Origin of the sequence: Paenibacillus vulneris (assembly GCF_039543185.1) — a bacterium.
Taxonomy (GTDB): Bacteria; Bacillota; Bacilli; order Paenibacillales; family NBRC-103111; genus Paenibacillus_S; species Paenibacillus_S vulneris.
This window is the reverse complement of record NZ_BAABJG010000047.1, coordinates 57,672-115,342: the sequence shown is the minus strand read 5'-3', so window position 1 is coordinate 115,342 and position 57,671 is coordinate 57,672. Positions and strand designations below refer to the sequence as shown.

56 protein-coding genes and 1 riboswitch (2 of these 57 cut by a window edge) are annotated in these 57,671 nt (G+C 49.0%); of the genes, 54 read left to right on the top strand and 2 right to left on the bottom strand.

Going from position 1 to position 57,671, the window contains the following annotated elements; genetic code table 11:
• Positions 1 to 31: the 3' portion of a LiaF transmembrane domain-containing protein gene (locus ABEA66_RS31360; RefSeq protein ID WP_192705966.1), read on the top strand. The gene continues 632 nt to the left of window position 1, outside the view; 31 of the gene's 663 nt are visible here — the last part of the coding sequence; its start codon lies off the left edge, out of view; its stop codon occupies positions 29 to 31.
• Between the two features lie 137 nt (positions 32 to 168).
• Here ABEA66_RS31360 and tadA read toward each other — a convergent pair whose 3' ends face one another.
• Entirely contained in the window at positions 169 to 627 is a 459-nt protein-coding gene (gene tadA / locus ABEA66_RS31355; RefSeq protein WP_256865585.1) for a tRNA adenosine(34) deaminase TadA, read from the bottom strand.
• A gap of 214 nt (positions 628 to 841) precedes the next feature.
• Positions 842 to 1,279, bottom strand: a complete 438-nt coding sequence (locus ABEA66_RS31350) for a thiol-disulfide oxidoreductase DCC family protein (RefSeq protein ID WP_345593789.1) — start codon at positions 1,277 to 1,279, stop codon at positions 842 to 844.
• Between the two features lie 236 nt (positions 1,280 to 1,515).
• On the opposite strand from ABEA66_RS31350, the gene ychF reads away from it, so the two are divergent.
• From ychF to ABEA66_RS31085, 53 genes are all read left to right on the top strand, one after another.
• Positions 1,516 to 2,616: a redox-regulated ATPase YchF gene (gene ychF, locus ABEA66_RS31345; RefSeq protein ID WP_079914197.1), complete on the top strand. Its 1,101-nt coding sequence runs from the start codon at positions 1,516 to 1,518 to the stop codon at positions 2,614 to 2,616.
• Between the two features lie 39 nt (positions 2,617 to 2,655).
• Positions 2,656 to 3,729, top strand: a complete 1,074-nt coding sequence (gene prfA / locus ABEA66_RS31340) for a peptide chain release factor 1 (RefSeq protein ID WP_079914319.1) — start codon at positions 2,656 to 2,658, stop codon at positions 3,727 to 3,729.
• A gap of 4 nt (positions 3,730 to 3,733) precedes the next feature.
• Positions 3,734 to 4,624, top strand: coding sequence for a peptide chain release factor N(5)-glutamine methyltransferase (prmC, locus tag ABEA66_RS31335; RefSeq protein WP_345593786.1), 891 nt, complete (start codon positions 3,734 to 3,736; stop codon positions 4,622 to 4,624).
• Between the two features lie 156 nt (positions 4,625 to 4,780).
• Entirely contained in the window at positions 4,781 to 5,578 is a 798-nt protein-coding gene (spoIIR, locus tag ABEA66_RS31330; RefSeq protein WP_345593784.1) for a stage II sporulation protein R, read from the top strand.
• A gap of 109 nt (positions 5,579 to 5,687) precedes the next feature.
• A complete protein-coding gene (locus tag ABEA66_RS31325) occupies positions 5,688 to 6,761 on the top strand; it encodes an L-threonylcarbamoyladenylate synthase (RefSeq protein WP_345593781.1) in 1,074 nt (357 codons plus the stop codon).
• A gap of 259 nt (positions 6,762 to 7,020) precedes the next feature.
• On the top strand, positions 7,021 to 7,584 hold the full coding sequence (locus ABEA66_RS31320) for a manganese efflux pump MntP (protein ID WP_079914201.1): 564 nt from the start codon (positions 7,021 to 7,023) through the stop codon (positions 7,582 to 7,584).
• Between the two features lie 118 nt (positions 7,585 to 7,702).
• Positions 7,703 to 8,287, top strand: coding sequence for a low molecular weight protein arginine phosphatase (locus ABEA66_RS31315; RefSeq protein WP_345593778.1), 585 nt, complete (start codon positions 7,703 to 7,705; stop codon positions 8,285 to 8,287).
• 102 nt (positions 8,288 to 8,389) lie between these two features.
• Positions 8,390 to 8,470: riboswitch (ZMP/ZTP riboswitch) on the top strand.
• A 99-nt stretch (positions 8,471 to 8,569) separates the two neighbouring features.
• Positions 8,570 to 9,028 carry a ribose 5-phosphate isomerase B gene (rpiB, locus tag ABEA66_RS31310; RefSeq protein WP_079914203.1) on the top strand — a complete coding sequence of 153 codons (459 nt, stop codon included), beginning with the start codon at positions 8,570 to 8,572 and terminating at the stop codon, positions 9,026 to 9,028.
• Positions 9,029 to 9,059: 31 nt separating this feature from the next.
• Positions 9,060 to 9,689: a TIGR01440 family protein gene (locus tag ABEA66_RS31305; RefSeq protein ID WP_345593806.1), complete on the top strand. Its 630-nt coding sequence runs from the start codon at positions 9,060 to 9,062 to the stop codon at positions 9,687 to 9,689.
• 85 nt (positions 9,690 to 9,774) lie between these two features.
• Positions 9,775 to 11,022 carry a serine hydroxymethyltransferase gene (gene glyA, locus ABEA66_RS31300; protein WP_079914204.1) on the top strand — a complete coding sequence of 416 codons (1,248 nt, stop codon included), beginning with the start codon at positions 9,775 to 9,777 and terminating at the stop codon, positions 11,020 to 11,022.
• Between the two features lie 181 nt (positions 11,023 to 11,203).
• On the top strand, positions 11,204 to 12,367 hold the full coding sequence (gene trpB, locus ABEA66_RS31295) for a tryptophan synthase subunit beta (RefSeq protein WP_079914205.1): 1,164 nt from the start codon (positions 11,204 to 11,206) through the stop codon (positions 12,365 to 12,367).
• Positions 12,368 to 12,680: 313 nt separating this feature from the next.
• Complete coding sequence (gene upp / locus ABEA66_RS31290) at positions 12,681 to 13,310, top strand: uracil phosphoribosyltransferase (protein ID WP_079914206.1); 630 nt, start codon at positions 12,681 to 12,683, stop codon at positions 13,308 to 13,310.
• Between the two features lie 48 nt (positions 13,311 to 13,358).
• The gene (wecB, locus tag ABEA66_RS31285; protein ID WP_079914207.1) at positions 13,359 to 14,501 is read left to right on the top strand and encodes a non-hydrolyzing UDP-N-acetylglucosamine 2-epimerase; all 1,143 of its coding nucleotides are present in this window, start codon (positions 13,359 to 13,361) and stop codon (positions 14,499 to 14,501) included.
• 174 nt (positions 14,502 to 14,675) lie between these two features.
• Complete coding sequence (locus ABEA66_RS31280) at positions 14,676 to 14,897, top strand: AtpZ/AtpI family protein (protein ID WP_079914208.1); 222 nt, start codon at positions 14,676 to 14,678, stop codon at positions 14,895 to 14,897.
• A complete protein-coding gene (locus ABEA66_RS31275; RefSeq protein WP_079914209.1) occupies positions 14,897 to 15,292 on the top strand; it encodes an ATP synthase subunit I in 396 nt (131 codons plus the stop codon). The genes ABEA66_RS31280 and ABEA66_RS31275 overlap by 1 nt, the downstream gene beginning before the upstream one ends.
• Before the next feature lie 33 nt (positions 15,293 to 15,325).
• Positions 15,326 to 16,027 carry a F0F1 ATP synthase subunit A gene (gene atpB, locus ABEA66_RS31270; RefSeq protein WP_079914321.1) on the top strand — a complete coding sequence of 234 codons (702 nt, stop codon included), beginning with the start codon at positions 15,326 to 15,328 and terminating at the stop codon, positions 16,025 to 16,027.
• Between the two features lie 73 nt (positions 16,028 to 16,100).
• Complete coding sequence (gene atpE / locus ABEA66_RS31265) at positions 16,101 to 16,325, top strand: F0F1 ATP synthase subunit C (RefSeq protein WP_079914210.1); 225 nt, start codon at positions 16,101 to 16,103, stop codon at positions 16,323 to 16,325.
• Between the two features lie 77 nt (positions 16,326 to 16,402).
• Positions 16,403 to 16,888, top strand: coding sequence for a F0F1 ATP synthase subunit B (atpF, locus tag ABEA66_RS31260; protein ID WP_079914211.1), 486 nt, complete (start codon positions 16,403 to 16,405; stop codon positions 16,886 to 16,888).
• Positions 16,885 to 17,418 carry a F0F1 ATP synthase subunit delta gene (locus tag ABEA66_RS31255; RefSeq protein WP_079914212.1) on the top strand — a complete coding sequence of 178 codons (534 nt, stop codon included), beginning with the start codon at positions 16,885 to 16,887 and terminating at the stop codon, positions 17,416 to 17,418. The genes atpF and ABEA66_RS31255 overlap by 4 nt, the downstream gene beginning before the upstream one ends.
• A gap of 33 nt (positions 17,419 to 17,451) precedes the next feature.
• Positions 17,452 to 18,969, top strand: a complete 1,518-nt coding sequence (gene atpA, locus ABEA66_RS31250) for a F0F1 ATP synthase subunit alpha (protein ID WP_079914213.1) — start codon at positions 17,452 to 17,454, stop codon at positions 18,967 to 18,969.
• A gap of 120 nt (positions 18,970 to 19,089) precedes the next feature.
• Positions 19,090 to 19,947 carry an ATP synthase F1 subunit gamma gene (gene atpG, locus ABEA66_RS31245; protein WP_079914214.1) on the top strand — a complete coding sequence of 286 codons (858 nt, stop codon included), beginning with the start codon at positions 19,090 to 19,092 and terminating at the stop codon, positions 19,945 to 19,947.
• Positions 19,948 to 20,074: 127 nt separating this feature from the next.
• Positions 20,075 to 21,481 (top strand): F0F1 ATP synthase subunit beta, encoded by a 1,407-nt coding sequence (atpD, locus tag ABEA66_RS31240; protein ID WP_079914215.1) that lies wholly within the window; start codon positions 20,075 to 20,077, stop codon positions 21,479 to 21,481.
• A gap of 146 nt (positions 21,482 to 21,627) precedes the next feature.
• Positions 21,628 to 22,026 carry a F0F1 ATP synthase subunit epsilon gene (locus ABEA66_RS31235; RefSeq protein ID WP_079914216.1) on the top strand — a complete coding sequence of 133 codons (399 nt, stop codon included), beginning with the start codon at positions 21,628 to 21,630 and terminating at the stop codon, positions 22,024 to 22,026.
• A 442-nt stretch (positions 22,027 to 22,468) separates the two neighbouring features.
• Positions 22,469 to 22,834: an NADH-quinone oxidoreductase subunit A gene (locus ABEA66_RS31230; protein ID WP_079914217.1), complete on the top strand. Its 366-nt coding sequence runs from the start codon at positions 22,469 to 22,471 to the stop codon at positions 22,832 to 22,834.
• Positions 22,819 to 23,337 carry a NuoB/complex I 20 kDa subunit family protein gene (locus ABEA66_RS31225; protein WP_028550962.1) on the top strand — a complete coding sequence of 173 codons (519 nt, stop codon included), beginning with the start codon at positions 22,819 to 22,821 and terminating at the stop codon, positions 23,335 to 23,337. Before ABEA66_RS31230 ends, ABEA66_RS31225 begins: the two co-directional genes overlap by 16 nt.
• On the top strand, positions 23,334 to 24,239 hold the full coding sequence (locus ABEA66_RS31220; RefSeq protein WP_345593762.1) for an NADH-quinone oxidoreductase subunit C: 906 nt from the start codon (positions 23,334 to 23,336) through the stop codon (positions 24,237 to 24,239). The genes ABEA66_RS31225 and ABEA66_RS31220 overlap by 4 nt, the downstream gene beginning before the upstream one ends.
• Before the next feature lie 6 nt (positions 24,240 to 24,245).
• Positions 24,246 to 25,346 carry an NADH-quinone oxidoreductase subunit D gene (locus ABEA66_RS31215; RefSeq protein WP_079914219.1) on the top strand — a complete coding sequence of 367 codons (1,101 nt, stop codon included), beginning with the start codon at positions 24,246 to 24,248 and terminating at the stop codon, positions 25,344 to 25,346.
• Positions 25,346 to 26,353 carry an NADH-quinone oxidoreductase subunit NuoH gene (gene nuoH / locus ABEA66_RS31210; protein ID WP_079914220.1) on the top strand — a complete coding sequence of 336 codons (1,008 nt, stop codon included), beginning with the start codon at positions 25,346 to 25,348 and terminating at the stop codon, positions 26,351 to 26,353. The genes ABEA66_RS31215 and nuoH overlap by 1 nt, the downstream gene beginning before the upstream one ends.
• A gap of 48 nt (positions 26,354 to 26,401) precedes the next feature.
• Positions 26,402 to 26,845: an NADH-quinone oxidoreductase subunit NuoI gene (gene nuoI, locus ABEA66_RS31205; RefSeq protein ID WP_079914221.1), complete on the top strand. Its 444-nt coding sequence runs from the start codon at positions 26,402 to 26,404 to the stop codon at positions 26,843 to 26,845.
• Positions 26,846 to 27,370 carry an NADH-quinone oxidoreductase subunit J gene (locus ABEA66_RS31200; protein WP_079914222.1) on the top strand — a complete coding sequence of 175 codons (525 nt, stop codon included), beginning with the start codon at positions 26,846 to 26,848 and terminating at the stop codon, positions 27,368 to 27,370.
• 3 nt (positions 27,371 to 27,373) lie between these two features.
• Positions 27,374 to 27,685, top strand: coding sequence for an NADH-quinone oxidoreductase subunit NuoK (gene nuoK / locus ABEA66_RS31195; protein ID WP_079914223.1), 312 nt, complete (start codon positions 27,374 to 27,376; stop codon positions 27,683 to 27,685).
• Positions 27,686 to 27,759: 74 nt separating this feature from the next.
• Positions 27,760 to 29,643: an NADH-quinone oxidoreductase subunit L gene (nuoL, locus tag ABEA66_RS31190; RefSeq protein ID WP_079914224.1), complete on the top strand. Its 1,884-nt coding sequence runs from the start codon at positions 27,760 to 27,762 to the stop codon at positions 29,641 to 29,643.
• Positions 29,633 to 31,252: a complex I subunit 4 family protein gene (locus ABEA66_RS31185; RefSeq protein ID WP_345593751.1), complete on the top strand. Its 1,620-nt coding sequence runs from the start codon at positions 29,633 to 29,635 to the stop codon at positions 31,250 to 31,252. The genes nuoL and ABEA66_RS31185 overlap by 11 nt, the downstream gene beginning before the upstream one ends.
• Before the next feature lie 4 nt (positions 31,253 to 31,256).
• The gene (locus ABEA66_RS31180; RefSeq protein WP_345593749.1) at positions 31,257 to 32,771 is read left to right on the top strand and encodes an NADH-quinone oxidoreductase subunit N; all 1,515 of its coding nucleotides are present in this window, start codon (positions 31,257 to 31,259) and stop codon (positions 32,769 to 32,771) included.
• Positions 32,772 to 33,028: 257 nt separating this feature from the next.
• Positions 33,029 to 35,563 (top strand): S8 family serine peptidase, encoded by a 2,535-nt coding sequence (locus ABEA66_RS31175; RefSeq protein WP_345593747.1) that lies wholly within the window; start codon positions 33,029 to 33,031, stop codon positions 35,561 to 35,563.
• Positions 35,564 to 35,583: 20 nt separating this feature from the next.
• Positions 35,584 to 35,835 (top strand): DUF1146 family protein, encoded by a 252-nt coding sequence (locus tag ABEA66_RS31170; protein ID WP_079914228.1) that lies wholly within the window; start codon positions 35,584 to 35,586, stop codon positions 35,833 to 35,835.
• Between the two features lie 327 nt (positions 35,836 to 36,162).
• Complete coding sequence (murA, locus tag ABEA66_RS31165) at positions 36,163 to 37,482, top strand: UDP-N-acetylglucosamine 1-carboxyvinyltransferase (protein WP_079914229.1); 1,320 nt, start codon at positions 36,163 to 36,165, stop codon at positions 37,480 to 37,482.
• A gap of 154 nt (positions 37,483 to 37,636) precedes the next feature.
• Entirely contained in the window at positions 37,637 to 38,695 is a 1,059-nt protein-coding gene (spoIID, locus tag ABEA66_RS31160; RefSeq protein ID WP_345593744.1) for a stage II sporulation protein D, read from the top strand.
• Positions 38,696 to 38,762: 67 nt separating this feature from the next.
• Positions 38,763 to 39,497, top strand: coding sequence for a M23 family metallopeptidase (locus ABEA66_RS31155; RefSeq protein WP_079914231.1), 735 nt, complete (start codon positions 38,763 to 38,765; stop codon positions 39,495 to 39,497).
• Between the two features lie 189 nt (positions 39,498 to 39,686).
• Complete coding sequence (gene spoIIID / locus ABEA66_RS31150; protein WP_028550977.1) at positions 39,687 to 39,974, top strand: sporulation transcriptional regulator SpoIIID; 288 nt, start codon at positions 39,687 to 39,689, stop codon at positions 39,972 to 39,974.
• 188 nt (positions 39,975 to 40,162) lie between these two features.
• On the top strand, positions 40,163 to 41,161 hold the full coding sequence (mreB, locus tag ABEA66_RS31145; protein WP_079914232.1) for a rod shape-determining protein: 999 nt from the start codon (positions 40,163 to 40,165) through the stop codon (positions 41,159 to 41,161).
• A gap of 45 nt (positions 41,162 to 41,206) precedes the next feature.
• Positions 41,207 to 42,121 carry a flagellar hook-basal body protein gene (locus ABEA66_RS31140; RefSeq protein WP_345593739.1) on the top strand — a complete coding sequence of 305 codons (915 nt, stop codon included), beginning with the start codon at positions 41,207 to 41,209 and terminating at the stop codon, positions 42,119 to 42,121.
• 133 nt (positions 42,122 to 42,254) lie between these two features.
• Positions 42,255 to 43,121: a flagellar hook-basal body protein gene (locus ABEA66_RS31135; RefSeq protein ID WP_345593737.1), complete on the top strand. Its 867-nt coding sequence runs from the start codon at positions 42,255 to 42,257 to the stop codon at positions 43,119 to 43,121.
• Positions 43,122 to 43,147: 26 nt separating this feature from the next.
• The gene (locus tag ABEA66_RS31130; RefSeq protein ID WP_079914235.1) at positions 43,148 to 43,393 is read left to right on the top strand and encodes a DNA-directed RNA polymerase subunit beta; all 246 of its coding nucleotides are present in this window, start codon (positions 43,148 to 43,150) and stop codon (positions 43,391 to 43,393) included.
• Positions 43,394 to 43,507: 114 nt separating this feature from the next.
• Positions 43,508 to 44,056 carry a CDP-alcohol phosphatidyltransferase family protein gene (locus ABEA66_RS31125; protein WP_192705852.1) on the top strand — a complete coding sequence of 183 codons (549 nt, stop codon included), beginning with the start codon at positions 43,508 to 43,510 and terminating at the stop codon, positions 44,054 to 44,056.
• Positions 44,057 to 44,271: 215 nt separating this feature from the next.
• Positions 44,272 to 44,709: a 3-hydroxyacyl-ACP dehydratase FabZ gene (gene fabZ, locus ABEA66_RS31120; RefSeq protein ID WP_079914236.1), complete on the top strand. Its 438-nt coding sequence runs from the start codon at positions 44,272 to 44,274 to the stop codon at positions 44,707 to 44,709.
• A gap of 46 nt (positions 44,710 to 44,755) precedes the next feature.
• Complete coding sequence (locus ABEA66_RS31115) at positions 44,756 to 46,462, top strand: phospho-sugar mutase (RefSeq protein ID WP_345593733.1); 1,707 nt, start codon at positions 44,756 to 44,758, stop codon at positions 46,460 to 46,462.
• 19 nt (positions 46,463 to 46,481) lie between these two features.
• Positions 46,482 to 48,539, top strand: coding sequence for a DUF5693 family protein (locus ABEA66_RS31110; protein ID WP_079914238.1), 2,058 nt, complete (start codon positions 46,482 to 46,484; stop codon positions 48,537 to 48,539).
• Positions 48,512 to 49,636, top strand: coding sequence for a polysaccharide pyruvyl transferase CsaB (gene csaB / locus ABEA66_RS31105; RefSeq protein ID WP_345593730.1), 1,125 nt, complete (start codon positions 48,512 to 48,514; stop codon positions 49,634 to 49,636). The genes ABEA66_RS31110 and csaB overlap by 28 nt, the downstream gene beginning before the upstream one ends.
• Positions 49,637 to 49,683: 47 nt before the next feature.
• Positions 49,684 to 50,376, top strand: a complete 693-nt coding sequence (locus ABEA66_RS31100; RefSeq protein ID WP_345593803.1) for a WecB/TagA/CpsF family glycosyltransferase — start codon at positions 49,684 to 49,686, stop codon at positions 50,374 to 50,376.
• Positions 50,377 to 50,504: 128 nt separating this feature from the next.
• Positions 50,505 to 51,614 (top strand): MraY family glycosyltransferase, encoded by a 1,110-nt coding sequence (locus ABEA66_RS31095; protein ID WP_345593728.1) that lies wholly within the window; start codon positions 50,505 to 50,507, stop codon positions 51,612 to 51,614.
• Positions 51,615 to 51,853: 239 nt separating this feature from the next.
• Positions 51,854 to 55,720, top strand: coding sequence for an S-layer homology domain-containing protein (locus ABEA66_RS31090; RefSeq protein WP_345593726.1), 3,867 nt, complete (start codon positions 51,854 to 51,856; stop codon positions 55,718 to 55,720).
• A 469-nt stretch (positions 55,721 to 56,189) separates the two neighbouring features.
• Positions 56,190 to 57,671, top strand: the beginning of a protein-coding gene (locus ABEA66_RS31085; RefSeq protein ID WP_179136270.1) for an S-layer homology domain-containing protein. It continues 1,887 nt past the right edge of the window; the window shows 1,482 of its 3,369 coding nt (coding positions 1-1,482); it begins with the start codon at positions 56,190 to 56,192; its stop codon lies off the right edge, out of view.

The following is a 57,671-nucleotide window of genomic DNA, read 5'->3' as shown; positions in this document are numbered from 1 at the left end:
GAGAGGATTGGACAACAGTATCATATCTTGATAGAACAAGCAGGAGTCGGGAGCATCCGAATCTCCTGCTTTTTTTCTTGTACAGCGTTTTTAGGCTGTGTAATGTGGCGACTCTTGGCGCAACAGGAAGTCCATTATGGGAATAGTAGCCTGATGGACTTGTCCTCCTTATGCCTTCCCTCTTAAACGGCGGAAAAACTGGGTCAGCATGCTGCTGCATTCCTCCTGAAGGACACCGGAAATCACCTCGACGCGATGATTAAACCGTTCTTCCTGCAGCAGGTTCATCAAGGTCCCTGCGCAGCCGGCCTTGGGATCAGTTGTTCCGTAAATGACCTGCGGAATTCTGGCTTGAACTATGGCACCTGCGCACATGGGGCAGGGCTCCAAAGTCACATATAATCGGCAATCGAGAAGCCGCCATGCCTCCAAATACTCGCTGGCTTGCTTGATGGCTATGAGCTCAGCATGTGCCAGTGGATCCTTGGTTGTCTCGCGGAGATTGTGGCCGCGGCCGATAATGGTGTCATTCCACACGACCACGGCACCGATCGGGACTTCGAGCAGTGCCTCGGCTTTGCGGGCTTCATCAATTGCAGCGTTCATAAAAGGGATATGTTGTTGCACACAGGCACCTCGTTTCTATGATCAACTTATTCACAGGCCAATGCTGACGAACAAGTATTCGATTTGTTAACATGCTGTGGATAACCTTGTGGATAACCGGGTTGTTATGCACATTTTATTGTAGAAAATTGGGGATAGTTCCGCAAGTTCCCTCGATTTATTCAAATCACTATCCCCAGATGGGGATAAGGAGCCTGTAGCCGGGAAGGCGGTCTCATATAAATTTACGGCGGATTTCAGCAGTCGGAATCATGCAGTGCTCCTGCTTGCCGAACAGCTTATACCGTCTTTTGGCCACCCAACGGTACAGAAAGTCCCGCAAGGAAACCGGAACATACTTTAATACAGAAAGTAACGCCCAACCGCGCCCTAAGCGTCTGCAAATTTGCAATATAGCGTCGGAATGCGTATAGACGAAGCCTTGGTCGAGCAAAATGACGGAATCCATCGACGGATCGTTCTTGATTTCCGGTGGAAGCAGGGATTGGGCCGTGTCGGATTGCAGCTGCGCAAAGCGAAAAACGTCCCTTTGATCCAGCCGGATAAGGAGCTGAACCGAGCGGCTGCAAAAACGGCATTCCCCATCGAATAGCATAATAGGGTGCTTAAATGTATCGGAATCATGACTTAAATCCTGGCATCGGGTTTTCATTGCGCTCACCTGGTTTCAATAGAGGATACTCCTATTATACTGTGATCTGCTCGCCTCGTTAATGCCATAGCGACAACGAAATAAAGATTGGACGATATAGGTTCCTGTGGGAGGCGTCTGCACATTCCATGATTTTTGCTGGAAATAGAAGAGGCAAGGTGACAGGGACCCTATATGTGCGATATAATAACTATTTAGGGATATTGAATAACGATGATTAAGGAGTTGTCCTATACATGGCTTTGAAAGCTGGGATCGTGGGCCTGCCGAACGTTGGCAAATCCACTTTATTTAATGCGATTACGCAAGCGGGCGCTGAGTCGGCGAACTATCCTTTCTGTACGATTGATCCGAACGTAGGGGTAGTAGAGGTTCCCGATGAGCGGCTGGTCAAGTTGACGGAGATGGTTGTTCCTAAAAATGTCGTTCCTACGGCATTTGAATTTGTAGATATTGCAGGACTTGTTAAGGGCGCTAGCCGCGGCGAAGGACTGGGCAACAAGTTCCTTGCCCACATCCGGGAAGTGGACGCTATCGTTCACGTTGTCCGCTGCTTCCAGGATGAGAACATTACACACGTGTCCGGTACGGTCAATCCTATCAGCGATATCGAAACGATCAACCTGGAGCTGATCCTGGCTGACGTAGAATCAGTTGAGAAGCGGATTGAACGTTCCCGTAAAAATATGAAAAGCGGCGACAAAAAATACGCGGCTGAAGTGGAGTGTCTGGAGCGGGTGAAAGAGGCGCTGTATAACGATAAGCCGGCCCGCAGCGTAGATTTGAGCGATGACGAGAAGCTGCTGATCCGCGATCTTCACCTGCTGACGATGAAGCCGATGCTCTATGCGGCTAATGTGAGCGAAGAAGAAGTAGCTAATGCGGATGATAATCCTTTGGTACAAAAGGTGCGTGAATACGCTGCTCTGGAAGGAGCAGAGGTTGTTCCCATCAGCGCCAAGGTAGAATCCGAAATTGCCGAGCTTGAAGGCGAAGACAAAGAGATGTTCCTGGAGGAGCTCGGGCTGCAGGAATCCGGTTTGAATCGTCTGATCAAGGCTGCCTACAAGCTGCTTGGCTTGTATACTTATTTCACCGCTGGAGTTCAGGAGGTTCGTGCATGGACCATCCGCAAGGGCATGAAGGCTCCGCAAGCGGCTGGAGTCATCCATACCGATTTCGAACGCGGGTTTATCCGTGCAGAGGTTGTCAGCTATGATGATTTGGTCAATGCGGGCTCGATGAACGCAGCGAAAGAAAAAGGACAGCTTCGCCTGGAAGGGAAAGATTACGTGGTGCAGGACGGCGATGTTATGCACTTCCGTTTCAACGTCTAAACTATATACTATCTGAAGAGACATAAGGGGTGAATGATGATGCTAGACAGACTGCAATCACTTGCGGACCGTTATGAAAAACTAAGCGAGCTGCTGTGTGATCCGGATGTAACGAGCGATACGAAAAAGCTGCGGGAGTACTCCAAGGAGCAATCCGACCTTCAAGAGTCTTACGAGGCTTATACGGAATATAAAGGTGTTGTAGAGCAGTACGAGGCGGCACGGGCCATGCAGAATGAGAAGCTGGACGATGAAATGCGCGAGCTCGTCAAAATGGAGCTGGAGGAGCTGTCCCAGCGCAAGGAGGAGCTCGAGGAGCGCATCAAAATTTTGATGCTTCCGAAGGACCCTAACGACGACAAAAACGTTATCGTCGAAATCCGCGGCGCCGCAGGCGGCGATGAAGCGGCGTTATTTGCAGCCGATCTATACCGGATGTACACGAAGTACGCCGATACACAAGGCTGGAGAACGGAAATTATGGATGTCAGCATGAATGATCTCGGCGGCTTCAAAGAGATTATTTTCATGGTAAACGGCAAGGGAGCCTACAGCAAGCTGAAATTCGAGAGCGGCGCCCACCGGGTTCAACGTATTCCGACGACAGAGTCGGGCGGACGGATTCATACATCGACTTCTACCGTTGCGGTGCTGCCGGAAATGGAAGATATCGATATCGAAATTAACGATAACGATATCCGCGTCGACACGTTCTGTTCCAGCGGTGCCGGTGGACAGTCCGTTAACACGACGAAATCGGCGGTTCGGGTAACCCACGTACCGACGGGCATTGTTGCGACATGTCAGGACGGAAAGTCGCAGAACTCCAATAAAGAAAAAGCACTTCAGGTGCTTCGTGCCCGGATTTTCGATAAGCTGCAGCAGGAAGAAATGTCCAAGTATGCTGGTGAGCGGAAAAGCAAAGTGGGTACAGGAGATCGAAGCGAACGCATTAGAACCTATAACTTCCCACAAAGCCGTGTGACCGACCATCGTATTGGTTTGACGCTCCATCGTTTGGATGCTGTATTGAACGGCGATATGGATGAGATCATCTCTTCCTTGACGATTGCTGCCCAATCGGAGCTTATGGATAAAGGGGAACAAGTGTAAACCAATGACCGTCGAACGGAAGTTGACGATTCGTGAAGCCTATGTTGAGGCTTCTTCTTTTTTACAGGGGCATGAAGTGAGTGAAGCATCCAATTGCGCCGAGCTGCTGCTGCAGCATCTGCTGGGCTGGAGCCGCAGTGAAATGCTGCTTCGCTGGCAGGAAATGTTCCCCGTGGAACTTGAAGGGCAATGGTGCGAGCTGTTGAAGCGTAAAGCGGCAGGAGAGCCGGTCCAATATATTATCGGAGAACAGGATTTCTACGGGCGTACCTTCAAGGTGACGCCGGCCGTGCTTATCCCGCGTCCGGAAACCGAGCTGCTGGTGGAACAGGTGGTTATGCTCGGAACCGAGCTGTGGCCTTCACAAGAGGCATCTCCGCTTGTTGCTGACATAGGAGCGGGAAGCGGAGCGATAGCCGTAAGTCTTGCCGCGGAGCGTCCATCCTGGCGTCTGATGAGCTCGGATATATCGTCTGCTGCGCTTGCGGTTGCAAAGGCAAATGCAGAACGCCTGGGAGTGGCAGGAAGGATCTCGTTCCTGGAGGGGGATCTGCTGGCACCCTATATCCAACAAGGGCTGCGCCTTGATGCGGTTGTATCCAATCCTCCCTATATACCCGAGGAGGATGAGGGGGGATTGATGCCTGAGGTGCGCTTGTTCGAGCCGGCTTCCGCATTGTATGGCGGGAAGGATGGTCTCGTGCTGTATCGGCGTCTCATTGCTCAGCTGAAGGAGCTGACCTCGATGCCCTTCCTTGTCGGACTGGAAGTCGGCATGGGGCAAGCAAAGGCGGTGTCGGACATGCTCGCCGCAGTAGAGGCTTGGGACGGGATTCGGTTGGTTCCCGACTTGGCGGGAATTGACCGGCATGTTATAGCTTGGAAGCGGAGATAAGGGACGTAGTGCCCGGATCAGCATAAAAGCCAGATGGTCGGGCAAGGAGAGGCACAATCTATTCTCTCTAGTAAAAATTGATAGATTGCTAGGTTTAAAACCTCTCGGATCGGTTCATACTAATGCTATGAAGCGATACGAGAGGGGCGACAAGCCATGGTGAGAAGAACTCCCCGGGTTCGATATTTTTATATAGCTTTTGCACTTATTCTATTAATGTTTTGTTGGGAAGCTCAAAAGGAAAATACGGTTGTATTTGCTTCCAAGGCGGAGAGTGCTTCCGCCAGTACAGAGGGGGTAATCCCTCAAGAATCGATACGACTTCGTATATTGGCTAATTCGGATTCACCGTCCGATCAATGGATAAAAAGAGAAGTTCGTGATGCTATCGTGGAACAAGTGCAGCAGTGGGTTACCGGTCCACAAACGATTGAGGAAGCGAGACGAACGGTCCGCAGCCATTTGCCTGAGCTGAGTGAATTGGTGGGGCAGACGCTTCGCAAAAACGGATTTGACTATGCTTATCAGGTTGAGCTTGGCGTTGTTCCGTTCCCAACCAAAATGTACGGAAACCAAGTATACCCTGCGGGCGATTATGAGGCGCTTCGCGTCTCCATCGGTAATGCAGAAGGACAAAACTGGTGGTGTGTCCTGTTTCCTCCGCTGTGCTTCGTAGATTCGGAGGTCATTGCCAAAAATCCGAATGAGGTCCGCGCAGAAGCGGTGCCTGAGGCGGAGAAGGAATCTGCGAATAAAGCGAAGGATCATCAAGAGGAGAAAACAGGTAAAGACGCGAAAACGGCCAAAACGGCTAATAAGGCAGCCGAGACAAAAGGCGCAGCGCCAGCCGCAGGCAAGACTGCAGTGGCTAAGGCTGATGTACAACCGGAGCAGCCGGAAGTTCGTTTCTTTCTTTGGGATTTGATGAAGAAGCTAGGCTCGCTGTTTGCGTAGTCCTAGGTAGTGGGTATAGACTTGCAGGAATAATGGGTAGTCCTCGCAAGAAATCGAGGACTGAACGAATTAAGAGACGCATGGAAAATGGATTAAGGGTGGAGTAAGGATGACAGCATACTGGAAGGTCTCGCCCGAGCAGCCGCAGCCGGAATCGTTGGCGGAAGCTGCACAGACCCTGAAGCAGGGAGGGCTTGTAGCGTTTCCTACGGAAACGGTATACGGCTTGGGGGCTGACGCCCGCCAAACGAGAGCCGTTGAACAAATTTTCAAGGCCAAAGGAAGGCCTTCGGATAATCCGCTTATCGTCCATATCGCAGACCGGTCTCAAGTAGAGGCGCTCGCCGCTTCTCCGGATGAGGCCGTTTCGCGTTTGCTGGACGCCTTCTGGCCGGGGCCGCTCACGGTCGTGCTTCCCGTCCGGCCAGGCGTTCTGTCCCCGCTTGTCACCGCGGGGCTGGATTCGGTCGGGCTGCGGATGCCCGACCATCCGGTGGCGCTGCAGCTGATTGCCGCTGCAGGCTGCCCTGTGGCCGCGCCGAGCGCTAACCGCTCGGGCAGGCCCAGCCCAACACAAGCGCAGCATGTGTTGGAGGATCTCGCTGGCCGCATCGACGGCATCGTGGACGGGGGGCCGACCGGAGTCGGCGTCGAGTCCACGGTGGTGGAGTACACTCCAGCCGCAGGCGAAGCCGGCGGGGGTGTGCTCCACATTCTGCGGCCCGGCGGCATTACGGCAGCGCAGCTTCGCGAGGCGCTGCCCGGCATCACGGTGCGCGAAGCCTCAGCGCACCAAGAGCCCTCCGCGGCACCCCGCGCGCCGGGGATGAAGTACACGCATTACGCCCCGCGCGGCGTAATGACCCTCGTTCAGGGCGATGCTCCTGAACGGGTGCTCGCTCGCATCCAGCGCGAGCTCGACGAAGCGCACGCGCGCGGGGAACGCACAGGCGTTCTCACGTACCGTGAGCACGCCCCGCTGCTGCGCGCGGACCATATCGTCGCCTGCGGAAGCGTCGGCGACCTGGAATCGCTGGCGCACGGGCTGTACGCCGCGCTGCGGGAATTCGATGAAGCGGGGATCCACTTCATCATGGGGGAAACATGCCCCGAGGAGGGCATCGGGGCCGCGATTATGAACCGGCTGCGCAAGGCGGCCGGGGACCGTATCATTCATGTCTGATGATTACACCGGCATTTCGCCTGAAGGGCGTTGCCGGTGTATTTTTTAACATACATATAATGCAGAACCGCTTCACATCTATCCAGCCCTCGCTAGGATATATATGAATAAATCCGGCCGTTATTGCGAAAAATGGCAGTGAATTGCGAGTTTGTCCGTATACTCCGAATTGGAACCGATCCGTTAGCTCTCGCCCAGTCATGATTCTGGACTCGTCCGCATATGTTGATTAGGGACGGGGACAAGGGGTGAGTATAGAATGGATTGGACATCTCCGCTAATGGTGGGGCAGTTTATCGCTATATTGATCATGGCTATCGCTTTGGGACTGGATGCTCTATCGCTCGGCATTGGCATAGGGATGAAGGGCATACGCAAGCTGGACATTGCTAAGCTCAGCTTTGTCATTGCTGTATTTCATATGGTTATGCCGCTGATGGGCATGTTTACGGGCAGCTACGTCAGCTCTTTGATGGGCGGCATTGCCACCAAGGTCGGAGGGGCGCTGCTGCTGCTTCTCGGCATTCATATGGTGTACAGCTCCTTGAAAGGGGAAGAAGTAAAATCCATCGATCACCGTACGCTGGGAGGCTTGCTTCTTTTTGCGCTCAGCGTCAGCATCGATTCCTTTTCTGTCGGCGTCTCTCTTGGCATGTTTGCCGGGGATATGGCGTTGACCGTGATCATGTTCGGAACCGTTGGAGGGATCATGTCCATTATCGGCCTTTTGCTGGGCAGCAAGATGGGACGATGGATCGGTGAGTATGGCGAAGCGATGGGCGGAGTTATTTTATTGGCCTTCGGCGTGCATTTTTTATTATAAAACCGGCCCAATTGATGAAAACCATGGCTCGACCGTTCCCTATTTTCAAACATTTGAGGTACAATAAAAGGGAAGGCTGAGTACAGCCTATATTGAATAGTAAAGGCAGGGATCCCAGATGAATCGAATCTTATTCGTTTGTACCGGCAACACCTGCCGCAGTCCGATGGCTGAAGGCTTGCTCCGGAAGCTGCTGGCGGAACATGATTTGCACCATCTTGAAGTCCGCTCGGCGGGGGTTGCAGCTTATGACGGCACACCGGTATCCCATCATGCGGCAGCCGTATTAAAGGAGCATGGATCGGATTGCAGCATGACCTCCAGCGCATTATCGAGCGATTTGATTAAATGGGCTGATGTGGTGCTGACGATGACGTCGGGACATAAGCAGCACGCGATAGGCAAATATCCGGAGTTCGTCGATAAAATATATACGCTGAAAGAGTACGTGGAGGACGATCCGGAAGCCGCCGGTCGCATCGCGGAGATGGAACGGCTGATTGCCGATTTGCAGGTGAAGCGGGCATTGTCCCAGCAGGTAACCGATGAGGAGAGGGCACGAATCTTGACGCTGGAGCGCACGCTTCCGGATTACGATATTGCCGATCCGTTCGGGGGCTCCTTAGCTCAATATCGAGCGTGCGCAGCGGAGATTGAGGCCGCGCTGCTGAAGCTGATCCATAAGCTGAAAGCGGCAAGGTAACGGATTTTCCTGATTCACTGGCTATCCGTGTGTTCGGGAATTGGACTCACTTTTTAGGCTTTACACAAGACGCTATTTCCGCTATGATAAAGGTACAATGTAGGGCCTTGATGTAACTGGCGACGAGTGGGTTTAACCACAGTGGAGCATCGAGGTACACGGCCGGTCGCCTGGGCAAAGAGCATCGTTGTGCTGGATACAGCACGCTGCATGCTCTTTTTTCGTGTTTCGGCTATCTATCGGTTATAATGGAGCTAACTATGTTAGGAGGCGAAGGACAATATGAAAATTGCTATTGGTGCAGATCATGCAGGATTTCGTTTGAAGGACGAATTGGTGGGCTATATTGAATCATTGGGTCATCAGGTGGCGGATATGGGCTACAACAGCACAGATTCCGTCGACTACCCGGATTATGCCATTGCCGTCTGTGATCAAGTGGTTTCGGGTCAAGCCGACAAAGGGATTCTGGTTTGCGGCACAGGGATCGGCATGACGATTGCCGCCAACAAAGTGCCTGGCATCCGCTGTGCATTGGTGCATGACTTGTTCTCGGCTAAGGCGACACGCGAGCATAACGATACGAATGTGCTTGCCATGGGAGAGAGAGTTATTGGCCCGGGCGTTGCGCAGGAGATCGTGAAAGTCTGGCTGGAAACCGAGTTCTCGCAAGGGGAACGCCACCAAAATCGCATTAACAAAGTCAAGGCGTTGGAAGACAAGTACTCGCTTCATCCGTAAGCGGAAAGCCTGACGAAAGAGGCGATTCATGATGGACAACGCAGAACAATTCCGGCAGGCTGCAGCGGAACCAGCATCATTGGACATAAGCGCCATTCGCGGCCATTTGGAACAGGCGCTTCGCGAGCTGATACAGGCGGGACATATTGAAGCAGGGCAGATTATCGTCTTCGGAACCAGCACAAGCGAGGTGCTCGGCAAGCATATCGGAACGTCCGGTACGGAGGAAGTGGCGGAACAGCTGTTTGCAGCCATGCAGGCCATGAGGAAGGAAGTCCGCTTTTATCCGGCTTATCAATGCTGCGAGCATTTGAACCGGGCTCTGGTAGTTGAACGAGAAGCGATGAAGGAGTACCGGCTCGATCCGGTTTCCGTTATTCCGGTGCCCAGAGCAGGCGGCTCCATGGCTTCCTATGCGTTTAAAAACTTGCCGCAGGCTTGTGTCGTTGAGACCATCGAGGCTCACGCCGGCATCGATATCGGAGGCACGCTCATCGGGATGCATCTGAAGAGAGTGGCGGTTCCGTTCAAACCGTCGATCCGAATGATTGGACATGCGTCCATTCTTGCTGCCTATACCCGTCCGAAGCTTATCGGAGGCGCACGCGCGGTTTATGATATGGACAGCGCTGAACCGCAAGGGGCTGGCTCGTGTACTTGACGAACGAGTAACTCATGATTTTGTTTAAGCAGGGAATTTTTCTCTTTATTTAAAAATATAAGCTCATCCCGAGGAGGAACTTACTGTGGAACAATTACGCAAGCAAGACCCGAAAATCGTTGAGGCTATGAATCTGGAGATCGGCCGTCAGCGCGACAAAATCGAATTGATCGCATCCGAGAATTTTGTCAGTGAAGCGGTTATGCAGGCTATGGGTACGGTCCTTACGAACAAATATGCGGAAGGCTATCCAGGACGCCGCTATTATGGCGGCTGCGAGTACGTTGATATCGTGGAGGACATCGCCCGCGACCGTGCCAAAGAATTGTTCGGCGCAGAGCACGCGAACGTTCAGCCTCACTCCGGAGCTCAAGCGAATATGGCGGTTTATCTGGCAGCTCTGCAGCCTGGCGATACCGTATTGGGTATGAACCTGGCTCACGGCGGTCACTTGACTCACGGCAGCCCGGTTAACGCATCCGGTCTGTTGTACAACTTCGTCGCTTACGGTGTAAGAGAATCCGATTCCCGCATCGACTATGATGAAGTGCGCAAAGCCGCTTTCAAACATAAGCCTCGTATGATCGTTGCCGGTGCTAGCGCGTATCCGCGTATCATCGACTTCGAAGCTTTGAGCCAAATCGCTAACGATGTCGGCGCCTTGCTCATGGTAGACATGGCTCATATCGCAGGCTTGGTTGCAGCGGGACTGCATCCAAACCCAGTGCCATACGCTCATTTTGTTACAACAACTACACATAAAACGCTTCGCGGTCCTCGCGGCGGTATGATCCTGTGCCGCAAGTCTTGGGCAGCAGCTATCGATAAAGCCGTGTTCCCTGGAACTCAAGGCGGTCCTTTGATGCATACGATTGCCGCTAAAGCCGTATCCTTCGGAGAAGCGTTGCAGCCTGAATTCAAAACGTATGCGCAAAACGTAGTCAACAATGCCAAAGCATTGGCTGAAGCTTTAGTCGCAGAGGGCGTTGATCTGGTATCCGGCGGTACGGATAACCACTTGATGCTGATCGACCTGCGCAGCTTGAACATCTCCGGTAAAGATGCGGAGCATCTGCTGGACGAAGTTGGCGTTACGGTTAACAAAAATGCCATTCCATTCGACCCTGCGAAGCCTATGATTACAAGCGGTATTCGCGTCGGTACACCTGCAGCAACTTCCCGCGGCATGAACGAAGAAGCGATGAAGACGATCGCCAAAATCATTGCTTTGACTTTGAAAAACCCTACGGATACAGCCGTACACGAGAAAGTGCGCGGTATGGTAAAGGATTTGACCGCTCAATTCCCTCTTTATCCTGGATTGTCTTACTAATCAGATTGAACTCAAGTCGGCGCTGCCCAGCAGTGGCCGGCTTTTTTTATGAAATAAGAGCGATTAACGAATGATTACTGCCGCTGTAAAGAAATAGCAGGCGCACTACTTGTATAATCCAAGGGGTTTAGTACAATAAAAACAGTGCTTAGTTATGATTATTGGAGGAGGACTGGAATTTATGAGTACGGAGCAAGCCGCAGGCTATTTTGGTTCCTTCGGGGGCAGCTACATTCCGCCGGAGCTTCAAGAGGTAATGGATTATTTGGCACAGCAGTTCGAAACATATAAGAATGATCCCGAATTTGTTGAGGAATTTCAATATTATCTGAGAGAGTACGTCGGACGTGAAAATCCGTTAACGTACGCCAAGCATTTGACCGATAAGCTGGGCGGAGCCAAAATCTATTTAAAACGCGAGGACCTCAACCATACCGGGTCCCATAAGATCAATAACGTATTGGGTCAAATCCTGCTGGCCAAACGGATGGGAGCCAAGCGCATTATCGCGGAAACGGGAGCGGGACAGCATGGTGTGGCCACTGCAACGGTCTGCGCGATGTTCGATATGGACTGCACCATCTATATGGGAGCGGAAGATACCCGCCGTCAAGCATTGAACGTATTCCGCATGGAGCTTCTCGGCGCTAAAGTCGTAGCGGTTGAAAAAGGCCAAGGCAGGCTGAAGGACGCGGTGGATGAAGCGCTCGGCGATCTGGTGCAAAACTATCGCAACACCTTTTACCTGCTGGGGTCGGCTGTAGGACCGCATCCGTTCCCTACGATGGTCAAGCACTTCCAATCCATTATCAGCGAAGAATCCAAGCGCCAAATCTTGGAGAAGGAAGGGCGTCTGCCCACGGCCGTTCTGGCATGTGTAGGAGGGGGAAGCAATGCGATCGGAGCCTTCGCTCATTATATTGACGAGCCGTCCGTTCGTCTGATCGGCGTGGAGCCGGACCAAGCGCCATCCCTGACGCAAGGGGTGCCGGCCGTACTGCACGGCTTTAAATGCCTGGTGCTGCTCGACGAAAACGGAGAACCGCGCAAAACGTATTCCATTGCGGCAGGACTCGACTATCCGGGCATCGGGCCGGAGCACAGCCATTTAAAAGAAAGCGGACGGGCCGAGTACTATACTGTAACGAACGAGGAAGTGCTTAATGCGTTCCAGGTGCTGTCCAAAACCGAAGGCATTATTCCGGCACTGGAGAGCGCTCACGCTGTTGCTCATGCTTTGAAGCTCGCGCCGACCTTGACCAAGGACGACATTCTGATCGTCAATCTGTCCGGCCGCGGGGATAAGGATGTGGAACAAGTGTTCCATATGCTGCAAAATCAATAGGACAGGCCTTGAGAGTCCCTTGCCCCGGACGATGAAGCTTTTATTCATCCCGGGGCAAGGTTTTTCCATTGTTGGGGAAATATTAAATTCGGGGCTAATGGCCTTGCGTAGCCCTGGCAGGAGGGATACCCCACCGGAGCAGTTAAGCTCTGCACGTTTTTCAACAAATCTGCCCCGTCTCGAGGGGTTTCTCATGCCATCAGGACACTTCTTTTTTCCAGCAAAAGGATTTCAGTGAAAATGTCAATCATGTTAGGATAACGTTCGGCAATTGTGGTATAATAGACAAGATTTGGCGTAAAGGGGACATAGTATGGGAAAAGTATTTGTGTGCGATCATCCGTTGATACAGCACAAGCTCACTTACATAAGAGACAAGGCGACAACGACGAAAGATTTTCGGGAGCTTGTCGATGAGGTGGCCACGCTGATGGCTTACGAGATTACAAGGGATATTCCTTTGCAAAAGGTAGAGGTGCAGACACCTGTAGCTACCGCCGAATGCCGTGTTATTTCCGGCCGGATGCTAGGATTGATCCCCATTTTGCGTGCCGGTTTAGGCATGGTGGATGGAATATTGAAGCTTGTCCCGGCAGCCAAGGTCGGCCATATTGGGCTGTACCGCGACCCGCAAACGCTCGAGCCGGTAGAATACTACGCCAAACTGCCTACCGATGTAACGGAGCGGGAGCTGATCGTTATCGATCCGATGCTGGCCACCGGAGGCTCGGCGAATGCTGCCATTACCGCACTGAAGAATAGAAACTGCTCGCAAATTAAGCTGATGTGTCTGATTGCTGCGCCTGAAGGTGTACAAGCGGTCCAACAAGCGCATCCGGATGTCGATATTTATGTTGCTGCCATTGACGATTATTTGGATGATCACGGTTATATCATCCCGGGCCTCGGCGATGCCGGTGACCGTTTATTTGGGACGAAATAAGGCAATAGAAGTAGTAGGGATGAACGGCATAGTGGAGGGGGAACGAACATGAGCAAAATTAAGGTAATTACGATTTTCGGCACAAGACCGGAAGCTATCAAGATGGCTCCATTGGTGCTGGAGCTTCAAAAATATCCCGAGCAGATCGAATCTTTGGTGTGCGTGACCGCGCAGCATCGTCAGATGCTCGATCAGGTGCTGGATACGTTCAAAATTAAGCCGAATTACGACCTGGACGTAATGAAGGAGCGCCAAACGCTGAATGAGATTACGATTCGCGTACTGCAGGGCCTCGATCCGGTGTTCCGTGAAGAGAAGCCGGATTTGGTTCTTGTGCACGGCGATACGTTGACTACCTTCCTCGCGAGCTATGCGGCTTTCATGCAGCAGGTAAAAGTAGGGCACGTGGAAGCGGGACTGAGAACTTGGAACAAGATGTCCCCGTATCCGGAAGAAATGAACCGTCAGTTAACCGGTGTGCTGTCGGACCTCCACTTCGCTCCAACGGACTTGTCCGCGAACAATCTCCGTAAGGAGAACAAGTCGGAAGATACGATCTTTGTTACGGGCAATACGGTAACGGACGTGTTCCAGTATACGGTACAAAAAGATTTTACCCATCCTGTGCTGGAGTGGGCCGAAGGCAAACGCCTCATCCTGATGACGGCACACCGCCGTGAAGCGCAGGGAGAGCCGCATCGCCAAATTTTCCGCGCCGTTCGACGTATTGCCGATGAATTCGAGGATATCGCGATCGTCTATCCGGTGCATCCAAGCCCTGCGGTGAAGGAACCAGCCTACGAAATGCTGGGCGGACATCCGCGAATCAAATTGATCGAACCGCTGGATGTATTCGAGTTCCATAACATTTACCCGCATGCGCATATGATTTTGACCGATTCCGGAGGCCTTCAGGAGGAAGCGCCATCGTTCGGGGTGCCGGTCCTGGTTCTTCGCGAGACGACGGAGCGTCCGGAAGGGATCGACGCAGGCACGCTGGAGCTGGTAGGAACCAACGAGGAGAAGGTCTACGAACGGGCTAAAGCGCTGCTTACCGATGCTGATTTATACCAAAAAATGAGCCAAGCGGCCAACCCTTACGGGGACGGAAAAGCGTCGGAACGTATCGTGCAAGCCATCCTTTACCATTTCGGACAAGCTTCTGCAAGACCCGAGCCGTTCCAACCGTGACAATCTCATGACAAACGCTACAGCGTACAGTTGCACTGTTTGGTTTGTAAGCCAAAAAAACCTTGATATGACGGGCTTTTTGTGACTTTGATCACGGCTTGTTAACAAAGATCGGCAATTGACAAACCTCGCATAGCTTCGTTACAATAAGTGAGGATTCTCAGGAGGATGCCTATGAAACAGCCAAACCGCAACGATAATCCGTGGCGAGCCGCTGCATTGTCGAGCGCCATTGGAATCGACCTTGCAGTATGCTTGTGGGCCGGATATTGGTTCGGCGACTGGTTAAGTCATACGTTAGGCGGGCAGTTATGGCTGCTGGGAGGCTTTCTGCTGGGTCTTGTCTCTGCAATTATCAGCATTTACTTTATGATCAAGCAGTACGGAGGGCTATAATGGATGATTTTTCGGCCCATCTGAAAACGGTTCAAAATGTGTTTCTCTTTTTTCTTTCCTTTTGTTTGGTCGTATGGGCGATTTTCGTCGAATTCCGACCGTATTCGGCAGGATTGATGCTTGGTTCAGTCGTCAGCATGATCAACGCTAGGTATCTTGCTTGGAAAATTCGCAAGCTATCCGAGAAAGTGATCGCAGCTCCACCTGAGCAAAAAGTACCTACCAAAGTCAGTATAGGTTTTTTAACAAGGGCAGCCATTGCCGGATTGGCGGGGCTTCTGGCCATTCGCTTTCCGGAGCATGTCGCGCTTGTTACGACAATTATCGGATACTTTTTTGCTCAATTGGCAACACTCGTATTGGGTATTCTTTCTATTAAAAGATCCAAGAAGTAAAACCAATCGTGGAAAGGGGTGAAAATGGAAAACATGGAACACCAAGTGCCAGGTATAGAACTATTTGGTCTGCACTTCGATCTGTCTGCACTGCTTATGATCGTCGTGACCAGTATCATTGTTTTAATTCTCGCCATTTCCGGCGCTAGCAAAGGATCCGTTACGAATCCTTCGAAAATTCAAAACTTTATGGAATGGGTCGTAGAGTTTGTTGAGGGCATTATCGGCAGCACCATTGGGTCGAAGCACGGCAAACCGTTTATCGCGCTCGGAATGACACTCATCATGTATATTTTTATCGGTAACATGCTGGGACTTCCGTTCTCGATCGTTACTGAAGATCATGTTGCTTGGTGGAAATCGCCGACAGCAGACATCGCTGTAACGGCTGCCTTAACGGTTATTGTTATCGTACTTAGCCACTACTTGGGTATTACTCGTAATACCAAACATTATTTTGCGCATTACTTTGAATACAAAGGCGCTATGCTTCCACTGCATTTGATTGAAGTGGTATCTAAGCCGATGACGCTTGCTTTCCGTCTCTACGGTAACATTTATGCAGGGGAACTAATGATTTCTGTCATCATCGGGGCAGGCTGGTTTGGAGTTTTGCCTTTATTAGTATGGCAGGGCTTCAGTGTGTTCGTAGGTGCGATTCAAGCATTCGTATTTACGACGCTGACGATGGTTTACATTGCGCAAACTTTGGTCCACGAAGAAGAGGGCCACTAAGCAGCAAGACTCACCTCGGGTATTCTCGAGTCATATAATAAAAACTTTTTCAATCTAAGGGAGGATTTTCTCAATGGGAGCTTTAGCATTAGTAGCAGCAGCAATTGTATTCGGTTTGGGTGCACTTGGTGCAGGTATCGGTAACGGTTTGATCGTAGGTCGTGCTTTGGAAGGTATTTCCCGTCAGCCTGAGCTTCGTGGTACTCTTCAAACAACTATGTTTATCGGTGTAGGTCTAGTAGAGGCAATGCCAATCATAGCTTTGGTTCTTGCGTTCATCTTGATGGGCCAAGCTTAAGAAATCGTTTGGCGGGGATGGCGGCATAGCCTCCACGCCTTCGTTTTGCCCACGTTATCAGAAGGGAGTGACCTTACTTGCATATCGAATGGACCACGTTTTTTATTCAAATCGTAGCCTTCTTGATTTTGTACTTCCTGCTGCAAAAGTTTGCGTTCGGCCCTTTGTTCGGCATGATGGAAAAACGCAGACAGCTCGTGAAGGATCAAATTCAAACAGCTGAAAATAGTCGCAAGCAAGCTGAGCAATTGTTAGAGGAGCAAAAACAGGCCCTTCAGCAAACTCGTAAAGAAGCACATGATATTATTGAACAAGCTAGACAAACGAGCTCCAAACAAGCGGATGAGATTGTTGCAGCAGCACGTAAAGAAGCTGACCGTTTGAAGGATGAAGCGCTTAAAGATATCGAGAACGAGAAAAACAAAGCGGTTGCAGCTCTTCGCAGCCAAGTGAGTGCGATGTCTGTATTGATCGCCTCCAAAATTATTGAGAAGCAAATCGACGAGAAAACTCAGAATGATTTGGTTGAGCATTACCTCAAAGAGGTAGGAGGCAACGTATGAGTGACATCGTAGTAGCGAAGCGATATGCCAAAGCTTTATTCGAGGTAGCTCAGGAGAAGGGCATTATTTCCGGAGTGGAAGAAGAGCTGAAATCTGTAGTTGGTGCGATTAGGGATAATGCGGATCTGCAGAAGTTCCTGAACCATCCGAATATCGGGGCTTCCGTCAAAAAGGACCTGCTGAAGCAGATTTTTGAAGGCAATGTTTCCGAACCGGTGTGGAATACGCTGCAGATTTTGATCGATAAGGGTAGAGAGGGCGTTTTGGCCCAGTTGGTTACTGATTATGTGAAAATCGCCAATGAAGCTCTGGGTCAGGCTAGCGCTACGGTGTACGCGCCGTTTGCGATTTCCGAAGCCCAACAGGCTGAAATTGCGGCACAATTCGGCAAACTGACGAATAAAACCATCCGTGTTCAAACCGTTATTGAGCCTAAGCTTCTTGGCGGCATTCAAGTACGGATCGGAGACCGTTTATATGATGGAAGCTTGGCGGGGCGTCTGAATCGTCTGGCAAGTTCGTTAAAATAAGCACTAGCACTGTAAGAATAGGGGTGAAGTTCGTTGAGTATCAAACCTGAAGAAATCAGCACATTGATTAAACAACAGATTGAAAACTATAAATCCGATATGCAAGTGGTTGACGTAGGTACAGTTATTCAGGTTGGTGACGGTATCGCTCGTGCTCACGGCTTGGAAAACGCTATGGCGGGAGAGCTGCTTGAGTTCGCTAACGGCGTTTTGGGCTACGTTTTTAACCTTGAAGAAAGCAACGTAGGTATCGTTATTTTGGGACCTTACACAGACATTCGTGAAGGTGACCAAGTAAAACGTACCGGCCGTATCATGGAGGTTCCTGTTGGTGAAGAACTGATCGGTCGTGTCGTTAACCCATTGGGTCAACCAGTGGATGGTAAAGGTCCTATCAACACAGCGACTTTCCGTCCGGTTGAATCTCCGGCTCCAGGCGTTATGGCCCGTAAATCGGTCCATGAGCCAATGCAAACCGGTATTAAAGCAATCGACGCGATGATTCCTATCGGTCGCGGTCAGCGTGAGTTGATCATCGGTGACCGTCAAACAGGTAAAACTGCGATTGCCATCGATACGATCATCAACCAAAAAGGTAACAACGTAAAATGTATTTACGTTGCTATCGGTCAAAAACAATCCACCGTCGTTAACGTGGTTGAAACTCTGCGTAAAGCCGGCGCTATGGATTACACGATTGTCGTAACAGCGAGTGCTTCCGAGCCTGCTCCGTTGTTGTGGCTTGCACCTTTCGCAGGCTGCGCGATGGGCGAGTACTTCATGTACAAAGGCGAGCACGTGCTTATCGTTTATGATGACTTGACGAAGCAAGCAGCGGCATACCGCGAGTTGTCCTTGCTGCTCCGCCGTCCTCCGGGTCGGGAAGCTTATCCGGGTGACGTTTTCTACCTGCATTCCCGTTTGCTCGAGCGTGCAGCTAAGTTGAACGACTCTTTGGGTGGAGGCTCCATTACAGCCCTTCCGTTCATCGAAACTCAAGCGGGTGACGTATCCGCCTACATTCCGACGAACGTTATCTCGATCACAGACGGACAGATCTTCCTTGAGTCCGACCTGTTCTACTCCGGTCAACGTCCAGCGGTTAACGTTGGTATCTCCGTATCCCGGGTAGGTAGCTCCGCGCAAATCAAAGCGATGAAAAAGGTTGCCGGTACGCTGAAAACCGACTTGGCCCAATATCGTGAATTGGCTGCGTTCGCAGCGTTCGGTTCCGATTTGGATAAAGCGACTCAAACTCGTTTGAACCGTGGTTTGCGTACATTGGAAATCTTGAAACAAGGCGTTCACCAGCCGCTGCCGGTTGAGAAGCAAGTTGCTTCCATCTACACGGTGGTAAGAGGACATCTTGATGAGCTTCCAGTACAGGATATCACTCGCTTCGAAGCTGAATTCCTGGCTTACCTGGATTCCAACCGTCCTGAAATTTTGCAAAACATCCGCGATACGAAAGATTTGACGTCGGATAATGAGAACGCACTGGTTGATGCAATCCAGCAGTTCAAAAAAGGATTTGCAACTTCCGCGCAATAGATGAACGAATCTGAGCTTCTCGTACGGGAAGCTCGGTGTTCCATTTTAAGTCTTTTAACAGGCTTTTCGAGTGAAGGCTTTTCTGTCAAAGGAGAAGCTTCGAGAGAGAGGTGAGCAGGCATGGCAAAAGGAATGCGCGAGATTAAGCGCCAGATCAAGTCCAAACAAAACACGAAGCAAATCACGAAAGCGATGGAGATGGTTGCTGCCTCCAAGCTGAGAAGAGCCCAAGAGGCTGCTGAAGCGGCACGTCCTTACGCTGACAAGCTGAAGGAAGTAGTCGGCAGTATTGCGGCAGGCAGTAAAGGCATCAAGCATCCGATGCTGCAAAATCGCGAAGTGAAGAAAACGGGTTATCTCGTTGTGACTTCAGACCGCGGTTTGGCGGGTGGTTACAATGCGAACGTGTTGCGCCGGGTTATGACGGAGATCCAGGAAAGACACAAATCTCCTAGCGAGTATTCCATCTTCGTTATCGGGCGTAAAGGTAGAGATTTCTTCAGCAAGCGCAACATGAACATCGTCGAAGAGGTGGTTGGGCTATCTGATTCACCGACCTTCGGAGATATCAAGACAGTTGCTAGTGCTGCAGTGAAAAACTTTGAGAACGGATCTTACGATCGTTTGTTCCTCGTATATAACAGATTTGTCAATGCGATCTCCCAAATTCCTACGGTAAAGCAGCTTTTACCTATGGAAGATATGAGCGGAACGGCAGTATCGAACTACGAATACGAGCCTTCTCCGGAAGGTGTATTGGAAGTGTTGCTGCCTAAATATGCGGAGACGCTGATTTACAGTGCCGTATTGGACGGTAAAGCAAGTGAATTCGGCGCGAGAATGACGGCCATGAGCAATGCAACGAAGAACGCGACAAAGATGATCAATACTTTGACATTGTCGTACAACCGTGCTCGTCAGGCTGCGATTACCCAAGAGATCTCCGAGATCGTCGCAGGCGCGAACGCACAAAGCTAATACGATTCAATCTTCAACCTAAACACAATTTAGGAACGGATAAGGCAAAGCTGGCACGATAAGCCGAAGCAGAGTCAATGCTATCAAGCAGCTTTGTCCAATGACAGAGCTTTTAGGAGGGAAAACAGTGAGCAAAGGGCGCGTTGTGAACATTACGGGACCGGTCGTCGACATTGAGTTTGATCGTGGACACCTCCCTGAGATCTTAAATGCGATTAAAATTGAAAAAAAGGCAGAGCAAGCAGGCGAACAAACTATTAGCCTGACGGTTGAAGCAGCTGTTCATCTGGGCGACAACATGGTGCGCTGCGTTGCGATGTCTTCTACTGACGGTTTGGTTCGCGGTATGGAAGCTGTTGATACTGGTGCACCTATCAGCGTTCCAGTTGGTGCAGCTACTTTGGGCCGCGTATTTAACGTGTTGGGTGATCCAATCGATGGGATCGAGGAAATTGATCGCTCCGTGACGAACCCAATCCATAGAAGCGCTCCTTCGTTTGAAGAGCTGTCTACGCAAGTAGAAATTCTGGAAACAGGGATCAAAGTTATCGACTTGATCGCGCCTTACGCAAAAGGCGGTAAAATCGGTCTGTTCGGTGGTGCGGGTGTAGGTAAAACCGTTACACTGCAAGAGTTGATTCACAACATCGCATCCGAGATGGGCGGCTTCTCCGTATTCGCGGGTGTTGGTGAGAGAACGCGTGAAGGTAACGACTTGTACCATGAAATGAAGGAGTCCGGCGTTATCGACAAAACGGCGATGGTGTTCGGCCAGATGAACGAGCCGCCAGGTGCGCGTCTTCGCGTTGCTTTGACAGGCTTGACAATGGCTGAATATTTCCGTGATGTAGAAGGCCGCGACGTTCTTCTATTGATCGACAACATTTTCCGTTTCACGCAAGCAGGTTCCGAGGTATCCGCCCTTCTGGGACGTATGCCATCTGCGGTAGGTTACCAGCCTACATTGGCTACAGAGATGGGCCAATTGCAAGAGCGTATCACATCCACCAAAAAAGGTTCCGTTACTTCGATCCAAGCTATCTACGTTCCTGCGGATGACTATACGGACCCGGCTCCGGCTACAGCGTTCGCTCACTTGGACGCTACAACAAACCTGGAGCGTAACATTGCAGCAATGGGTATCTTCCCTGCGGTTGACCCATTGGCATCCTCTTCCCGTATTCTGACTCCAGAAATTCTTGGTGAAGAACACTACAATGTTGCTCAAGGCGTTAAGAAAATCTTGCAACGTTACAAAGAGTTGCTGGATATCATCGCGATTCTCGGTATGGACGAGTTGTCCGACGAAGACAAACTGGTCGTAAAACGCGCAAGACGGATTCAATTGTTCTTGTCCCAGCCGCTTCACGTGGCCGAGGCGTTCAACGGTATCCCTGGTCTGTTCGTACCGGTTAAAGAAACAGTTCGCAGCTTTAGAGAGATTCTGGATGGTAAGCATGACGATCTTCCAGAACCGGCGTTCCACAACGTGGGTACGATCGAAGATGCGATCGCAAAAGCGAAAACTTTGTAATCTAACAAGCATCGCTGGGCAATCTTAACGGCTTGTCCAGCGGTATTTATAAAGAGCACGGCAGCAAAAATGGCAAACTAGCGAACTCAAGTTTGATAGTTGCTGACCAAGTGGTTTGCTGAAGCAAACTCTTAGGAGGAATCCAAGTGAGTACTTTCCTACTGGAAATCGTAACTCCTGAACGTAAAGTGTTTGCTGAAGATGCAAACATGATTATCGTGAAGGGTGTAGCTGGGGAGCTTGGTATTCTGCCAAATCACATTCCTTTGGTTACTCCATTGAAAGTGGCACCGGTTACCGTGAAGCAGAACGGTAAGCAATTGTATATTGCGGTAAACGGCGGCTTTATGGAAGTCCGCAAGGACAAAGTGGTTATTCTGGCGGAAAGCGCTGAGCTGCCGGAACAAATCGATCTTGAGCGTGCTAAAGCAGCCAAAGAACGTGCCGAGAAGCGTCTGGCGTCCAAGGACAACTACGACTTCAAACGCGCGGAAGTGGCTTTGCAGAAAGCATTGAATCGGATTGAAGTGTATGGTAAAAGATAAGAAGTTAACATAATCAAGCGAGAGGAACCTAGTTTCTCTCGCTTTTTTACCATATACAATTTACATTTTGACTTCATAATGTGCTCGAATCAGCATTTAGGCACTGGAGGGTGCTCGTTTTTTTCTCGCCATATAGGAATATGAAACTCACCCTACCGGCCGTCTGTGGAATATTTTTAAAAAGGAACTTTTTGCTTTAAAGGAAATTCAGGAAATATTAGACACCCCAACAGGCATTTGTTATAATTATTTAGGCATAAATTAACAGTAGCAGCGTGCTTGGTCAGATTTGCTTTTAGAAAAAATGGCTTAGGAAATTCATCTTGTTTACGCTTACATTGTAAATAAGAAGAAATGACGATGTCCTTCTGCCAAATCGGCCCTGCACAAGCTCCAGAAAAACATACTTTCCAATACTTTAGTGGGAGGCGGATCGTTCACGATGTACATGAACAATTACGTGGTCGTTGCCATTTTTCTCATGCTTGGAGTGTTACTTCCAGTTGTAGCGCTTACAGTTGGACGATTGCTACGCCCAAACAAGCCGGTGGAGGAGAAGTATACCACTTATGAAAGCGGAAATGAGCCCGTCGGCGAGAGCCATGTGCGCTTCAATATCCGTTATTACTTGTTTGCCTTGATGTTTGTTATTTTTGATGTAGAAACTGTATTTTTGTACCCATGGGCCGTTGCGTATAAGCAATTAGGCTTGTTTGCGCTTGTAGAGATGTGCATCTTTGTCGGGCTTCTCGTTGTAGGGTTAATTTACGCTTGGAAGAAGAAGGTGCTGCAATGGACTTCAATTTAGAGTCAATTTCCCCGGAAGAAAGACAAGAGCTGGAACGTAATGTATTTATGACGACGTTAGAGCAAGTGAAAGCCTGGGCTCGAAGCAATTCCTTGTGGCCATTGACCTTCGGTCTTGCCTGCTGCGCCATTGAAATGATGGGGACCGGAGCATCGCACTACGATTTGGACCGGTTCGGGGTTATCTTCCGCACATCTCCAAGGCAATCCGACGTGATGATCGTGGCCGGCACCGTAACGAAGAAAATGGCTCCGCTGCTGCGCCGTCTATACGAGCAGATGCCGGAACCGAAATGGGTGATCGCCATGGGCTCCTGTGCGACGGCGGGCGGTCCTTACGTGAAGTCCTATGCAGTCGTAAAAGGCGTTGACCAGGTCGTTCCCGTGGATGTATATATTCCCGGGTGTCCTCCGAACCCTGCCGCTTTAATCTATGGCATCAATAAGCTTCAGGAGAAGATACGGTATGAAGCAAAAACGGGTAAGCAGGTGACCAATCGATGAGCGATGAGCAAAAGAAGGATGGGCTGCAGCCTGATGAAGGAGTACAGCCATCTGCCAATGCAGACACATCGGCACCAGAACCGCAGCAAAAGCCTGCAGACAATGAACCGGAATCGAAGGATAAGCCGAGCGAAGCGGCCGAAGCTCCTAAGGAAGCTGCGGTGAGCGAAACGGCTTCTAACGAGAAGCCGGGCGATGGGGAGCCGGAGTCGGCTCCGGCAAGGCCCCCAAGACCGGAGAGAAAGGCCGCTGCTGCTACAGGCGATGCTGCGGTTGAGAATGCCGCACCGGCGAAGGCGGCTTCAGCGGACGAGGACAAGGAAGCTAAAGCGAAGGCGGCTGCTGAAGCTCGCGCGGCGCGTGCTAGTGCCCGGGCAAAGAAGCCGGACGGTGAAGCGGAAGCCGCTGCGCCTAAAGAGCCTTCCCCGAATCAGCCTAGGCTGGACCTGTGGGTGAAGCTTCTCAAAGAGAAGCTCGGCGACGATATTGTAGAGGAAGCTTTTATCAACGAACGGGATGCACATCTTCCGTATATAGTTATCCAGAATGAACGATGGGTGGATGCGGCGAAGCAGCTTCGGGATCATCAGGATTTTAAAATGAACTACTTGCGGAATGTATCCGGAATTGACCAGGAGACGCATATGGAGGTAGCTTACCACATGCTCTCGCTGGAGACGAAGCAAGAGATTTGCATTAAAATTAAAACGAACCGTGAAGCACCGTCCATCCCTTCGGTTACCCCTGTTTGGCCAACAGCCAACTGGAACGAACGGGAAATTTACGATTTATTAGGAATTGATTTTCCGGGACATCCGGACTTGAGAAGGATCATGATGTCTGACGATTGGGTCGGCCATCCGCTGCGCAAAGACTATGAACCGCTTGACCCGGAGGTGTAGAGTCTCTTGATCAGAACAGAAGAGCTGTTATTAAATGTAGGGCCTCAGCATCCGAGTACTCACGGAGTGTTTCGGATCGTGGTTAAGCTTGACGGGGAAATCATTACTCATGCCGATCCGGTAATGGGTTATTTACACAGAGGAACCGAGAAGCTCGCAGAGAATCTGAACTATACGCAGATTATTCCTTACACCGACCGCATGGACTATGTCTCGGCTATGACGAACAACTATGTCCTTGTTCATGCCGTAGAGAAGCTGATGCAGCTGGAAATACCGGAACGGGCCGAATTTTTACGGTTAATTGTCATGGAATTGCAGCGGATAGCCAGCCATCTGGTGTGGTGGGGAACCTACTTATTGGATATAGGGGCGATGAGTCCCTTCCTTTATGCCTTCCGGGATCGGGAAATCATTATCAATTTATTTAACGAGCTGTGCGGGGCAAGACTGACTTACAACTACATGCGTGTTGGCGGTGTAAAATGGGATGCTCCGGAAGGCTGGATCGAGAAGGTACGCAAGTTTATTCCGTACATGCGTGATAAGCTTGATGAATACACCAACCTCGTTAGCGGCAATGAGATCTTCCTGGCCCGTATTAAAGGGATCGGTCAATATGATGCAGAAACCGCTATTGCTTACGGCTTAAGCGGGGCCAATCTGCGATGTACCGGGGTGAAGTGGGATCTTCGAAAGGACCAGCCGTACAGCCTGTATCATCGATTTGAATTCGATGTACCCGTTGGGCAGAGAGGCGACTGCTACGACCGTTACTTAATCCGGTTTGAGGAGATAAGACAGTCGTTGCGGATCCTTGAGCAAGCCGTAGAGCAATTTCCCGCCGAGGGCGAGATTATGGGAAAGGTTCCCCGGGTGCTTCGCGTTCCCGAAGGGGAGGTATACGCCCGGATTGAGGCGCCGCGCGGCGAAATCGGCTGCTACATCGTATCCAAAGGGAAGGATAAGCCTTATCGCTTGAAATTCCGCAGACCCTCCTTTGTGAATCTGCAAATATTACCTAAGCTGCTGGTCGGGGAAACCATGACGAATCTCATCACGATACTCGGAGGCATTGATATTGTCGTCGGGGAGGTGGACTGTTAATGGGAGGTTTATTGCAGGAGCAGCTGAACTGGACGAATTTTGCGATCTTCTTCGCGTGGGGAGTCCTTTTGCTGTTATTAGTCCTTGGGTTCGTAACCTATGCCATATACTTTGAACGTAAGGTTATCGGATGGATGCAGCTGCGGATCGGACCGAACCGAGTAGGCCCTCTGGGGCTTCTGCAGAGCGTTGCAGACGTGTTCAAGCTTCTGATTAAAGAGGACACCATCCCGCGTAAAGCGGAACGGGAACTGTTTATTTTGGCCCCGGTCATTGCATTTATTCCTGCGTTTGTCGTTGTTGCGGTCATTCCCTACTCGGAAAAACTGATCAGCACCGATCTCAATGTAGGATTGCTGTTCTACGTTGCTTTGTCCGGTATCTCCACCATCGGAATCGTACTGGGAGGCTGGGCTTCCAACAACAAATACGCATTGCTCGGCGGGATGCGGTCGGCTGCTCAAATGATCAGCTATGAAATACCGCTGGTTATCTCCGTAATTGGGGTCATTATGATGACAGGCAGCCTGAACCTGAACACGATTGCCGAGCATCAGTCTGGAGGGTTCTGGCACTGGAACTTCCTGCCCCAAATCATCGGCTTTGTCGTATTCGTCATTGCAGGCGTATCCGAGTTAAACCGTACGCCGTTTGACTTGCCGGAGGCGGAATCGGAGCTTGTCGCAGGCTATCACGTGGAATATAGCGGCTTTCGGTTCGCATTCTTCATGCTGGCGGAGTATGTGTACGTGTTTGCTATTGCCGGATTGACAACGACCTTGTTCCTGGGAGGCTGGCATGCGCCATTCCCGTTCCTTGATTTCATTCCGGGCATTATCTGGTTCCTGCTGAAATTCTCCTTCATCGTGTTCTTCCTGTTCTGGATTCGGGCGACGCTGCCCCGGATTCGGGTAGATCAACTGATGGGGCTCGGCTGGAAAGTGTTGCTGCCGCTTGCTTTGATCAATATTTTTGTGACAGCCATTTATATGAGCATCATCGGATGATGGGTAAGCTTCTATAAAGAAATGATGCTTGGGAAAGGGTGAGAAATCATGAAAGGCATAGTCAAAGGTCTCGGCGTTACCCTCAAAAGCATGACCCAGAAAAAAGTAACCTACGCGTACCCGGATGTTCCTTTGGAAATGCCTGACCGGTTCAGGGGAATTCAGCATTTTGATCCTGATAAATGCATTGTCTGCAATATGTGCGCGCGTATTTGTCCGACGGAATGCATTACTCTAACAGGTAAGCCCAATCCGGATCCGGAGAAAAAGGGAAAGGTCATCGATACGTACGATATCAATTTTGAAATATGCATCTTGTGTGATTTGTGTACGGAAGTATGCCCAACGGAAGCTATCGTGATGACCAATAATTTCGAGCTCAGCACGTACAGCCGCGACGATTTGTTTAAAAACCTGCAGTGGCTGAATGAAAACAACGTGAATGTACGGAAAGAAAATAATTCGGCGCTTCCGAAAGGTGGGGCGAAGTAAATGTTCGGTAATATCGCGGCTTTTTTATCCAGCGGTGAGAATATTGCGTTCTTCGTATTCGCATTACTGGCCATCGGCGGCGCCATCTTTATGATCAGCTTCAACAAGGTAGTCCATATGGTGGTGGCTCTGGCGCTGACGTTTATCAGCTTGGCAGGGCTTTACGTCGTCCTGGATGCCGAATTCGTCGCCTTTGTGCAAATTCTTATCTATGCCGGTGCAATCTCCATTCTTATGATCTTCGGAATTATGATGACCAAGCACCAAGGAGAAGAAGAGGAGCCCAAGCGGCCTGTTCATAACACGCTGTTATTTATCGGGGCGCTGGCCTTGTTCGGCGTGCTGTTCTACGCGATCCAAAATGTGAATCTTCCGGCAGGCGAATTCAAGGCGGCGGAGGACAACACATTGGAGATAGGGAAGCTGATCTTCAATCAGCATGTAATTCCTTTTGAGATCATGTCGGTTCTCTTGACCGTAGCATTTATCGGAGCCATCGTAGTGGCGAAGAGAGAGGAGGACTAGACTATGACGGGATTGGCTACCCCTTACTTGACCCTGGCGGCGATTTTATTTTGTATCGGCCTGTATGGAGCATTGTCCAAAAAGAATGCCGTCATTGTACTGCTGTCCATTGAGCTGATGCTCAATGCAGTCAACATTAACCTGGTCGCTTTTTCGAAACTGGGCGTTCATCCGAGCTTGACGGGGCAAATTTTTTCCTTGTTTAACATCACGGTAGCCGCAGCGGAGGCTGCGGTAGGCATAGCCATCCTAATAGCGTTGTACCGCAACAAAGGAACGACGGACGTCAATGAGATGGATTCGTTGAAACGATAGCTTGCTAACAACGTATAGCAGCGCTTTCGAAGTAAGTTTGCGGATGCAAACTTGTAGGAGGAGGACATAAATTCATGATATCGGCCTACTCGCAGTATGCCTGGCTTATCCCGTTGTTCCCGCTGCTAGCGTTCCTTATTTTAACGGCAGTAGGGCGTCAATTAAAAGACGCGGGCGCATATATCAGCATTGTTGCCGTCTTCGCCTCGTTCGTGGTGTCTCTGCTCATTTTCATTGAACGGCTGGGAGGCACGATTGAGGACTACACATGGAACAAACTGCAGTGGATCAAGTTCGGAACGTTTTCCCTGAACATGGGGTTTGAGGTTACGAATTTGAATGCCTTGATGCTTGTGATTGTTACCTTGGTCAGTCTATTGGTCAACTTATATTCGAAGGGATATATGGAAGGCGATGAACGCATCAATGTATTTTTTGCCTACATCGCTCTCTTTACCTTCTCCATGCTAGGACTCGTCATTTCCGAGAACTTGCTGGAACTGTATATATTCTGGGAGCTCGTAGGCGTCTGTTCCTTTCTCCTGGTGGGCTTCTGGTATTTCAAGCCGGAAGCGCGGGCTGCAGCGAAGAAGGCATTCATCGTTACGAGAATCGGCGATGTGGGCTTACTGATCGCTATTCTGCTCTTGTTCTGGGCCATGCCGAACCATTCGCTGGACTTTACATCCATTCATAATGCAGTGACGGGCGGCAAAATATCCGGCGGGATGGCAACCTTGATCGCTATCCTGATCTTCGTTGGGGCCATAGGGAAATCGGGTCAATTTCCGCTGCACACCTGGCTACCGGATGCGATGGAGGGTCCGACGCCGATCAGTGCTCTCATTCATGCGGCTACGATGGTGGCGGCAGGGGTATATTTGGTCGCTCGCACGTTTGACATTTTCCAAGCATCTCCGGCTGCTCTTACTGTGGTGGCGTGTATCGGAGGCTTTACCGCCATATTTGCAGCTACCATCGGAACGGCGCAAAACGATATCAAGCGGGTGCTTGCCTATTCCACGGTCAGCCAGCTCGGTTATATGATGATGGCCCTCGGAATAGGAACATCGGTAGCCTATACGGCTGGGATTTTTCACTTATTTACGCATGCATTCTTCAAAGCTCTGCTCTTCCTGGGAGCGGGCAGTGTCATTCATTCCGTACATACTCAAGACATCCATGAAATGGGTGGTCTGGGCAGCAAGATGAAGATAACGGCTTGGACGTTCGGGATCGGAGCGTTGGCTTTGTCGGGAATTCCGCCGTTGTCCGGGTTCTGGTCCAAGGATGCTATCTTAGCGGAAGCCTACACGCATAATCAGCTCCTGTTTTGGGTGGGATTGATCGCAGCGTTTTTCACCGCATTTTACATGTCGAGATTGTTCTTCCTGGTCTTTATGGGCAAACCGCGCCATCAGGAGCATGTGCATGAATCTCCGGCAACCATGACCTTGCCTTTGATTGTTCTGGCTGTGTTGGCGGTCGTGGCCGGCTTTGTCTTTACCCCATTCAGTCCATGGCTTGGCACTTGGCTCACGGGGCATGCGGAGGAAGAGAGCGCCAATGCTGTGGTGATGATCCTTTCTACCGTTGTGGGACTGTTGGGGATCGGGCTGGGCTATCTGGTCTATGTCAAAAAAACGATCTCAAGCGATGCCGTATCGAGCCGCGCTCCATGGCTGTACCGCTTGCTGAACCGCAAATATTATATCGATGAAATCTATGAACAGGTTATCGTAAGGCCATTGAAGGGTCTTGGTCTGGTGCTTCATCTGTTCGATGAATATGTTGTCGACGGCATCGTTAAGCTGGCCAGCTATTCTGTGGTCGGCATCGGACGGATCGGCTCCCGTCTGCAAAATGGTCAGGTACAGACCTATGGGCTCGCCACCTTGCTGGGGCTGCTCATTCTGATCCTTGCCATCGCAGGAAGGAGGTTCATCCATGTCGGATAGTATGCATATCTTGTCCCTGATAGCTTTTTCCCCGCTGCTTGGGGTGCTGGTGTTACTGTTCATGCCGGCCCACAAAGGGCAGTGGATCAAAACGGTCGCCATTGTGACTACCCTGATTCCGCTTATATTATCCGCATGGCTCTACTCCGCCTTCAATCATCAGCTCGAAGGGATGCAGTTCAAGGAGGAGCTAGGCTGGATTCAAGTGCCTCTCAATCACGAGGCCCAGGGCCTGAATCAAATGACGTCCTTCTTCTTCCAGTTTAAATACATCATGGCTGTGGACGGATTATCGCTGCCTCTTGTATTCCTGACAGCTTTGATCGGTACGATGGCGGCACTTGCTTCCGTCTATATCAAGAAAAGATGGAAATCTTATTTTATCTTCTACCTGCTGCTGGAAACAGGAATGTTCGGTGTGTTTATGGCGCAGGATTTGTTCTTGTTCTTCGTCTTCTTCGAGGTAACCCTGATCCCGATGTTCTTCCTGATTGGGATATGGGGATATATGGAGCGCGAAAGGGCAGCGAACAAATTTTTGATCTACAACGGGATTGGCTCGGCCATCATGCTTATCGCCTTCATCATTCTCATTTGTACCGCAGGGTTCGGACAGGTGTCCAATGACAGCGGCAATTCGATCTTTTACAGCGGGGACCTCAGTGTCATAACAAGCCATTTGTTCCAAAGCGAAGCTTCTTATGTCAATCAGAGCGATTACCCGTTCTACTTGAGCGATACGATGAAATGGGTGCTGTTCATCATGCTCTTGGTTGCATTCGGGATCAAGCTTCCGATCTTTCCGTTCCATACGTGGATGCTTAGGGTACATACGGAAGCCCCGCCTTCCATCGTCATGATCCACTCCGGCATCCTGCTGAAAATGGGAGCCTACGGCTTGATCCGCTTCGGCGTTCTGCTCTTTCCGCAGCAAGCTGTGCAGTGGGCGACCGTACTCGCTATTCTGGGTGTGATCAATATTTTATACGGGGCTATTCTGGCTTTCGTACAAAAGGATTTCAAGCTGGTTCTGGCTTACTCCAGCATCAGTCATATGGGGATCGTGCTGCTCGGGATCGCCGCATTCAACACCATCGGACTCGAAGGAGCGGTCTTCCAGCTGGTGTCTCACGGTCTTATCTCTGCACTGCTCTTCCTGCTGGTAGGGGCGATTTATGAACGAACCCAGACCACTATGCTGGATCAATTGGGCGGACTCGCCAAAAATGTTCCGTTCATTTCCGGTATCCTGCTGGTAGCCGGCATGGCTTCACTCGGTCTCCCGGGATTGTCCGGGTTCATCAGCGAATTTCTGGCCTTCGCAGGCTTATTCCAGACAGCCAAAGTCATCACGGTCATCGGAACCATCGGGGTCATACTCACCGCCGTGTACGTGCTGCGCGGGGTTCTGGCCATTACTTACGGTCCTCCGAGAATTCAGGGAGACGGAATGAAGGATGCCCGCTTGATGGAAGCCATTCCTATGGTGGCCTTAGTAGCCTTCGTCGTTGTCCTGGGGATCTATCCTGCGGTGCTTAGCGGACCTTTGCATCAAACCGTCAGCGGCTTCGATCAATTCATTCAAACTGTAGTGAAGATAGGGGGTTAGGCCGGTGGAACAACTACGTCTCCAATGGAGCGATCTCGGATACTTGGCACCGGAGCTGACTCTGGTTATTGCGGCAGTGGTATTATCGCTGCTCGATCTTCTGCTGCCAAAGCAAACGAATCGTAAAGCCCTCGGTTGGCTGTCGCTGCTCAGCATCATCATCGCAGGCTTGTTCGTTGTCGGCGACCTGAACCCGACAGAGCCGAAACAGCTGTTGAATTACAGCTATCGCATCGATGACTTCGCCAGCATTATCAAGCTGATTTTGTTAACCGGTGCGGGTCTGGTGACCTTCATGAGCATCGGCTCCTTAAAGGAAGAGGAAGTTCCGCATATCGGGGAGTTTTACTATCTGCTCTTACCTGCAACCCTGGGCGGAATGATTATGTCGTCTTCGGGTGACTTAATCACTCTGTATGTAGGTCTGGAGCTGCTCAGCATCACCTCCTACATTCTGGTAGCCATGCGCAAAAAAGATCTGCGCTCCAATGAAGGAGCCTTCAAGTATGTTGTGCTGGGGGGGATTTCCTCCGCCATTATCTTGTACGGAATGTCCTTCTTATACGGGATGTCAGGCTCGACCAGCATTCCGGAGATCAACGCAGCGTTAGGACAAAACGCCGAATCGATGCTGCCGTTCCTGTATGTGTCCTTCTTTATGCTGTTGGCCGGCTTCGGTTTCAAGGTTGCGGCGGCTCCATTCCATATGTGGGCTCCGGATGTGTATCAAGGAGCTCAGACGCCAGTCACCGCTTTCTTGGCTGTAGTGTCCAAGGCAGCCGCGTTTGCTGTCTTGTTCCGCGTGTTGTACGGCGTGTATGCCATCGGAGCCTTAATGGAGCTTCCGTTCCATGGCGACGTTTTAGTATCTCTTATGGTCGTATCCGCGGCCGCTATGATTCTCGGGAACTTTATCGCGCTGCGGCAGAGCAATCTAAAACGGCTATTGGCCTACTCCGGTATTGCGAATTCAGGATATTTGCTTATTCCGATCGCAACGCATTTTTCCATGGTCCATTATTCGAACTTTTCGGAATTTGCGTTTTACTTGATCGCTTACCTGTTTATGAATATCGGTATTTTCGCTGTCGTGATGATCATGGAGCGATCTACCAGCGATGAAACCGTAAGCGGACTGGCCGGCTTGTATTACCGGGCTCCAGGTACAGCTGTGGCGACCGTGCTGTTGGTTCTTTCGCTTGCGGGCCTGCCGATTTCGGGCGGCTTCTTCGGAAAAGTGTTCATTATGATGGGAGCGATGCAAACCCAGCATTACTGGTTAGCTGCAGTGATGATTGTGACAAGCGTGATCTCCTTCTACTATTACTTCGGACTGATCCGCCAAATGTTCATGCGAACCGATTTTGAATCGAGGAGCGTCACGGTACCGTGGCCGCTCGGCATTACCTTATGGCTATGCGCCGGAATTAGTGTACTGCTCGGTATTGTGCCGCAGTGGGTGCTGGGATGGATCGATCGGATTTTCTCGCTTACACAGGATTTGTTTTTTTTCAGCTAGCAGGTTAGATGTCATAGCCCGATTGACGCTTAAGATGGTGCGTCAGCCGGGCTTTTTTAAGGTTAAACCCTATTATAAGGCATGCCCAACGCTGCATTTTGACCCTTTCTCTTACCAAAAACCGTTTCCCCTATAGATGTTCATAAAACCTCCATCATTTGCTAAGCGGTTTTCCGAAACTACGGCAGGAAACCGAATACTTTTATCGAAATAGTAAAGCTACTCCAATAAGCAAAAGAAAAGAAGGAACCATGAACATGCAACGTAAACTAGTGACTCGCCAACTCGTTCATTGGATCATGGGGATCGTGATGCTGCTGGTATGCGCCGGACAGGCTTTCGGTAAAGAGCCGCTGGTTACCATCGCAGCCTCAGCGAATGACCCCTTAACAGAAAAACAATCCTACTTGCAGCAGATCCATATTAACGAAGCCTGGGATAGCGCCAAGGGCAACCCGAATCTAACGATTGCCATTGTCGATACCGGTGTTGATTTGAACCATCCGGATTTGAAAAAGAATCTGGTGCCTGGAGTCAACCTGATGAATCCCAAGCTGCCGCCTCAAGACGATAATGGTCATGGGACGAATGTTGCCGGGATCGTTGCAGCAACAACCAATAATGATAAAGGGGTCTCCGGCATATTATGGGATGCCAAGGTGATGCCTATTAAAGCGCTGGAGTCGGACGGCTCCGGAGGGGAAGCCAAGCTTGGAGAAGGCATCCGCTATGCGGTTGATCATGGGGCTAAAATTGTTGTTCTGTCTCTTGGTTTAAATAAATATTCAACTTATTTAAGCGATATTGTACGCTATGTGGAGGAGAAGGATGTCCTTCTTGTCGCGGCGACAGGAAATGAGGGAAATCGTGTTAAATATCCAGCCGCATACCCAACGGTATTGGCGGTCGGAGGTGTAACCGCAGATGGCGCGGCGCATGAGCTGTCCAATACGGGGCCGGAGATTGACCTTGTTGCGCCTTGGGATGTATTTACGACCGCGTTGGGCGGTTCTTACGAGTATAAGGACGGGACCTCCATGGCGGCCCCGCAAGTCGCTGCGGTTGCAGCTTTGGTATGGAGCAAATACCCGAATATGAAGCCATATGAAATCCGTCAGCTGCTACGCCAAACGGCGGACGATTCGATGTCTCCGGGCTGGGATCAGCAGACAGGGTACGGATTGCTAAGAGCCGACCGGGCATTGACGGAGATGCCACTGCTCGATATCTATGAGCCGAACAACCGGAAGGACCAGGCCAAGGCGCTGTCCATCAGTAAGATGATCTCGGCATCCTTCACCGGCGGATCGGATCAGGACTGGTTTTACCTGGATGCTCCTTATGACGGGACCGTCAATCTGACCTTTGACCTTCAGGAAGGGCAGTCGGTTGCCGTTCAGCACACGGATGCCAAAGGGACATTTACGAGTGTGACGGCGGCTCCGGGACAGCCTGTTGCCTTGAACGTCAGCAAAGGTCGCAGCTATTTACAGTTTCGCTTGGCTGACAGGAACCAGAAGGCTGAAATTCCTTATAAGCTGACGACGTCGTTTGACATCTACCGTGATGTTTTCGAAGATAATGACCGGCAGTACAAGGCCTATGTGCTTCCCTCACGGAGCCAAACGATCAAAGGAACCTTCCATCAGATGAACGATCAGGATTGGTTTGAGTTCCCCGTGGAACAATCCGGCATGCTCACCTTCCATCTCAGTACGGATACGGCAAGGATTGATCCGGTCCTGTTCGTGCAGAAGCAGGGGGAAAAGGGCACTACCGTTGATGAGGGAGGAGACGGGGTTACAGAGGTGTTGGTAGTGCCGGAGGTGTTTCCGGGCAAATATTATATTCGCGTCAGCAATGTGAAAGAGTATGCATTTCCGGTTACCGGGGAATATACGTTACAAATAGAGTATGATGCGAAGCAGATTGATCCTAATGAACCTAACAATCGTTCGTATCAGGCGACGACTATATCTCTGGATACCGAGTATACCGGGCTAATCGACAAAGTGGACGATATTGACTGGTTCCAATTCCAGCTGAATGAAGAAAGCTATGTTCATTTGAGCTTGACGGGGATTCCCCGCAGCGTGAATATGTATGCCTTCCTATACGATCGAAGCATGAAGCCTATGGCCAGCACCAATTCATCGAGAGAGATTGAGATGAAGGAACGGCTTCCGGCAGGGACCTACTACCTGAAGCTTACGGCGAGCGCTCCGTTCGACCGCGACGTGTACCAGCTGATTGTCAGAGCCAAGCCATTGATCGGCGGGTATGCCGATATTCAGGGGCATTGGGCGATGGACAACATTTTGGAGATGGGCAGCAAGCAGATCGTAAACGGGTACGACGACTATACGTTCCGGCCGGATTCTCCGATTACTAGAGCGGAGGCGACTACGATCATCAGCCGGGCCTTCAAGCTGTCCAAGCAGAAGAGCATCAGCTATACGGATGTGAGTATGAATCACTGGGCCTATGCGGACATAGCCAAGGCGGCGCAGAGCGGAATTATTGACGGATACCCGGACAATTCCTTTGCTCCAGATCAGCCGGTAAGCCGCATGGAAATGACGGCAATGATTGCAAGAAGCATGAATATTTCGGGCAAAAAACGCGGTGCTGTTCCGTTCACGGATGTAGACGACGATTATTGGGGCGTAGGCATTCTGAAGCAGATGAAGGCGGAAGGCTGGATTAACGGCTACGAGGACGGAAGCTACAAGCCGGATCAGCAAGCATCGCGGGCTGAATTCGTGACAATGCTGGCCAAAATTATGCCTTAAGATGAAAAGTGGGGTCAAATATGGATTATGTACAGCAAATGAACACCTCCATGGGAATGAACGGTATAATCAATATTTTCATTACTTTGATTTGTATCGCTTGTTCCTGGTGGGCGCTCCAAGAGCTGAACCTGGACAAAATGATGAAAAGGCCGAAAAGCATGCAGAGCAAGATGCTTCAGATTTTTTTATCCGTCGGTTTAGGCTACCAATTGGCGCGGTTTTTCATTGACTATTTTAACTGGTCTACTTGGCTGTCGGGGATGTTTTAACCGGCAGCCCGGTTTGTTCCATAACATCGTTAAGAAGCACTGTACCGAGGAAAGCGTTAGGGATAACGAGGCGTGCCTCGTATGGATGTCGGGCTTTATCGAATGATTAGACATTTTTGTGAAAAAGATGGCTAAAACAGGCAGGAAGATGCGGTTTGCGAATAACTAAGGTGAATCTTGTCAACAATGGATAGTACAACCGTTGTAAATCCCTTGTTTGCTCCGAATAGTATCTTGATTGGTTTTTCAAAATGAAAATTTACATGCTGAAGGTTCAATGCTAAACTAGTACAGTGTGCAATGAAAACAGCGCGGAGGGGGACCATGATGAGCAAAATTATCGTCCGCGGCGGCCAGAGATTGTCAGGCAAAGTTAGAATACACGGTGCAAAAAACGCCGTTTTGCCGATTATCGCAGCCTCTATTTTGGGTACAGAAGGAGACAGCGTAATCCACGACGCACCTCCCCTGGACGACGTCATCGTTATTAATAAGGTTTTGGAAAGTCTCGGGGTACAAATCGAATATAAAGATGAAACGATACGGGTCAATGCCCGGAACATTGTAACGTGCGAGGCTTCCTACGAGCTGGTCCGCAAAATGAGGGCTTCTTTTCTTGTTATGGGACCTTTATTGGCCCGTATGGGTCAGGCAAGAATATCATTGCCGGGCGGCTGTGCGATCGGCACGCGTCCTATTGATCAGCACTTAAAGGGTTTTGAGGCGATGGGAGCGGAGATCGAGCTGGGTCAGGGCTACATCGAGGCGAGAGTAACGGGCCGGTTGAAGGGTGCGAAGGTGTACCTGGACGTGGCTAGCGTTGGGGCTACCGAAAATATTATGATGGCCGCCACGTTGGCCGAAGGGACGACCACGATCGAGAATGCGGCTAAGGAGCCGGAGATTGTGGACTTGGCAAACTATTTGAATGCCATGGGAGCCAAAATTCGCGGTGCCGGAACAGGGCTCATTCGTATCGACGGTGTCGAGAAGCTGAGCGGTGCAGTACATACGGTCATACCGGACCGGATCGAAGCGGGTACATACATGATTGCTGCAGCAATTACAGGAAGCGACTTGTACATTGAAGGCGCCATTGGCGATCACTTAAGGCCGGTTATTTCCAAGATGCAGGAGATGGGTGTAACCATCGAGGAAGACGAGAACGGTCTTCGTGTATATACCGATAGAGCTCTTCGCTGCGTTGATGTGAAGACGCTGCCTTATCCCGGATTTCCTACCGATATGCAATCGCAAATGATGGCACTCTTGTTAACGGCTGAAGGGACCGGTATCGTTACGGAAACCGTATTCGAGAACCGCTTTATGCATGTAGAACAGCTGGTTAATATGAATGCGTCCATTAAGGTTGACGGGCGTTCGGCTGTCATTAGCGGCGGCGCCAGACTGCGTGGAGCCAAAGTATGCGCTACCGACCTTCGCGCCGGAGCGGCACTTATCCTGGCTGCGCTTGCTGCGGATGGAGAAACGGAGATTACCGGCATCCACCATATTGACCGGGGCTACGTTGATATTGCCAATAAGCTGCGTATGCTGGGTGCAGACATTCAGCGGGTATCGCTGGAAGTCGTTGAGCCGGAGGAAGAATCCATTTCGATCTTCGCTGTAAGCCCTAGCTTGGCATAATTGAATAGAAGGTGTACGGCAGGAGGAGAATCTCTCATACGAGGGAGAGCTCCTCTTTTTTGTTTTCTATTTCCGTGTTCTATTCTATTTTTTGGGCTCATAAGATGGAGTTACCTGGCATCACAACAATAAGCTGTCTAAGAGCCGACAGAAGATGGAGGAAGTAGAAACGATGGACAAGAGAGTGATGATCCAATGGGCTGCGCTATCTTTAACTAGTTTCTTAGCCGTCATAATCATAGTACCTGCCATACTCGTCAAAAACGTTACCCCTGCGCCTCCGGTGGAAAGACAGCAGGACGCGGCAGCCTCACAGGCAGTTCAACAGGAAGGGATCGCCTCCCTCGTCATCCCGGTCTATTTGAGCAAAAACAAGCAAGTGGAATCTATTCCACTCGAAGCCTACGTAAGAGGCGTCTTGGCTGCCGAGATGCCGATAGAGTTTGAATTGGAAGCAATGAAGGCTCAGGCTATGGCGGCGCGGACGTACATCCTTAGAAGAATAGTGGAGCAGGATTTCAGCAATATGCCGGTAAGCAATGCCTGGGTAACGGATACGACCGCTCACCAAGCCTATGTGTCCGACGACGAATTGAAGACACGTTGGGGAGCAGCCTACGCGGCTAATTCGGACAAGCTGGATCAGGCAGTGAACGAAACGAAGGATTTGATCTTAACCTATCAACAAAAGCCGATCCAGGCTACCTTCTTCTCTACCAGCAACGGGTATACGGAAAATTCGGAGGATTACTGGAACGAATACATCCCGTATTTACGCAGCGTACCCAGCCCTTGGGACACCAAGCTATCGCCCCGTTACAAGGAGACGACCACCGTTTCTCTCAAAGAGCTGCAAAGCAAGCTGGGTATTCGCACGTCCATTCCGGTCTCCGCCAACGGCAGCGGGGCGTTAAAGGTTCTCCAGATGACCGAAGGGCACAGGATCAAGTCAATGGCCATAGGAGGAAAGACATTTACGGGTCGTGAAGTCCGTGAGAAGCTGGGCTTGGCTTCCTCTCAATTTCAGTGGAGTTGGAAGGGGACGAATCTGCAGGTCACTACGTTCGGCTATGGCCATGGAGTCGGTATGAGTCAATGGGGAGCCAATGGAATGGCGCTGGAGGGACGGAAAGCGGAGGAGATCGTCAAGTATTTTTATACCGGAATTGAAATTAGTAGAGCATCGAACCTAGTAAAAGGGAAAAGTTTCTAAAAAAATAGATCATCTCGCGTATAAAACTTGTATCCGTGGCAACAATGGTTAGCGAGGTGATAAATCTATGAATGATCAAAAGAGAGATTTGCAAAACAATGAAGAAGCTCCTAAAACTATCGAAGGAGCGCAAACCAAACCAGCTTTTTCCTGGAGAAGATTGCTAGCGAAAAAGTGGGTGTTTCCTGCAACTTACATGGCAGCGGCGGCAATTATCTTAACGTTAATGTGGGTGTACCAGGATGCCGGAAAGTCGACCCTAACGAATGAATTGGGAATCGACAGCAGCAAATCGGCATCGGTAACCGATAGCGTAATGAACCCGAACGCCGTAGCTGTCAACGCCAACACCGAAACGATGCAATGGCCGTTCAAGGATCGCAGTGAGCTTGATGTAGTGCTTCCGTTCTTCGACAGCAAAGCTTCTAACGAAGTAAGACAGACAGCCATGGTAGAATACGGCGATACGTTCACTCCGCACATGGGTATGGATTTCTCCAGACCGGACAATCAGTCGTTTGACGTTATGGCTGCTATGAGCGGCAAGGTGACGGCAGTGGAGAAAAATCCGGTCGTCGGCAACCTGGTAGAAATTACGCATTCCAACGGTTTGGTTACCGTATACCAAAGCTTGGCGGATATTAAAGTAGCCAAAGATGCCGAAGTGAAAAAAGGCGATATTATCGCCAAAGCCGGCCGCAACGAGCTGGAGAAGGAACAAGGCAACCACCTTCACTTCGAGGTTCGCCAAGGTGAGAGCGGTCAAGCCGTCAATCCGGAAACCTTTTTGACAAGTCATTAATCTGAACCAGGAATAAAGATGGCGGGGGGCGCATAGACGCTCCCTTTTTTTCGCATCGAAGCTTGTCATGGCTGCTTGTCCTTGAAAATAATTGTGTCTTAATGGGCTTGTCACGCTTGGAAACAAAGAATATAAGTAAACGCCCCTCATATAATGTACCAAACTAACTCGAGTAGGGAGGCGAGGGGAGTGCACGATTACATTAAGGAGCGAACCATCAAAATCGGACGTTGCCTAGTGGAAACTAAGCATACGGTTCGCACAATCGCTAAAGAATTCGGTGTTTCCAAGAGTACGGTGCACAAGGATTTAACCGAAAGACTGCCCGAAATTAACCCGGATCTGGCTAACCAAGTCAAACATATTTTGGAGTATCACAAGTCGATTCGTCACCTGCGCGGGGGGGAAGCTACGAAGATCAAATACCGGAAAACACGCAGCCCAAAAGCTCAGGATAAACTGGTCACCGCGAAGTAAAAGGTTATGATTTCGCTTACACTCCCTCAAACCGATCCGAACCGACAACAGAAAGCGATTCATGTCGAAAAAGCCGATTAAAAAAGAGGATTTTGCAAACGAATAGCGAATGGTATACAGTAACGATTATAATAGAGGTACCGCTTCTGTTTAAGGAATGGACGGTTTGTTTAGGGAGGAACATTTCAATGTTAAGCAAGGATATTGGCATAGATCTTGGGACAGCGAACGTCCTGATACATGTGAAAGGGCGCGGCGTTGTACTGGATGAGCCGTCGGTTGTCGCCATTGAGAGCGACACGAAGCGGGTGCTGGCCGTAGGGGAGGAAGCGTTCCGTATGGTTGGACGTACTCCCGGCAATATTGTGGCTATTCGCCCGCTTAAGGACGGCGTCATAGCCGACTTCGAGATCACGGAATTAATGCTCAAGCACTTCATCAATAAGGTCGGAGGCAAGCAGTGGTACAGCCATCCTAGAATTCTCATCTGCGCTCCGACCAACATTACGTCCGTGGAGCAAAAGGCTATTCGTGAAGCTGCAGAGCGCAGCGGAGCCCGAGAGGTATTCTTGGAAGAGGAGCCTAAAGCCGCTGCGATCGGCGCGGGCATGGATATTTACCAGCCTAGCGGGAACATGGTTGTAGACATCGGCGGGGGGACGACAGATGTTGCCGTGCTGTCCATGGGCGATATTGTCACCTCCTCTTCTATTAAAATTGCGGGGGACAAGTTCGATAATAGTATTATGAAGTATATCAAGAGCAAATATAAGCTTTTGATCGGGGAACGCACCTCGGAAGATATCAAGGTCAAAATTGGAACAGTGTATCCGGACGGACGCAAGGAAACGATGGATATCCGCGGCAGAGATATGGTGAGCGGACTGCCGTTGACGATTACCATCAACTCGAATGAGATTCAGGAAGCGTTGTGGGATCCGGTTTCTTCGATCGTTGCTGCGGCAAAATCCGTATTGGAGCGCACTCCTCCGGAGCTATCCGCAGATATTATTGACAGAGGCGTTATTCTGACGGGCGGCGGCGCTCTATTGCACGGAATTGATCAATTGCTGGCGGACGAGCTTAAGGTGCCTGTCCTTATTGCAGAAGACCCTATGCATTGCGTCGTTAAAGGAACCGGAATTATGCTGGACAACCTTGACAAGGTCTCCAAACGGAAGTTTTAACCCGGCTTCAACTATTAACTAGTACGTCTGGGAGGATACATAACCATGCTAAGAGGTCTTTATACCGCGGCTTCGGGTATGATTTCACAACAGCGCAGACACGACATCGTGACGAACAACATCGCTAACATCAATACACCGGGCTTCAAACAAGGCAATGCGATAAACCGCTCCTTTCCGGAAATGCTGATTTCGCGTATCGGGAACGGGAAGGGAGAGCCTCAAGCCATTCCTGTGGGCCGCCTCAATACAGGCGTTATGGCGGAGGAAAATGTGTCCGTCCATAAGCAGGGGGACATTCAGGAGACGAGCAGTCCGTTTGATTTTGCGATTGTATCCAACATGCAGGTGCCTGGTGCCAGATTTGATGCTTCAGGTAAATATGTGGATGCCAATGGGCAGCGAATTAATCAGCCGCAAGCTCTATTTACGGTTCAGGATCCTAATGGCGAGCAGCGGTATACATTGGACGGCAAGTTCTCCGTCGACGTCAACGGACGGTTAATTTCAACTAACGGTCTTCCGGTACTGGGTACGGATGGACAACCTATTGTGTTGATGGACACCACAACCCAAACGCCAATCATCGATTTTCGTGTAACGAAGTCGGGTCGGTTTCTGAATCCGGACGGAAGCGAAATTCTTAATGCTAACAATCAGCCTGTCAGTCTGTTGATTAGCCGCATTGAAGATCCGAACCAATTGGTGCGCGAAGGAAATGGGTTATATCGGTTGAATCCCGGCTTCGAAGGCATGGCAAGACCTGTTAATCCGAACGATCCTAATGAGATGGAGCAGCTGGAAGTGCGCCAAGGCTTTATTGAGCGTTCTAATGTCGATGGGAGCCAATCGGTGGTGGATATGATGGCCGCTCTAAGAGCTTATGAGGCGAACCAGAAAGTGGTCCAGTTTTATGACAAAAGCATGGACAAGGCCGTTAACGAGGTCGGCCGAGTATAAGCGAATGGGTTGCCGCGGTGGTTTGTTTGCTAAGGCAGGACTCGGCGATGCTTACGAAGCAAGCTTGCAGCAGCAAAGCTCAGCAGCGCTTACGAAGTAAGTTTTGCTTCGCAAAACTCTTAGGAGGAAACGCATGAACAACTCAATGATCAACGCGTCGGTATCAATGCAGGCTCTGCAGCAAAAGCTCGATATTTTATCCAATAACATGGCCAATATTGATACGAACGGATATAAACGCAAAGAAGCATCCTTCCAGGATGTCCTTACCAGCGTAAAGCAACAGCCTAACGGGTTTCAAAAGCAAGGCCGTTTATCTCCTCTTGGGTATAATCAGGGATGGGGTGCCATGCTCGTACAGGCTCAGCTCAATATGGGACAAGGCTCCCTGCAGCCTACAGGCAACGATCTGGATTTAGCCGTCGAGGGTAACGGTTTATTCGAAATCAATAGCATCACCCGGGATGCCAATGGGGCCTTAACAGCCCAAACCGTATGGACGAGGGATGGTTCCTTTCAGCTGAGTCCTTCGGAAAACCCGGCGGATGCTGACTTCTTTCTGACCACGAAAGACGGACGTTACGTAATGGGAACCGACGGGAATCCGATCCGAGTTCCGGCCAACCATAAGGTGAAGATTGAAGAGGACGGTACGATCATGGCAATGGACGATGCCGACAAGTCGGCTCCTCCGGTAGAAGTCGGCCAGATCAAGATGGTACGCGTTCTTCGCCCGCAGCTTCTGAAGCAGCTGGGTGATAATTTATACGGGTTACCGGCCAATGCTGCAAACCCCAATGATATTTTGGAGCCCGTAGCAACAACGGACAATACAGTGAATAGAGTGGCCGTGCGTCAAGGATTCCTAGAGAAGTCGAACGTGAAATTAGCCGATGAAATGACGGACCTGCTTCAAGTGCAAAGGTCATTCCAATTAAACTCGAGAGCGATCACTTCCGCAGATACGATGATGGGTCTTGCCAACAGCTTGCGCGGATAGGCCTCTTTTAAAGTGAGGTTGAGGTAATGACAGAAGCAGTTCCCAAAAAAGCAAGTAAGGATAAAGGACAGAAACGTCCCAAGTCCCCTAAAAAATGGAAGCGAGTCACCTTTTTAATAGCCAAGTGGTTGTCCATTCCGTTCTTGTGTATGGTTGCTTTAGCTATTGGGCTTGTCTTGGGATACGTCTATATAGGAAAGCGTCCCATGAGCGAAGTCTATGAAATAGACACATGGCGCCATTTGTATGATCTGGTCTTTTCCGAAACTTAATACCGTCGTAGAAGCTCCCTTCGTGGGAGTTTTATTTTTGGTCTAAGAACGGTATAATATATGGATGATGGGAACGAATGCCCAAATCACGCGGAAGGGGAGAAAGGTTTTTACGTGTGGAACTTACCTAATCTGTTAACAGTATGCCGGTTTTTTCTTATCCCCGTGTATTTGTTGGTGTTCGAGGCAGGTTATGTCAGATCCGCTTTTTTTGTGTTGCTGCTGGCGGGGATGACGGATGTGCTGGACGGTTATATCGCGCGTAAAAAGAAGCTGGTCACCCAACTGGGCAGCATGCTCGATCCATTGGCGGACAAGATGATGATGATAACCGTCATTCTTTCCTTGGTGTGGTCCAGGATGATTTCGTGGGAGGCTGCCTTGGCCATGTTCTTGCGCGATGCTGGAATGATAGTGGGGTCAGCGATTTTCCACTTTCGCGGCAAACAGACGGTACCGGCTAATGCTATGGGTAAATTGACAACGGTTTTATACTATGTAGCCATTCTGCTTATTATTTTTCAGCTTCCTTATGCGAATGCCTATTTATGGTTTGTTATTATTGTTTCTTTCGTTACATCGACGATTTATGCCTTTCAATTTTACTTTCTCAATAAACCCGAAGATAAGGTGGCCGTTGAGCCGCAAAAGCCCAACATATGAAGAGGCCATGCCGCACTTCTGGAGCAAGAGTGGATGTGCAGCCTCGTTAACCCTTATACTGTAAAAAGAGCTTAGGCCCAAGCTGGCATACATCGGCAAGCCTGGACATAAGCTCCCTTATATCAACCTTCACTACTGCAGGTCATGAAGGGACAGTTATATTGTAAGTTGAAAGAAAAATTTTTATACCCAATCTTGAGAGGAGTCACATTACTGTGCTGGATGCTGTACAAATTCAAGAAATTATTCCTCATCGACACCCATTTTTGCTTGTAGACCGAATCTTAGAGGTGGAAGCCGGCGTCAAAGCGGTGGGTCTTAAAAATGTAACGATGAACGAGCCTTTTTTTGCAGGCCATTTCCCGGGATATCCGGTGATGCCAGGAGTCCTGATTGTTGAAGCGTTAGCTCAAGTCGGCTCTGTAGCAATGCTGCTGGTAGAAGCCAACCGGGGCAAGCTGGGGTTTTTCGCCGGCATTGATGAGTTTCGTTTCCGCGGCCAAGTTGTGCCTGGTGATACTTTGATCCTGGAAGTAGAGATTACACGCCTCAAGGGCTCCATTGGGAAAGGACAGGCCGTAGCCAAAGTAGGCGACAAGGTGGTTGCCGAAGGAACCCTTATGTTCGCTTTGTCCGACCCCGCCAAAAAGTAATGGGTTTATTTCTTACTATTATATAGGTCTAAAAAGGAGATGGATTATGAGCACGCAAAACCGAGTGGAAGAACAATACAAACTATGGTTGAACGATCCTGCCATCGATGAAGAGACGAAGAATGAATTGAAAAGCATCGCAGATCAGCCGAAGGAAATAGAGGACCGCTTTTACCGCGATCTCGAATTCGGAACCGGAGGACTTCGCGGTGTTATTGGAGCGGGTACGAACCGCATGAATAAATATACGGTGGGCCGGGCCACACAAGGCCTTGCACAATTTATTAATAAAAGAGGTTACGCTAATCCGTCGGTAGTCATAGCTTATGATTCGCGGAATCAGTCGCCGGAGTTCTCTCTGGAAGCAGCCAAAGTGTTGGCCGGTAACGGAATTAAGGCTTATGTTTTTGAATCGCTGCGTCCTACGCCTGAGCTTTCCTTTGCCGTAAGAGCTTTGAAGGCATCCGCAGGCATCGTAGTGACAGCCAGTCACAACCCGCCTGAATACAATGGATACAAGGTATATGGCTCCGATGGCGGACAGCTGGTTCCTGATCAAGCGGAACAAGTGATCGGCGAGATTCAGCAGGTCCAGTCCTTCAGCGATGTGAAACGTGAAACGCGGGCCAACGCGGAAGCATCCGGTCTTCTGCAGTGGGTTGGAGAAGAACTGGATGAGCAGTATGTTCGGGCTGTTACAGCCGTCAGCTTGAATAAAGAAATCGTTAGAACAATGAGCGATAGCTTCCGCGTCGTGTACACTCCGCTTCATGGAGCAGGGAACTTATCGGTTCGAGCGGTCTTGAGCGCTGTTGGCTTTAATCATGTTGAGGTTGTGGCCGAGCAAGAGCTGCCGGATTCTAAATTCTCTACAGTCAAGTCCCCTAACCCGGAAGAAAAGGATGCTTTCACTTTGGCGATTCGGCAAGCGAAGGAAGTCGACGCTGACATCATCATCGGTACCGACCCGGATTGTGACCGGATGGGTGCGGTAGTCAAGGATGCGAACGGGGAGTATTTTGTCCTGACAGGCAATCAGTCGGGTGCCATCATGGTTGATTATTTGTTAAGCAATCTGAAGGAGCGCGGCGAGCTGCCTTCCAACGGGGTTGTAGTTAAAACCATTGTTACCAGCGAGATGGGCGCCGTTATTGCCAAGCATTATGGCGTGGAAACCTTGAATACTTTAACCGGATTTAAGTACATCGGGGAGAAAATGACGCAGTTCGAAGCTTCTAAAGAAGCGGAATTTTTGTTCGGTTATGAGGAAAGCTATGGCTATCTGGCCGGCAACTACGCAAGAGATAAGGATGCGGTCATTGCTTCCATGCTTATTTGTGAAGCAGCCGCTTATTATAAGAATCAAGGAAAAACCTTGTACGAGGTTCTTCAGGAGCTTTATGAGCGCCACGGGTATTTCTTGGAATCGCTTGAGTCGCGGACTATGAAAGGCAAAGACGGCGTAGAGCAAATTCAGGGCATTATGAGAGACTGGCGTGAAAATCCACCTACTGAAGTGAACGGCCAAACGGTTGTCAAAGTCGAAGACTTCTCCCTCGGCTTGTATGGATTGCCGGTTGAAAATGTATTGAAATATACGTTAGCGGACAATTCGTGGTTCTGCTTGCGTCCATCCGGCACAGAGCCGAAGATTAAAGTATATTTTGCTGTCCGCGGCAATTCAGCGCAAGCAGCCTCCGACGCGATTCATGGCCTGGTTAACGCCGTCATGAGCCGGGTTGACCAAAAATAACGGTAGGAGTTGGAACGTGTTGACTGGGCGTTACTCGCACTGGAATCGGAAATGTATCAAATGGTTATGGTGGCTTGTTATTCTTGGGCTGTTGGCTTCGCTGCCCATTGCTTATGAAAGAAACGAAACCGAACAGCAAACGGCGCGCAAGGTTGAAATTGTGTTTGATTATCGGGACTTGCTTGAAATTTCCGATACCCAGACAGATCCGCGTCAATTTGTTATGACTCAGCTTAAAGAGCTGAAAAGCGCAGGCGTACAATCCATGGCGGTCTATGAGTCTACGTTAAGCGAGCTTAGATTAAGCCGGAGGATAGAGGTGTTTTCATCTCATGAAGCGACTGCGCTGACCCAGAGCCCGATCTCACCGAACGAAAACTTTACTTATATTTTGTTTGCTGAGAAGGACGCTCAGGATAAGCTCCAGCCGCTGATTACCCAAACCTTTAACAGCTTGAATGTAAAAACGCGTCCATGGAGCTTCAAAAACCAAAACGGTATGATTATCGAAATGGGATTGGATGAAGCGAACCTCAAGCCAATGGACCCGGACCCGATCACGCTTTCGATGCTGAAGGAGCAAGGATTCCAAATCGTTATGAGGATGTCCAACCGGAGACCGTTCGATGAAGCTCGGATGGACGGACTGCTCGGGCAGCTTCAACAGTTAGGTGTTAAGCGATTTATCATCGATGGAGAGACGGTTCCTGGCTACGTCAGTGAGACGAAGCCGGAAAACATCGAGATTATGGCTGAGCTGATGAAAAAGCATCATATGGGCCTGGCCAATATCGAGCTGCAGAAAACGCAGCAAAAAGGATTTAACCGGCTATCCAAGCTGATCGATTATAACGTCGTTCGTCTGCACTCCTTCACCGAGAAGGATGGAGAGAAGCTGACGGAGAACTTGACGGAGCAAGAATTGAAGGATCGCATTCAAGGTGTCTCGGATCGCTTTGTGTTGGCGGTCAAGGATCGCAATATCCGCATGGTATTCCTAAATGCGCGGGCAGTTAAGAATCTGGATAAAGGAAAAATTCTTAACCCGCTCGATTCCATCAAAGAAAGCTTGCGGGGCGAGGATGGAGCGATCCCTCGTATTAAAGAAGCTGGCTATACCATGGGGATAGCAGAGCGCTTCTTCCCATTCCATTCGGGATGGCAGAAGGCAGCCAAGGTCGTATTGTTCGTTGGGGCGATTGCTTTGGTTGCATTGACGGTATCGGCTTTTATTCCGGAGATAACCTTGTTTATCTTTATTATCGGCTTGATCGGTGCAGCAGGATTATACGTTCTCTCACCGAATTTGTTCGCTCAAGCTCTTGCTTTGGCCTCGGGAACTTGTGCCCCTACGTTGGCCATTATTTACGCCCTTCGTTCGGCAAAAGCCAAGTATCAGGCGCGCACAGGCAACCGTCTTGGCTATGCGATTTGGCTGCTGCTGCGAACTTCGGCTATCTCGGTTATTGGCGTATGCTTTATCGTAGGGCTGCTAAATCAGATCATTTACCCGCTGGTGTTAGACCAGTTCAGGGGCGTCAGCGTGCTGCATTTGCTGCCGATTGTCCTGGTAGCACTTTACTGGCTGCTGTTTAATGAAGATTTATCTCATAAAGAAAAGCTGGCCAAAGGGAAAAAGCTGCTGTCATCGTACATTAGCGTATTGTGGGTTATCGGTGCCGCCGCCATTGTCGGTGCCGGGATGTACTACTTATCGAGAACGGGAAACGAAGGACAAGCTTCAGCGTTTGAACGTTTGTTCCGCTCATTCCTGGAGAACACTTTAGGCATTCGACCTAGAACCAAGGAATTCTTGATTGCCCATCCGCTGTTCCTGCTCGGAGCTTACTTGTGCATGAAATATCGCAATGCGCTGCTGCTTATCCTGGTAGGTGTCGTTGGTCAGGCTTCAATAGTCGATACCTTTGCTCATTTGCATACCCCGCTGATGATTTCGTCGATTCGAATCGTATACGGCTTGTCGTTCGGGATACTAATCGGGCTTGGTTACATTATTGTTTGGGAGATCGTAGTAAGGAGTTGGCGTCGTTGGACCCCGTTATTACTAAAAGAATAGTCTTATCCGGCTATTATGGCTTTGATAATAGCGGTGATGAAGCCGTACTCCAATCGATTTTACTGGCATTGGATGAACAAGGAAGGGCGAACGGCGTAAGATTCGTGCCGGTCGTTCTTTCGATTCAGCCTGAGAAAACAAGCAGAATGTACGGAGTCGAATCCGTTCATCGGATGAAGCTCGGCCAAGTGATTAGCGCCATTCGCGGAGCGGATGGACTGATCAGCGGCGGAGGCAGTCTTCTCCAGGATGCCACCAGCGCCAAAACGATTCCGTATTACCTGGCCATCCTGAAAATCGCGCAATGGCTTGGGAAACCAACCTTTATTTACTCGCAAGGAATCGGTCCGGTCAGCCGCGGTTTGTTTTTTGGCTGGATCCGTTCTATTTTTAATAAAACGCAATATATATCGGTTCGAGACCAGGAATCTAGAGAATTGCTTCGAAGGATGAAGGTGTCGAAGGAAATCATCGTGGTACCGGATCCGGTGATGGGGATGCCGCTTGGCTCTTATGAAACGGAAGGGCACCGGTCAGAGGAAAAACCCGTTATCGGCGTGTCCGTTCGCTATTGGAACCAGGATCGTTCAGAGCTGAAGGCTCTTGCCGAGGCACTGCGCCTTATGCTGGAGCAAAGTGAAGCGGTTGTCAGATTTTTACCGTTTCACTTGCCATTAGATACGGAGGCTTCCCACGAAGTTCGCAGTCTCATCGGGGACAAGTTCAGTTCCCGGATCACTACGGCGGAGAATGTTGTTAACCCGCAGCACATGTTGGCTGAAGTCGGCCGCTGCCAGCTGTTAATAGGAATGAGACTTCATTCGCTGATCTATGCCGCTTCACAGGAAGTGCCTATGCTCGGAATTTCCTATGATCCGAAGATCGATCAATTTATGAAACGGCTGCAAATGCCGGTCGTTGCAACGACCAAGAGTATTCAGCCGGAACGAGTGGCTGAAGAAGGGCTGAAGCTGCTTGCCAATCGTTCTTCCTGGCGTGAAGAGAAAAAAGGGCTTTTTAGTCAGCTGAAGAACGAAGCACAAAAGCCTGCACAATATATGGCTTCATTTTTCACCAAAGGAAGGGATTCCAAGTGACGATACCGAAAGTGTCCATATTCGGCGTACCGTTCTCCAAACTCAATATGAAGGATACGATCACACAAGTTGCTCGGATGATCGATTCCGGACGCCCGCATCAAATCATTACGGCTAACCCGATTATGGTCATGTCAGCCTTGGAAAACACGGCTTATCTAGAGATGATGAAAAACGCCGACTTGATCGTCCCTGACGGGGCGGGGGTCGTATGGGCCTCTCAATACGTTGGCAACCCTGTGGCCGAACGGGTAACAGGCTTCGATCTGATACATCATCTTATGGATTTGGGGCAATCCAAAGGGTGGAAAGTATTTTTGCTCGGAGCATCCCCCGAAATTATTGAGGCTGCTGCGAACCGTTTAAAGGAGAAGTTTCCGAACCTCCAGCTAGTCGGATATAGGGATGGCTATTTTAAGCCGGAAGAGGATCAAAGTGTCATCGAGAATATTAGATCACATCATCCGGACATTCTATTAGTAGGGAGATCGGCGGATACTCAGGAGCCCTGGATCGCCAAGTACAAGGAACAGATTCAGGTTCCGGTTATTATGGGGGTTGGGGGAAGCTTTGATGTCATGTCCGGCAAATTAAAGCGGGCACCGAAGTTGTTCCAAAAGCTGAAATTAGAATGGTTTTACCGGCTGCTTCAGGAGCCGTGGCGATACAAACGTATGCTTGTCCTGCCGAAGTTTGCTTTGAAAGTGATTAGAGAGAAGGATACCGTACAGAGACCTTGAAAAAAACTATGAAAACTTACTGATAACCGCCTGATTTCCTTAAAATTAGTGTGGTGTTGCGGTGTCAAACGGAGTATAATCTGAAGTGTTTGAGGTTTTTATAGATAAAAGGGGCTGTGAAAACAAAAATGAATGTATTATACGGAATTGGATTTGCTGTCGCATGCATAATTGCCCTTCTAATGACACCTTTGGTAAAAAAGTTTGCTTTCTGGGTAGGCGCTGTTGATGCACCCAATCATCGGAAAGTACATAGTCGCATCATGCCAAGGCTAGGCGGTTTGGCCATTTTTGTTGGATTTGTAGGCGCTTATTTCGTCATTTCTCCGGCCATTGACTCGTTGAACGGAGACGTAGCGCTGGGCTTGCTTATCGGAGGCGCTATTATTGTACTGGTAGGCGCTTTGGATGACCGGTTTGATTTGTCCCCCAAAGTAAAGCTGCTTGGGCAAATTCTCGCCGCATGCGTTGTCGTTTATTCCGGAGTCGTGATTGATCTAGTGAACGTTCCGTTTGGCGACACAACCATTTCGTTAACCTGGCTGGCAGTTCCTCTGACTATTTTCTGGATTGTCGGAGTGACGAATGCGATTAACCTGATTGATGGTTTGGATGGATTATCTGCAGGCGTATCAGGGATCGCAACGACAACGATTCTTATCTTGGCCTTGATGATGGGGAACATAACCGTAGTTCTGCTCAGTATCATATTGCTTGGCAGCATTGTCGGATTCTTATTTTATAATTTTCATCCTGCCAAGATCTTTATGGGCGATTCAGGCGCACTCTTCCTTGGGTTCAGCTTGGCAACGTTGTCTGTCCTAGGCTTTAAGCAGGCTACTGTCTTATCCTTACTGGTGCCTATCATGATACTTGGGGTACCTCTATCTGATACATTCTTTGCCATTTTGAGACGATGGGTTAATAATTTGCCTATCTCCAAACCGGACAAGAGCCATCTGCATCACTGCTTGCTGCAATTAGGCTTCAGTCACCGTGTAACCGTCTTGATTATTTACGGGGTAGCTTCCCTATTTGGAGGCGCGGCCGTTCTGCTCTCCTATATGTCCGAGCAGCAGGCGATATGGGGAATGGTTTTGTTGATCGTCATTCTTATCGCGGTCCTTGTACTAGGAGCGGAAGCGATAGGTATCATTAGTCAGACGAAGAAGCCTGTGCTTCAATTTCTGCAAAAAATAAGAGTTTTGTCCGGCAATCGATCTCGGATGATTAAGTAAATAGCCATATGTAGAAGATCCCAGACCTTTAAAGGTTTGGGATTTTTTGTTCTGCCTATTTTCAGGATTCGCTAAATTTTTTAGGTCTTAAAGCCGATAAGTAAAGTACACGAAACTTTTTTTACTGCTGCGGTGGCCTATGTCTGCAGTAGAACGAGCAAAGGGGGCTTTTTTGCAGAGAGGGCAGATCGACAGCATGCAACAAATATCAAAGAAATATGACATAAGGAGGAACCATTTTGAAACGACTCACTTACAAATGGACCAGCTTTTCCATTGTATTGGCTCTAGTTTTAAGTTTAGTGGCGCCATTAACGGCCTTCGCCGAAGTGACGTTGAGCGTTACAAGCTTGCAGTATCGTAATACAGATAAAGAGCCGGACGGAAATTCGATCGTTGACCAATTCACAACGAACCCGATTTCTATCACAGCTGATGTGAATGGTATTGGGGATGACGAGATCTCTAACATTTACTTCGAGGTAACGAACGTAAAGACAGGGAAATCGAATGTCGACAAGACCAGCAAGCCGATTAAAACGGGAAATAACGAAATTACTTTTTCTAATGTAGTTTTAACCGAAGGTCTTAACAAAATCGTCTTAAGATATGACGGAACCGTAAATACTGCATCCGCCCCAAGCTGGGCTTATTATGTTCCGGTTTCTACTATTAATAATCTCCTCATTAACGGGGACCAAATTATTGATGGTCAAATGTTCCCTAAGAAGGCGCCGTATTCCGGAGCGACTGTTACAGGGACAGCGGGAAATGCTACAAGTATAGAGGCTTACTTGAACAGAGGTACGACGGCTTATCATCCAGCCAATTTTACACGGGGTACTTTTACCTATATTACTAACACGGGCAGAACCAATGATATCAAATTTGTGCCGGGTGATAACGAAGTTAATTTTGTATCCAAGAACTCCACGAATACATACAACTTAAATAAGTCGTTTATTTATGACGATGGCAAAGCATTTGCTTATGGCGCTATGGTGGATCAGAAAACGACTAACGGGGCAGCACCAACCCAAAAGGTAAGCGCGGCACAAGTTCCGACCTTGCAGCAAAATTCAAGTACCAACAATAACGTGACTTTTTCTGCATCATTAAAGACGACCCGTTCAGGAAGCGTATCTGACTACGTTTATGCCGATATCGAAATGGTGGGTACAGGCGGAGCTTATAAGCTTCACTACAATTTCAGCGATAAGAAGCTTACTCTTCTTGATATCGATAATAATGTTGTAATGGATCCCACGGGTAAGTTAAACAATGGAGTTACACCAAACTTCATTCCAAATCTTAATACAGCAAATACTAATGTAACGATCGATACGGTAAGTGGTATTGAAATTCATAACATTCAAGTTGATTTGCCGGTTAATACGAGCCGGAGATTTCAACAAATTGATGTGACTTTTACCCATAAAAATATGATCGACACTACGAAATCCAGCTTTAATTTCAATTTCGTAGATGCTAATGCACCTTATGTAGATTTCGTTGAACGAATTATCTCAGGTGCCAGCACCAATCCTAAGCTTATTGAAACAGGAAGCAATCAAATTACCGAGTTTCCGGCTACTTTGAGAATCACAGCCAAACAATCATCGCAAGTATTGGTGAAGCTTAATGGTTCTCCTTACGATGATGGAGTAGCTGGGCACTCAGGGGGAATTTATCCTATTAATAGCGATACTGCGGACGTGCTGTTGCAAGGGCTTCGCGATGGTTTAACTAAATTGGAAATTATCCCTTATACAACAGGGGGTTCTCCGACTGATTTTCCTGCTGGTGCCAAATCCTATGATTTGCAGGTTTCTGCTGCTCCTTACATTATCGTAGATAATATTTATAATGGAATGGTTGTAAAAAGTATCAGTGAGATCGTTTGCGAAAGCGGAAATACTTGTATTACAGGTAGAGTGGCTAACTTAGGCGGAAATGGAGAACTGAAGGTATCCATAAACAATAAGCCGGTGGATCAGCCTGGAGAGGTTACGTTCTCTTCAGCTACCAAGTTTACTGTGAAGCCTACCACACGGGCTGAGTCTCTGTTTGGGAAAGAAGATGGAAGAAAGACGGTTCATTTTGAAATTTGGATTGATGGTCAAAAGGTATCAGAAGCCAACTATGACATTTTTGTATTTAGTCAAAATCTTCCGACCATCTTGAATTTTGCACCGGATTATGATCCAAAGGATGTTAAGTATACTAAAGATACAAAGCCGGATACGTATTATACAACCTCCAGCGAGTTGAAAATTACAGGTTCGGCGGCAAATGCAAAACAAATTAAAGTGACCTATTTCAAGCCGGGAAGCACTTCGTCTATTGATCTTAGCATATCGCCAACATCAGCAGGAGCTGTAGCAACCCCATTCCGAAATAGCGGCGACCCAATTAAGCTTAATGATTACGGCGCATATACATTCACAGTTGTCGTCACGAACGATAGCGGGGCTACAGTAACCAAGTCGTTCACTATCACTCGTGAACCGACTCCTTATTTAATTCTGGAGCCGCAGCTTATAAAAAATGAAGCAGGCAAAGATCAAGCTAACATCAATAAGAACTTCCAGAAAATTAAAATTCTTGCTGAAAATGCGGACAGCGTAGTTTTTGGTAAGGATCAAGCAGTCAAATCTACAGATCCAACCCAACCTGATATTTATTATTATGAGGTTACAGGTTTAAAACCAGGGAAAAATGAAATTAAATTTACCATTAATCGTGCAGCAGGCAAGCTGAGCGGAAGCTTCATTCTGTTTAACGTGGACACACCTATAGAAGGAAATCAGTACAAGTCGCTTCTGACCTCCAAAATGAAGGTGTTTAATGGAGATATTGAACTGAGCTTCCCTAAAGATACTAAGCTTATGCGCAACGATCGTGCAGCAGAGAAACAGTATATTTCAGCTGACCGTAAAATCCTGTTCGGTATTGCAAGCAATGACGACGGTCGGGTAGATAAAGAAATTGAAGACCGTGGCGGGAAGAACTTCCTTATTGAAACGTCGGGACGATTCAAACCGGCGAGCAAGCGATTCTGGATCGATGCGGGAACGATTGAGGAGATTAGAGGCTCTAATCAGGAAGCTAAACTGAAGGACGCGCTTCAAGGAAGCGGTCGTTTGCCGAATGAAGCTTCCGATTTTGGTTCCTCGAACGATGTTTTCTATAATAGGTATTTAAAAGACAATGTCATTCCTACCAAAAGAGGTACGTTGACATTGAAATATGATTCCAGCATTCGTGATGATGCATGGAAATACGTTACGGTATTTGAATTCAGCACCTTCTCCGATAATAACGGTATGCCGAATGATACAAGAGCAGAATGGAGAAACATCGGTGGTGTAGTAGACATAAGCAAAAACACCATTACCGTACCATTCGATTCCTTCGGTTACTATCAGGTTATGTATATGGATGACAGCTTCGATGATGTGACAGGGCATCCATGGGCAAGAGACTATTTGGATATTTTGTATTCCAAAGGGATGATGAACAACAAAACGTCCAGCCCTGAGAAATTCTCGCCCGATGAGTCTATAACCCGCGGGGAATTTGTCACTATGCTCGTCAAAATCTTCAATATTCCGTTGGACAACGAAGATACAAGTATGCCTATAGACAACAACGTTTACACAGATGGAACCTTCAAAGACGTTCAGAGAGGCGACTTGTACGGATCTGACGGCCTCTATGACTTCAAACACATTGAAGCGGCCGCAAGGGCTGGTATTGTTAGAGGAGGCAGCGATGGTTATTTTGGCCACCACGATGCGATATCTCGTCAGGATGCTGCGGTTATGATTGCTCGTGCTGCTGATCTGAAAATGGGTACTGATGACAAGAAGCTGCTGGCATCCCTTCAGAAGTCCTTTACAGACGGTGGAAGTATTGATTATTACGCCAGAGGGGCTGTTGAGGCGGCTACCAAAGCCGGTTTAATTGAAGGTATGCCGAATGTCCTTCTTGAGGGACAAAAGAAACAAACATATCGCTTTGCACCCAAAGACCCTTTCTCTCGTGCCGAAGCGGCAGCTGTAGCTATACGCGTACTGAAGCAACAAAAGAAAATACCTAAGTAAGCAGATGAAAAGACTCGCCAAAGTACTAATATGGCGAGTTTTTTCTTTAATTAACATTGGAAAATAATACGTGATGACGAAGCTGATATATCATTGTATACTAAGTTTCGTGAGCAAGCGAGTGTATGAAAAATGATATATATGTCTGATAGACAAGCTTGCTGAACAAACAATGAATACGAAAATAAATTTAAAAAACCGAAAAAAAGTTTTTCAAAGACCGCAACTTTTGATGCAACACTGCGTTTAATTCATTGAAACACAAATGATACACCATGAAGAGGCTGGTTTTGTTGGTTTTTTTTCACAAAATAACCTCTTTACCTTACTAGTTTTGCAGTGTATAATGTATAAGGGTATGCGACTATCTAGTTTTTTTACTTATGGTTTACTAGTTTCTGCAATCTTATTCATTGCAGACCTTTATAATAATAATTCGCTCAACTCTGGGAAGGGGGTGAATCGGCTAATGAGGGAATCGAGCTCTAATTTAAAACAAAACTCTCAACAACCGAAAGATATTCGAGGAGGAGAAAAAAAGGTTATGAAAAAAAGTTTATCCACAATCTTGTCCCTTGCTATGGCATTCTCGATGTTTTCTTCCGTAGCATTCGGTGAAGAAGCTGGCAAGACTTCCGCTAACTTTAGCGACCTGAAAGATCTTGACGCAGCTACTAAAGCTAAATTTGATGAAATGATTTCCGCTGGTATTTTTGATGGCGTGAAAGACGATACTTTTGGTTTGAAAGACAAAATGAACCGCGCTCAATTTGCTAAAGTTGCGGCTTTGGTTTTCAAATTGAAAGTTGACACTTCCTTGAAAACTTCCAGCTTCACGGACGTTAAAGCTGACGACCCGGCTAACGGCTATGCTCTTCCGTACATCGAAGCAGTTAAAGCTGCTGGTATTACTGATGGCTACGCTCCTGGCGAGTTCAACCCAGCTGGCGAAGTAACCAAAGAGCAATTGGCTACTTTCTTGATCCGTGGTCTGAACAAAGACTCCGAAGCTAAAGCAACTCCAGGCGTTAACGACAAAACTGTTTCCGACTGGGCTAAAGGCTATGTAGCTCTTGCACTTCAATTGAAATTGTTGGGCAACGGTACTGACGGTACTTTCGGTGGTACTACTGCAGCTACTCGTGACTTGTTGGTTCTTAGCTCCTATGAAGCTAAACAACAATACAAACCACAATTCAATGGTAAATACGCTATCGCATCTTTCAAAGCGACTGATGCTAACGAATTGACTCTTGAATTGAACGGTCCTGTAACTGACGAAGCTGCTAAAGCTTTGAAAATCGAAATCAAAAAAGACGGTAACGTATTGTCCTCCGGCTACACTACGAAGTGGAGCGATGACAAAACTAAAGCTGTTCTGACTTTTGATTCCAAATTCCAAGAGAACAAATTCGATGTTACTATTAGCGGTGTTTCCAACATCGACGACACAGCTAAAACTTCTTCCGTAACAACTACGAAAGAAAAAGTAACTAATATCGACTTCTTGACTGCATCTGACACAATTCCTCTTGCTGTTGATAAATACGAGCAACCAATTTACCCTGGTTACAAAGTGCGTATTGACTTCAAAGCGACTAACCAATATGGTAAAAAAGCTTCCTTCAACGCAAGTAACTTTGACATCCGTGTAAGTGATGGCGACGCTACTCCAATCGCTGGCGAGCAAGCTATTAACTTGACTCAGGATTCAAAACAAGAAAGAAACGATAGAATTTCTATCACAATCTTGCATGAAGATAGTGGCGTTCAAAAAAATAAAATCTTCACTGTTGGCGACAATCCAATTGTTTCCAAAATTGAAGTTGGTGACTTGTTGAACTCTGCTGGCAACAAAGTTGATGCTATCGAAGCTAACAACTATGCTTACCTTGATTTCAAAGCTTGGGACCAATACGGTCTTCGCGTTGAAAACAAAGGCTTGCTGAAC

What these genes read in the sequence shown, in the direction of transcription:
- ABEA66_RS31135 (WP_345593737.1), top strand. Translation starts at nt 42,255, where the DNA reads ATGAACAACTCAATGATCAACGCGTCGGTATCAATGCAGGCTCTGCAG.
- ABEA66_RS31100 (WP_345593803.1), top strand. Translation starts at nt 49,684, where the DNA reads ATGAAGGATACGATCACACAAGTTGCTCGGATGATCGATTCCGGACGC.
- ABEA66_RS31280 (WP_079914208.1), top strand. Translation starts at nt 14,676, where the DNA reads ATGAAACAGCCAAACCGCAACGATAATCCGTGGCGAGCCGCTGCATTG.
- ABEA66_RS31115 (WP_345593733.1), top strand. Translation starts at nt 44,756, where the DNA reads ATGAGCACGCAAAACCGAGTGGAAGAACAATACAAACTATGGTTGAAC.
- ABEA66_RS31155 (WP_079914231.1), top strand. Translation starts at nt 38,763, where the DNA reads ATGAATGATCAAAAGAGAGATTTGCAAAACAATGAAGAAGCTCCTAAA.
- ychF (WP_079914197.1), top strand. Translation starts at nt 1,516, where the DNA reads ATGGCTTTGAAAGCTGGGATCGTGGGCCTGCCGAACGTTGGCAAATCC.
- ABEA66_RS31130 (WP_079914235.1), top strand. Translation starts at nt 43,148, where the DNA reads ATGACAGAAGCAGTTCCCAAAAAAGCAAGTAAGGATAAAGGACAGAAA.
- spoIID (WP_345593744.1), top strand. Translation starts at nt 37,637, where the DNA reads ATGGAGGAAGTAGAAACGATGGACAAGAGAGTGATGATCCAATGGGCT.
- trpB (WP_079914205.1), top strand. Translation starts at nt 11,204, where the DNA reads ATGAGTACGGAGCAAGCCGCAGGCTATTTTGGTTCCTTCGGGGGCAGC.
- ABEA66_RS31315 (WP_345593778.1), top strand. Translation starts at nt 7,703, where the DNA reads ATGAATCGAATCTTATTCGTTTGTACCGGCAACACCTGCCGCAGTCCG.
- ABEA66_RS31140 (WP_345593739.1), top strand. Translation starts at nt 41,207, where the DNA reads ATGCTAAGAGGTCTTTATACCGCGGCTTCGGGTATGATTTCACAACAG.
- ABEA66_RS31220 (WP_345593762.1), top strand. Translation starts at nt 23,334, where the DNA reads ATGAGCGATGAGCAAAAGAAGGATGGGCTGCAGCCTGATGAAGGAGTA.
- murA (WP_079914229.1), top strand. Translation starts at nt 36,163, where the DNA reads ATGAGCAAAATTATCGTCCGCGGCGGCCAGAGATTGTCAGGCAAAGTT.
- nuoK (WP_079914223.1), top strand. Translation starts at nt 27,374, where the DNA reads ATGACGGGATTGGCTACCCCTTACTTGACCCTGGCGGCGATTTTATTT.
- ABEA66_RS31175 (WP_345593747.1), top strand. Translation starts at nt 33,029, where the DNA reads ATGCAACGTAAACTAGTGACTCGCCAACTCGTTCATTGGATCATGGGG.
- nuoI (WP_079914221.1), top strand. Translation starts at nt 26,402, where the DNA reads ATGAAAGGCATAGTCAAAGGTCTCGGCGTTACCCTCAAAAGCATGACC.
- ABEA66_RS31320 (WP_079914201.1), top strand. Translation starts at nt 7,021, where the DNA reads ATGGATTGGACATCTCCGCTAATGGTGGGGCAGTTTATCGCTATATTG.
- ABEA66_RS31095 (WP_345593728.1), top strand. Translation starts at nt 50,505, where the DNA reads ATGAATGTATTATACGGAATTGGATTTGCTGTCGCATGCATAATTGCC.
- upp (WP_079914206.1), top strand. Translation starts at nt 12,681, where the DNA reads ATGGGAAAAGTATTTGTGTGCGATCATCCGTTGATACAGCACAAGCTC.
- prmC (WP_345593786.1), top strand. Translation starts at nt 3,734, where the DNA reads ATGACCGTCGAACGGAAGTTGACGATTCGTGAAGCCTATGTTGAGGCT.
- ABEA66_RS31255 (WP_079914212.1), top strand. Translation starts at nt 16,885, where the DNA reads ATGAGTGACATCGTAGTAGCGAAGCGATATGCCAAAGCTTTATTCGAG.
- nuoH (WP_079914220.1), top strand. Translation starts at nt 25,346, where the DNA reads ATGGGAGGTTTATTGCAGGAGCAGCTGAACTGGACGAATTTTGCGATC.
- ABEA66_RS31305 (WP_345593806.1), top strand. Translation starts at nt 9,060, where the DNA reads ATGGACAACGCAGAACAATTCCGGCAGGCTGCAGCGGAACCAGCATCA.
- rpiB (WP_079914203.1), top strand. Translation starts at nt 8,570, where the DNA reads ATGAAAATTGCTATTGGTGCAGATCATGCAGGATTTCGTTTGAAGGAC.
- prfA (WP_079914319.1), top strand. Translation starts at nt 2,656, where the DNA reads ATGCTAGACAGACTGCAATCACTTGCGGACCGTTATGAAAAACTAAGC.
- ABEA66_RS31225 (WP_028550962.1), top strand. Translation starts at nt 22,819, where the DNA reads ATGGACTTCAATTTAGAGTCAATTTCCCCGGAAGAAAGACAAGAGCTG.
- ABEA66_RS31325 (WP_345593781.1), top strand. Translation starts at nt 5,688, where the DNA reads ATGACAGCATACTGGAAGGTCTCGCCCGAGCAGCCGCAGCCGGAATCG.
- ABEA66_RS31200 (WP_079914222.1), top strand. Translation starts at nt 26,846, where the DNA reads ATGTTCGGTAATATCGCGGCTTTTTTATCCAGCGGTGAGAATATTGCG.
- nuoL (WP_079914224.1), top strand. Translation starts at nt 27,760, where the DNA reads ATGATATCGGCCTACTCGCAGTATGCCTGGCTTATCCCGTTGTTCCCG.
- wecB (WP_079914207.1), top strand. Translation starts at nt 13,359, where the DNA reads ATGAGCAAAATTAAGGTAATTACGATTTTCGGCACAAGACCGGAAGCT.
- atpE (WP_079914210.1), top strand. Translation starts at nt 16,101, where the DNA reads ATGGGAGCTTTAGCATTAGTAGCAGCAGCAATTGTATTCGGTTTGGGT.
- ABEA66_RS31170 (WP_079914228.1), top strand. Translation starts at nt 35,584, where the DNA reads ATGGATTATGTACAGCAAATGAACACCTCCATGGGAATGAACGGTATA.
- atpG (WP_079914214.1), top strand. Translation starts at nt 19,090, where the DNA reads ATGGCAAAAGGAATGCGCGAGATTAAGCGCCAGATCAAGTCCAAACAA.
- mreB (WP_079914232.1), top strand. Translation starts at nt 40,163, where the DNA reads ATGTTAAGCAAGGATATTGGCATAGATCTTGGGACAGCGAACGTCCTG.
- ABEA66_RS31350 (WP_345593789.1), bottom strand. Translation starts at nt 1,279, where the DNA reads ATGAAAACCCGATGCCAGGATTTAAGTCATGATTCCGATACATTTAAG.
- atpB (WP_079914321.1), top strand. Translation starts at nt 15,326, where the DNA reads ATGGAACACCAAGTGCCAGGTATAGAACTATTTGGTCTGCACTTCGAT.
- ABEA66_RS31275 (WP_079914209.1), top strand. Translation starts at nt 14,897, where the DNA reads ATGGATGATTTTTCGGCCCATCTGAAAACGGTTCAAAATGTGTTTCTC.
- ABEA66_RS31185 (WP_345593751.1), top strand. Translation starts at nt 29,633, where the DNA reads ATGTCGGATAGTATGCATATCTTGTCCCTGATAGCTTTTTCCCCGCTG.
- ABEA66_RS31230 (WP_079914217.1), top strand. Translation starts at nt 22,469, where the DNA reads ATGTACATGAACAATTACGTGGTCGTTGCCATTTTTCTCATGCTTGGA.
- spoIIR (WP_345593784.1), top strand. Translation starts at nt 4,781, where the DNA reads ATGGTGAGAAGAACTCCCCGGGTTCGATATTTTTATATAGCTTTTGCA.